The organism is Oceanobacillus alkalisoli, assembly GCF_022213125.1.
GTDB lineage: Bacteria > Bacillota > Bacilli > Bacillales > Amphibacillaceae > Oceanobacillus > Oceanobacillus alkalisoli.
Genome location: NZ_JAKNRA010000001.1, coordinates 230,687 through 288,357, shown reverse-complemented (window position 1 = coordinate 288,357; position 57,671 = coordinate 230,687). Strand labels below are relative to the sequence as shown.

Below are 57,671 nucleotides of genomic sequence, written 5' to 3'. Positions count from 1 at the left end.
AGGCTCTGAAGTGCAATTAGCGGTGCAGGCACAGTCTTCTTTGAAAGAGAAGGGGATTGATGTCCGTGTCGTCAGCATGCCATCCTGGGATCGTTTTGAGGCGCAAGACAAGGCTTATAAGGACAGCGTGCTGCTTCCTGATGTTAAAGAGCGTCTAGCTATTGAAATGGCTTCTCCGCTTGGCTGGGATCGTTATGCAGGTGATGAGGGGGATATTCTAGCCATCGATACATTTGGTGCCTCAGGAGATGGAGAACGAATTATAGAAGCGTATGGTTTTACTGTAGAAAATGTTGTAAAGCGTGTAGAAAAATTAGTGGAACAGTAAAATAAGAAACAAAAAAGATGCATCCAGGATGGACGCATCTTTTTTGTTGTGCTGGGATGTGGGGACAAAGCGCTTGTTTCGAAAAAGATGCCTTGAGCCGGGCATCTTTTTCTAATTGGAATTAAACCAAGTTGACAAATAGGAATAATCACATTAAGATATCAATAATCATAAAATATTGAAATCGTTTAGGCGGAGGTAGAAACAGATGACTTTTAAATTTGATCATTTAGTACATTTTGTCGGAAGTCCTGAAGAGGCGAGGGAAAGTTTAAAACAGCATGGTTTGCATGTGGTAAATGGAGGAAGGCATGAGCACGGGGGGACATATAACACGCTTAGCTATTTTGATTTAAGTTATTTAGAGCTTATTGGTTTGGTAGATAAGAGCTTAGCAGAAGAGTCTGCTGAAAAATATAGTTTAAGAGATACGTTTAAAAAAGATAATTATGCAATTGGACTATCAAGAATTGCACTTCGTTCTCTTGATCTTGAAATGGAGGCAGAGCGCTTTAAATCGCTTGGTCTAGAAGTATTCGGTCCCTTTCCTCTCAGTAGACAAAGGCCAGACGGCAGTGTCGTAAGCTGGAAACTATTATTTGCAGGACGAGAGAATGAAGAATTGGAACTGCCTTTTTTTATTCAGTGGGATGATTCGGATGATGAACGAAAAGCTGATTTAGTGGAACAGAAAACGATAGCCCCGCACCCGAAAGGTGATCTTCAATTATCTTCTATCGGTTTTGCTGTTCAAAACTTAGATACGACAGTTGAAAAATGGTCGAATTATTTGGATTTGGAAAAGGGAGAAAGCTTTGTTGACGAATCCTTGAACGCGAAAGGACAAAAGTTAAAACTGACCGGAGGAGACATTGCGTTCTATAGTCCAATTGCAGATGGACTTGTTGCAGAAACGTTAGCGGAAAGAGGAGAGAAGCCGTTTCTCGTGGATATTACAGGCGCAAGGGAAAAAGAACAATTTGAAGTGAAGAATGCATTATATCGCTTTATCTAATAAAGAATGAGGAGATTGAAAACGATGAGAAATACGTTTATTTTGAAGCTGGGTATTATATTAATTTCTACAGTGCTATTTTTGGTAGGATGTGGGACAGAAGCATCTGATACATCTAGTAATAAAAGTGAAAATGTTATAAAAGTTGGGTTTCAAAAAGGGAACACGTTGCATCTTTTAAAAGAAACTGGATTTCTTGAGGAAGCGTTGGCTGAAAAGGATTATGAGGTTCAATGGGAGATGTTCACCCATGGCGGTACGTTAATGGAGGGGATTTATGCTGGTGCAATTGATTATGGGCATGCAGCTGACGGACCGGGGATTATTGCTCAAGCCACAGGCAAACCAATTGTGTATGTTGGTGCAGATGCTCCTAACCCAGAAGGTGTTGGTTTGCTCGTATTAAAAGAATCGGGGATTGAATCTGTTGCAGATTTGAAAGGGAAAAAAATAGCGGCATTAGAAAGCGGAAATCATCGATACTTGACTGTTCTAGCACTTGAAAAAGCTGGATTAACAAATGATGATGTAGAGTGGGTTTTCCCAGAAGATGCAGGACAAGGAAGGACTATTTTTGAAACAGGTCAGGTTGATGCACTGGCATCCTACGACCCTTATCTGGCTTCTGCAGAGGGGGAACTGGATACGATTTCCTTAACGGCAGGGGAAGATTATGAATATCCGAACCGTACATTCTATTTCGCGAGCACAACTTTTGCGGAAGGGAACCCAGAACTCCTTGACCTTATTCTAGAAACAATTGATAAAGCAGATCAGTGGGCGAATGAAAATAATGAAGAAGTTGTTGAACTTCTATCAGATAGTTTAGGAATTAGTGAGGAAATTATTGGGAAGCAAATTGCCCGTCGCACGTTTGGTGCAACGCCAATTACCCAGGAGATTATTGACACCCAGCAAAAACAGGCAGATGTATACTATGATATCGGATTGATTCCTGAAGAAATTGATGTTTCAGAAGTAATGCCAGTAGGCGGAGAATAAATAGGGCGGAGGAAGATTCAAATGAAAGAAACGTGGTATGACGAATTACAACCTTGGATTATTCCGAGTATCCTATTAATAGGCTGGCAAGTAATTGCTAGTTCTGGGGTTGTTTCGGAAACGTTATTCCCTTCGCCGTTAAGTGTGATAGTAAGTGCATGGGAATTAACGATTAGTGGAGAACTATTTAATCATATTATGGCGAGCCTTGGTCGCGCGGGTCTAGGAATGATTATCGGCGGTGCGATTGGTTTTATTTTCGGAATTTTAAATGGACTTTCTAATAAAGCTTACCGTTATACAGACACGACAATTCAAATGATCAGGAATGTTCCGCATTTAGCACTTCTTCCTTTAGTGATTGTCTGGTTCGGTATTGGTGAAAGTTCAAAGGTTTTCCTTGTCGTGCTAGGTGTATTATTCCCGATTTATGTGAACACATTCCACGGCATTCGAAATGTCAGCCCTGGATTGGTTGAAATGGGGAAAATGTATAAGCTTAAAGGCTGGAAGCTATTCAAAAATATCCTTCTACCTGGGGCGCTTCCATCCATTTTTGTTGGAATTAGATATGCACTTGGTGTCATGTGGTTGACGCTGATTATAGCAGAAACCATCCCAACTCAAGTGGGGATTGGTTACCTAGCAACGAATGCTAGAGAATTCATGCAAACAGATATTATCATCCTGAGTATAATTATTTATGCATTGCTCGGAAAGTTGGCTGATTTAACAGCAAGATTTGGCGAAAAGCGTTTGCTTAAATGGAATGAAAGCTATAGATGAGCAGATAGATGTATTTTAAAATAAATGAGGTGGATAAATTGGCTAGCGAAGTTATAACGGAAAATGATGATGTAAAGCAGTTGAGTCCTCACGCTGTTCAAATCGATCTGCTGCATGCTAGTAAATCGTTCGGTAAAAATAAGGTTTTAAAGGAGATCCAACTATCCATTGAAAAAGGACAATTCATTGCTGTTATAGGAAAAAGCGGGAGTGGGAAAAGTACATTATTACGTATTATAGCAGGACTAGATAAGTTGTCGGAGGGAGAGTTATTATACAATCATTCTCCACTTGATGAATCAACCGTAAATATTACTATGATGTACCAGGATTCAAGACTTTTACCTTGGAAAAAGGTGATAGATAATGTTAGTCTCGGACTAGAAGGTAAGGAGGCTGAAAAGGCAGAACGCGTGCTAGAAGCAGTAGGTTTAATAGATTTTAAGGATGAATGGCCATCTACCTTATCTGGAGGTCAACAGCAGCGGGTAGCTTTAGCACGAGCATTGATTCATGAACCGTCATTATTATTGTTGGATGAACCGTTGAGTGCACTTGATGCTTTTACACGATTAGAAATGCAGAATTTAATTGAAACCATTTGGAGTAACTTGGGTTTTACGACGTTGCTTGTAACACACGATGTGAGGGAAGCAGTCCGTTTGGCGGATCGGATTATTCTGATAGAGGATGGGAATATTGGTCTTGATATCACTATTGCAAATCCTCGGCCACGACAATTATCTGATCCGAAGCTTGCGTTGTTGGAGGAAGAAATCCTGCAGCGAATAATGAATGGTGAAATGAAGAGTGTTTCAGAAAAAAGTGTTAGTCTTTAATTGAATATAAAGAAGCATAAGAAAAAGATGCCCCAATGTATGGAGGCATCTTTCTGTTTTTGGCTGTAAAAAAGGTTTAAAACTAAGCAATAAAATCTTCTTGATCCACATTTCTGTCTTCTGCTTTCAGATAATATTTACCATCTGTCATAACAGCGATAACAACTGTCAGAATGGAAGCTAGAATCGCGGCAAAGAAAGCAGCAGTACTTTGTAAGAAAGTACCGAAAGCGCCGAGCGCGGCAATTGTACCTAAACCGCTCGCCACTACAAGCGAGACAACGCCAACCGGGTTCCATCTATAAAGATACCGCTGTTTAGCCTCGTAATAGCCTGGACCAATTTTAAGCATGCGTTTCACAATAATGGCATCCGTCACTAAAATTGCTGCCCATGTTAATAGGAAGACACCTTGGAATGTCATGACGGTTTCAAGGTGATCGACAATTCCTCCGAGCATTAAGATGATGGAGGCTACTCCTGTTACAACAACCCAGAAACGTCGGCCGGGCTTAAAGTTGAATATGTTTTCAAAGAAGTTCGATAAGGATAGTGAACCACTATAGATATTCGTTACATTAATTCTAATTTGGGTCAACATCGTAAATAAGGCCCCACCGATACCTAGCAGCATTACGATATAGACACCGGGATTCGGTTCACCTAGACGTACACCAAACCAGATACCTAAACCGCCCATTACACCGAAACAGAAAATCTGAGGAATGAATCCAATTGCAAAGATACCGACTTTCGTATCTTTCGGTTTTAAGAAACGGGCATAGTCTGAGGCTAATAATGGTGTCAGTCCCATAATACCATGTTGCATTCCGATACATAGAAGCAACGCTGTTCCGCCGATTTGAACACCTTCAGGCATATACGTCCAGAAGCTTCCTTCATAGGCTGAAGGAGTTAATGCAGTCATTACAATTGCAGCAATTAGAAACAGGAAGAATAGTGGCAGGGACCACTTTTGCAATTTGTCCAATTGCTTGATTCCGAACCAGTTAAGTGGAATCACAATAGAACCAAAGAAGATAATTAATACCCACTCGGGGATTACTGGAAAAAATTCGTGGACGGCAGTGACTAAAATCATGCCTTCTAACGCACAGTACATAATAAAGTTTGTGGCGTAAATAAATGAGGTTAATGACGCACCGATGTATCCAAATCCGCCGCCTCTTGATAATAGATTCACATTCATGCCTGACTTTGCAGATAAGTAAGCGATAAATGTACCTAATATCCCGGCTACGACTGTCGCATATACGGCAGAAATAATTGCGTTGATTGCACCAAATTGCAGTGCCATTACACTTCCCATCTGGAAGTAAAAAATTGCTGTTGCAATACCAAAAGTGATATTGGTAATGCTTAACCAACCCATATTTCTTTTCTCGCGAGGGACTTTTCCTAATGAATAATCATCACTTTTATTCTCCTCTACTTTGTGATCTGTAGCAGTAACAGATCTCATACCTATCATCTCCAATTCTGTGCATATTTTCACATAGAAGTTACAATTATTGTGTTCTGCATCACAAAAAATAATAACGTATATAACCTTAACATGTAACGAATTGAGATACAAGGCTATATTTCAATTTAAATGATGATGTCAAGCGTGAACTGCTTATCTTTTTCGATAAATTTGTGACAGTGTCCTTGACGCATATTGGGTATCGTTGTTTCCAGTTTTGGGAAAAATAATGACTTTTTTACTCTAAATTACTAGTAATCTTGAATTATTTATCATTATTGCCCATAATAAAGAGATAACTAAGCTTTATAGCTTTACTAGAGGTGACAATGAATGAGGAAGATTGGAAGAAATGAACCGTGTCCTTGCGGGAGCGGGAAAAAATATAAGAGATGCCATGGTGCTTCTCGTGCCGTGGCAATTGATCCAGCCAGGTTTAACAATCAACTAGACCAGCTTCATAAAGGACTATATCGTTTTGCGGTGCAGAACTACCGTGTAGAACTGGAAGAGATAATTTCACAGCATCCGAAGTTCGCTACGCTTGAAGATGAGGGGCGAATGAATTTATATAGACTAGGTTTGACTGCCTGGGCGATGATTCATGAACCGATTGAACAAGATGAGACCGTGTTTGATATCTACTATCAAACTCAACGAAATAAAGCGAAAGACACACGAGTGGACCAGGCATTTATGGCATGGAAGGAAGTTACCCCATCCATTTACGAGGTTGTTTCCATTACAGATGAGAAGTTTCATATACGTGATGTCCGATCAAATGATGAAACAACGGTGAGAGCATATGAAATGAGTAGTGTGAACGAAGGGGATTTTGTAATCGGGATGCTGCTTCCGTTTGTGCAAAAGCACGAATTCCTGCTAGCAATGTTTGAGTTGGTCGGAGCGGATGAAGGCTTTATCGATGAGATGAAAGCTTTGAATGATGAAGCATTTACAAGAGAATATCCCGCTGTTTTAGCAATGGCATTAACGATGGAGAAAACTGCCGATTCAGATACTGAGTCAGATACCAGTTTGGACTCTAACGAAGAAACTTGGGATAACCCGTTATACGGGGAAGTTGCCACGATATTTGAAGGCAAATTGCAGGAAAGAGAAGTGGCTGAAGAGCATATAACGAAAGGACTCAAAATCTGGAAGACATTTACGGATAAAGAAAATCCGACATTCAGAAAGCCGGAGAGTTTTGCAGCTGCCCTCGATTATGTTCTCCAGCAAAAAGTACTTGGACAAGCGAACCAGTCACAAAAAGAACTTGCCGAAATTTATGGTACAAGTCCTACAACAATTTCCAAAAACCGCAAAAGAATAATCGATGTAATCGAGTAATAATGAATGCCTGTCATATCTTAAGCCTTATGAAAAAGGAGTATGACGGGCAATTTTTAAATGGAGGGGGATGTGGAATATGATTCGTGCCCATCATTTATCGCAGCAGGAACGTGATGCAATTACAAAGAGTCTGGATAAAAGACAAAAAGACTTTATCGATGCGCATTTGAAACGGGGCAGAAAAACAATATTTGCAAATGTACTTGCAAAAGGAAAAGCGGGAAGTGTTGCAGAAGCAGAGGTCGAAAAAGTTGCGAGTGAATGGGAACTGGTGGATTATATGGATGCCGGCCCGGATTGGAATAAGAATCCACAGCTGTTCTGTGAGTGTGGCCGGGCCTTAAGGTATCAATATATCGTTCTCAACACGGAAACGAGTGAATTGAAGAAGTTTGGCATTACTCACTTTGAGGAACATGTAGGAATCTCGCCGCAGCTTGTGAAAGAAATTATAAAAGGTATTGAAACGATCGATTACGAACGCGATGAAATTTTAATAAAAATCGCTGATCATTGGTCACTTGTTGACGAACAAATTGAAGTAATTCCGAAAGAAGTGGAAGTTCCGAAAGATATTCAGCTTCACTTCGATTATGATGTGCCTTTACTCGATAGGCAAATCGGCCGGTTACGAACGATAATCGGGCAATTTATCCGAGAGCAGGAGAAGCTGCGTCTGGAAAAAGAACGTCAGGAGATTGCGATGCAGCAAAAACGGAAAAAACGTGAAGTGGCAAAACGTAGAACAGACATGCTGGAAAGTGATTATATTGAGGGAAGTTTGGAACTGGCTCCCTCTTTACAAGCTGGGATTCTAATCTATTTGGAAGATTTGACCAGAAAAGAATTCTTAGCGAGCGAAATCTGTCATTATCTCGTAGGTTATCATGGTGCTCCAGCTGACAGGTTTACAAGCGGAAATTTTAAAATATTTCCTCCTGTTTGTATATTTCTGGAACGGCTCGTGGCGCGCAAGATCCTTGTGTTCGCAGGGAGAAAAGGCGGAATAGACCGGGAGTACCAGATGGAGTGATGGCAGAAGCTGTATAAACAAATGATGAAAAAAGGGAATCCAATATTGCTGTTATAAGAGGGAATTCCTTGATAGGGATTATGTTACAATTGAGCTGGGAACCGTTATTTGAGGCTTGGTGTATACAAGTGGTGAGGAAGTGAATTATTTCAATTACGGAAACGAATGAAATAGTGAAACGAGCATTAGTGTCGAAAAGCCTGTGATCTGGGAAGCGGAAGAAGGATAAGGGGATTCTTGATCCCTCAGTAATCCCGTATTAAGGCAACGCGCTTCCTTAAATAAATTTTCATGTTTCTAAAGAGGCTAAAGAGGGAATAGTTAATATGGACATGGAGCATGAATAAAAAGGAGAGATAGTATGGCAATTGAACGTGCACATTCACACAGACATCAAGAAGAAACAGCAGTGATTACCGTAAACCATCTTGTAGCAAATCTTGGAGTATTGTATGTAAAACTTCATCAATACCATTGGCATGTGAAAGGACCACATTTCTTCACGTTGCATGCGAAATTTGAAGAGTTGTACAATGAGGCGACTGGCTATTTTGACTCATTTGCAGAGCGGCTGCTTCAACTCGGTGAACGACCATATTCCACGCTCCAGGAATTTAGCGAACATGCATTTATTGAGGAGAAGGTTTATACGAAAGAAATTCATGCGGATAAGATGGTGGAAGATCTTGTAAATGATTACCGTGCGATTCGTGATTATACGGTAAAAGGGATTGAACTTGCAGGAAATGAGGGAGATACGGTTACAGAGGATATGCTAATTGAATATAAGAGCAACCTTGACTTCCAGCTATGGAATCTGCAAGCTTATCTTGGTAAAGATGCAACAGAAGGCGAGTAAAATATTTCGTTAGAAGCAGGAACTAAGTAATTGAATTCAAATGACAATAAAAAAGCAATCATTTCCCTTATATATGGGGAGTTGATTTAAAATTAGAAGTGGGACAGTAATTCAAACGTCCTGCTTCTTTTTTATTCAGAAAATTTCTGTCATGTCAAGCATTAAGTCTGAACAATTAGTATACTGGAAATAGTTATTATTATAAGTATAATAGAAATATAGTTGTCGCTTTTGGCAGTAAGAAAGTATAAATCCTTTCTTACTGCATAAGTGCAACTAAGGCATTCGCCGTAAAGGCTTGGCGAATGCCAAGTTTTCTAAACAAAAATTGTTCACAATTAATTCGGAGAGGAGTGTTGGGATGGAACAGAAAGAGAGAAAACAGGAATGGCGCTTTGCCATCGCGAATAGGGAGGCGCTCATAGGGTGTGGGCTTGCCTTGTTCAACTTTGTCTGGTGGTTCGGTTTTGCTTACGGACTTGGCTCGAAGCCGCCGGAGGAGTATACATATGTCATGGGGTTTCCTGCATGGATTTTTTATAGTTTGATTTTAGGAACACTAGTGATGTTTGTCCTTGTTGCTCTAGTAGTTAAATTTTTCTTGAAAGATATTTCGTTAGTGGATGAAGAAGAAACAGAGAAAGATGAGGTGACGAAAGGATGAATTGGACGGTTGTTACCCCTTTATTAATTTTTCTTATTACGATTTTTATTATTGGTATGTGGTCAAGCAGAAAGATGTCAGAAGCTGACGGATTTTTAAATGATTACTTTCTTGGAAGCAGGGAATTCGGTGGGTTGCTTCTTGCCATGACAATGGTTGCTACATATGGAAGTGCCTCCAGTTTCCTTGGTGGTCCAGGTGCTGCCTATACGATTGGGTTTGGCTGGGTCCTGCTTGCCATGTCTCAGCTTGCGACCGGATATTTCGTATTGCTTATCCTTGGGAAAAAATTTGCGATTGTTGCAAGGCGCTATAATGCGGTTACGTTGATTGACTTTTTAAAAGAAAGATATCAGAGTAAAGCGGTTGTTCTGCTTGCAGCTTTTAGTATTATCGTATTCTTATTCTCCGCGATGGCAGCCCAATGGGTTGGGGGAGCCTATCTTATTCAATCCTTGACCGGGATTAGTTATATTGGTTCCTTATTCATTTTCACCGTTTCAGTTTTGGTGTATGTTACAATCGGTGGTTTCCGGGCAGTTGTTGTCACCGATGCGGTGCAGGGAATCATTATGGTCGTTGGTACATTATTCCTTCTAGCCGCTGTGATTATTGCTGGAGGCGGGTTATCGAATATATTTGCTGACTTAACAGCGATCAACCCAAACTTGATTACTCCGTTCGGTCATGACGGTTCGTTGACGGCCGCTTATGTGTCGTCTTATTGGATTCTTGTTGGAGTCGGAGTTGTTGCTCTTCCGCAAATTGCAGTTCGTGCGATGTCTTATCGTGATTCGAAGGCGATGCACCGTGCTATTATCATTGGAACAGTTGTTGTAGGGACACTTATGCTTGGGATGCATCTGATTGGAGTATTTGCCAGGCCAGTCCTACCTGGCGTTGAAGTGGCCGATCAAGTGATTCCGCTCATTGCGTTAGAAGTGCTGCCACCATGGCTCGCTGGTATCATTTTATCTGCACCACTTGCAGCAATCATGTCAACGGTAGACTCGCTTCTATTACTCGTTAGTTCATCCGTTGTAAAAGACGTGTATATCAACTATATGAAACCAAAAGCAACGGACCGACAAATCAAAAATGTAAGTATGGGTGTTACAGCCGTCATTGGGATTGTTGCATTTGTCCTTGCAATCAGTCCGCCGGAATTACTCATTTATCTAAATCTCTTTGCATTTGGCGGTTTGGAATCGGCCTTCATGTGGCCGCTCATTATGGGGCTTTATTGGAAATATGCGAACAAGACTGGAGCAATCGCATCGATGATTACAGGAATTGGTTCGTATATTGCGATTCATTATTATAACCAGGCATATGGGGATTTATTTGGTGTCCATACGGTTACCGTACCGGTTTTCCTATCCTTGATTGTGTTTGTTGTCTTCAGTTTGATCTTTAAAGAAAAAGCGTACGAGTTTCCAACGCAAAATATGAACAAAGGAGCATAGGTAGGCCATGCTCAGGTTTAAATCAGGCATGCCTCTTATGAATAGATTGGATCCCCGAAAGAGATGGGATTTGCAACTTAGAGATAATGAAGAGGGGAGTGAAGGCTTGTGAAAGAATTGATGAGCTGGGAAGAATGGGCAGCGCTTGATGCGACTGGATTGGCCGAGTTGATACGGAAAAAAGAAGCTGCCCCCGAGGAAGTTGCACATCAAGCGAAAAAAGGGATTGAGGCATTGAATTCTGAAATCAGTGCTGTTATTGAAGTGTTTGAAGACGTCATGGAAGACCCGCTGCAAGACGGAATGAATCCGGATGGTGTGTTTGCGGGTGTGCCATTTTTAATGAAAGACTTGGGACCGACAATAAAAGGCAGGCTTCAGGAGATGGGCTCTTTACTCATGCAGGGCAATCGTCCAGAGATAGATAGTTTTCTTACGATGAAGTTTCGCGGAGCAGGTTTGAATATTATGGGAAGGACAACGACTCCGGAATTTGGTTTATGCAGTTCTGCGGAAAATCCGGATCTCTATGTGACAAGGAACCCGTGGAATCTTAGGTATACGACTTGTGGTTCCTCCGCTGGTTCGGCTGCATCTGTCGCTGCTGGAATTGTTCCGATTGCTCATGCAACAGATGGTGGCGGCTCGATTCGGATTCCAGCAGGAGTGAATGGAAATATTGGACTTAAGCCATCCCGCGGAATTTTTTCTTTAGCTCCGAATAATTCGGATTTAATGAGTGTTGTGTCGAGTCAGGGAGGACAGACTCGTACGATTCGTGATATGGCAGCTTTTGTCGAACATACACGAGGTGGAGCTCCAGGTGAATTCATGCCGTTTTGGTATCCGGACGAGCCTTATACCAAATTAATCAAAAAAGATCCAGGTAAATTACGGATAGCGGTTTCCCACGAATGGGGCGACTATCAAGCGACACCGGAGATTGTTGCTGAACTCGAAAAGACAGCAAAATTCTTAGAAAACTTAGGACATGACGTTGAATGGACAGTGCCAGACATTGATTTTCATCTTGCATACGAGGCACAAACGAAAGCGTACATTATGAATTTTTCCCAAACAATTACTGAAATTTTAGAAGGGCAAAACTTAGAAACGCCTCCTGCTCATTTAGTGGAACCGGTGTGCATCCGGGTGTGGGAAGAGGGCAGGCATGCAACATATAGCGAACGGGCAAAAATGCAAGCGCATTTTAATGAGCTATCGCGAACAACAGCTGCATACTTTGAGGAGTGGGACATCATTCTTACGCCAACGATGGCGCTTCCGACACCACTCGTTGGAACGACAGAATATTTAACGATGAGTGATAATCCATCCGTTTATGACTGGTTCCACAATCTCTGGAGTATTTTTTCCTATACGTCGATTGCAAATATTTGTGGAATTCCGGGAATTTCTCTGCCGATGGCTAAACTCCCGAATGGTTTGCCATTTGGAATGCATGCACTTGCCAAGCAAGGGCAGGATGGACTATTGCTCCAGCTCGGTGCCCAGATTGAACGAGCGCTCGATGGGAAGTGGAACCAAGGCAGGAAGCCGGATATTCACGTAACAAAAATACATGAACAGCAGTTAAAATAGATTTGGTAAAAGAGGATGATGGAGATGAAAGAATACAAGATTGCGGTGCTACCTGGAGACGGAATCGGTCCTGAGGTGACAGGAGAAGCAGTAAAAGTATTAGAACAGCTAGCGGAAATGGATTCTAGTTTCCGTTTTGAAACGAAGAGATTCAATTGGAATAGCGAGTATTATTTAGAGCACGGGAAAATGATGCCTGAGGATGGACTCGAACAGCTGAAAGAATTCGATGCCATTTTATTCGGTGCTATCGGAGATCCTCGCGTACCGGATCCCGTATCGATTTGGGAATTGATTCTTCCAATTCGGAAAAACTTCCAGCAGTTTATTAACTTCCGGCCGATTAAATTGCTGCGTGGTTTGGAAAGTACATTGAAAAAAGAAGTGCCGATCGATTTCGTTATTGTCCGGGAGAACAGTGAAGGGGAATATACGGACTCTGGCGGTGCAATGTTTCATGGGGAAACTCGGGAAATGGCTCTGCAAAATATGGTGATGACGCGGCAGGGCGTCGAGCAGATTGCTAGATTTGCGTATGATTATGCTCGTGCAAATGGCAGGAAAAAGGTGACGAATGCAACGAAATCGAATGTTATGCTCCATACAATGACGTTTTGGGACCGGATTGTTGAGGAGGTGGCGGCAGAAAATAAAGATATCGCTTATGAAAGATATTATATCGACGCGCTTGCTGCTTATTTTGTCCAGCGTCCGGAAACTTTTGATGTCGTATTAGCTTCGAACCTTTTTGGGGATATTTTATCTGATCTTGGCTCAGCAATTGTCGGTGGCCTCGGACTTGCGCCATCTGGAAATATTAATCCGTCGGGTGAATTTCCTTCGATGTTTGAAGCGGTCCATGGTTCAGCGCCGGATATTGCAGGGAAAGGCATCGCAAATCCAATCGCACAAATCTGGTCAGCCGCATTAATGCTTGAGCATTTGGGAAGAAAGGATCTCCATGATGCAGTTCTGCGAGCAATCGAAGAAGTTTTAGTAGAGAAAAAAGTATTGACTCCAGATATTGGCGGAAATGCCTCAACGCAAGCTGTCGGTAATGCAATCATAGATAAACTGGAAGCAGGAGGGCTTGAATGACATTTAAAACTAAAACAATCATCGTAACAGGTGCCGGTGGTGGTATGGGAAAAGCGACGGTAGAATCCTTGCTCGAAGAAGGGGCGAATGTCATCGGATGTGATTTGAATGTTGCAGCCTTATCTGAACTGGAAGACAACCCTCGCTTTCAAGCGGTTGCAGGAGACTTGTTAGACGAAGCTGCTGTACAGCATATTTTTGAAGAGGCAAAGCGTAAGTTCGGTTCTGTTGATGGACTTGCGAATGTTCATGGGATTGCGCAGAGTGCGACACCGATAGAGGAGTGCAGCTTATCTGAATACCGAAAAATTATCGATGTGAATATGACAAGTATCTTTTTAACTTGCCGGGAAGCTGCCAAATATATGAAGGGGCAAGGAAGTGGAAAAATCGTTAATATCGGTTCTGTTTCCGTGACGCGGCCACGGCCTGGTCTGCAGGCTTATGTCGCTTCAAAGGGAGCTGTAGAGTCCTTTACGAAAGCATTAGCACTTGAGCTTGCGCCGCACCATGTGACTGCGAATGTACTCCATCCAGGACCAGCTGATACATCGATGCTTGGTGAATTCACTGCTGAAGGCGGCAGTGTCGATGATACGAAAAAGGAAGTATTTGAAAGTAGTGTACCGCTTGGAAGATTGCTGCAGCCAGCAGATATTGCTAAATCGGTGAAGTATTTACTGTCTGATTCAGCTGAAATGATTACCGGGGCTGTTTTACATGTTGACGGAGGAAGAAATATTTAACTTACAACAAAAAGGGGAGAGTTCGCTTGAAAACATATGAGATGTATATCAATGGAGAATGGGTGAAAAGTGCAGATAGTGCAATAATTGATGTGCTGAATCCTGCAAGCAGTGAGAAAATCGGGGAGATACCGCGAGGCACAAAGGAAGACGTGGACCGGGCTGTTCAAGCTGCCACAGCTGCTTTTCGCTCGGAGGAATGGCGAACATATTCCGCCTTTGACCGGGGAGATATTTTATTTGCTATTGCCGAGAAGCTACAGGCGAATAGGGATGAATTAGCTGAGCTTGAAACGACAGATGTTGGAAAGCCGCTTTCCCAAGGGTATGCCGATGTGGATGCAGCAATTCGCTATTTCCGTTTTTATGGCGGAGCGGCTGACAAAGTAATGGGAGATACAATTCCGATTCAAGACGGGTTGCTTGATTATGTCGTACGCGAACCGGTCGGGGTAACTGCTCATATCATTCCGTGGAATTACCCGCTGCAGATTATTTCCCGAAGTGTTGCTGCGGCAATCGCGACTGGGAATACAGTTGTTGTGAAAAGTGCGGAGGATACACCACTCACGGCGCTCCGTCTCAGCGAATTTTTTGCTGAGTTGGATTTGCCTAGAGGTGTGTTCAACCATGTGACAGGTTACGGTTATGAAGCGGGGGCAGCTTTAGCAGGTCACCCACTTATAAACCAGGTAACATTCACTGGCTCGGTTGCAACTGGAATTTCCGTTGGTCAGGCCGCAATGGCGAATGTCGTCCCCGCCACATTAGAGCTTGGTGGGAAGTCACCGAATATCGTGTTTGCCGATTGTGATGTTGAAGCGACGGTTGCCGGTGTTGTCCGCTCGATAGTTCAAAATGCGGGCCAGACCTGTTCTGCAGGAGCACGATTGCTCGTTGAGGAATCGTTTAAAGAAGAATTTTTGGAAAAAGTATTGGAACAGTTCGGGAAATTGTCAATTGGTGCTGGTATCGAGGATAAAGATATTGGTCCGATTTTAAATGAAAGACAATTTGACCGCGTAATGGGTATGATCAATATTGCACGGGAAGAGGGAGAGATTCTCTTTGGCGGCAATCCAGTGACGGTTGAGGGCTACGAGGGCGGATTTTATATCGAGCCAACGATTGTCGATGGAGTGAGCACAAATAGCAGAATTGCCCAAGAGGAAGTATTTGGTCCAGTGCTTACCGTATTTACGTTTAAAGACACAGAAGAGGCGTTGGAATTAGCCAACAGTACGGAATATGGGTTAGTTGCCGGTGTTTGGACGAAGGATATTAACCGGGCCCATTATTTAGCAAGCAGAATCGATTCCGGTCAGGTATTCATCAACAACTACGGTGCTGGCGGTGGTGTTCAGATGCCATTTGGCGGCTATAAAAAGAGCGGCTTCGGCAGAGAAAAAGGCTGGGCTGCGCTGGATAACTATACGACCCTAAAAAACGTGGCCGTGAAGTATAGATAGTTTCAAGTCATGAGAAGAGAGGTTGGAGAGTTTGTTTCTCCCGCTTCTCTTATTTTTCTTCTAATTAACCCTTTCTTCTTTCCATACGCTTCGAAATCTTCATTTCACCTAAGCTATTTAAAGTTTTCCAGAGCTTTTCTACCCATCATTCTTAAACTTCACTAACTTGCTTATGTTCTGCAACGAAAACATAATAAGTATATACCGTTCATTGCCACTCTCAAATATATTAATGTATACTAGGGGTATTTCAATGGATAAAAGAACACTGGTAGATAGTGATCTTCAAAAAGGTCATATGCTAATTCTTGTGCTAGATCAATCTAACTTTCCAGTCCATTTAGCATTATGGCTCTTTGATGAAGAGAGGGATAGTTGGCGCCTTTTATTCGCGTCAGAGGAAGTTGGAGGAGCATGAGCCGCTGAAAGCTTATGAAGCGATTTATGACGTGTTAAATAAGATTAAAAAAGACAACACGCGATTTGATATCACGCTCGATAATTTATCAGTAGTTGGCCCGTCGGATAACTTAATAAAAGATATCGGTACAGCAGTTCAAACAGGTCGGAAAAGTATAGAAGGAATACGATTTACCTGACATGCGATCAATAATCAATATAAAAAGATGCATATATTTATAGAGCGCAATGAAATTCTAATGCAGGGAGTACACAAAAAGAAGTGGAAAGATTTAATTTTTCCACTTCATTTTGCAACTCTCTTTCAGAAAGGAGTGTTCGAAACATGTATACCAAACTGATTGACTCCCATATCCATTTTGACCTCTATACCCCTGAAGAACAAAAGCAAATAATCAAGTCAATGGACAAGTTTCAGATTGATTGTCTTATCACCGTTTCGGAAAATCTTGAATCAGCAAAATCTAATCTCGCTTTGTCTAATACATATAATTTTATTCATCCAGCATTCGGTTTTCATCCAGAACAAACGCTTCCTTCAGAAAAGGAAATCGCACAGCTAACGGAATTTATATTAGCAAATGAACATGAAATGATCGCAATTGGTGAGGTTGGACTGCCATATTACTTAAGACAGGAGACAAATCTTGAACAAGAAAAATATATCGACCTGCTCGAGCATTTTATCATGCTTGCAAAGCGAACGCGGAAACCAATCATACTCCATGCTGTTTATGAAGATGCGCCTATTGTATGTTCCTTACTTGAGAAACACTCTATTGTTAAAGCACATTTTCATTGGTTTAAAGGAGAGGATAAAATGATAGAAAGAATGCTTTCGAATGGCTACTTTATTTCCGTAACGCCAGACATCGTTTATAAGCCTAAAATTCAGCATATCGTTATGCAATATCCGCTTGAACAATTGATGGTGGAAACAGACGGACCTTGGCCTTTCTCCGGACCATTCGAAAATAAACAAACCCACCCAAAAATGATGCATGAATCAGTTAAGATGATTGCAAGCTTAAAACAAATCGATAAAACAGCGGTTTACCAACAACTTTATAAAAACACAAGAGATTTTTATGTTCTATAACTTTGACAAAATATTGCCAAAATCGTGTTGTGACAGACAGGATTGGATAAACTATGCTATAATAGTCGAGTCGTGTTTTCCTCATTTTGTTAACTTATGCTAGATTGCCTTCGTTTAAACTTTTTTAAAATACACATGGTTTACATGTGCCTCTTTTTAACCCATATTATCTTACATCACGAGAAGGGAGTTACATATATGGAGTTTACTTTATGGGATGTCCTGACGGATTTAGGACTATTATCGTTGTTACTGTTAGTAGGAATGGTTTTACGTGCAAGGTTAATATTCCTGCAACGTTCGTTTATGCCGGCAAGTATTATTGCCGGAATTTTGGGCTTGATATTGGGGTCGAATGGTTTTCAGATCATCCCGTTTTCTGATTTTATTGGAACATACCCGAGTGTACTGATTGCTATCGTATTCGCTTCCATCCCATTATCATCAGAGAAATTTAACTGGCGGAAAGTCATGGATAAAGTTGGCGGTTTTTGGTCGTACTCGCAGATTATTATGTTATTGATGTGGGGAATTGGTTTAATGTTCGCCTTAATTTTCCTCGTCCCTACCTTTAATGTGCATGATGGATTTGGTTTACTGTTAGCTGCTGGTTTTGTTGGCGGACATGGTACTGCTGCTGCTCTTGGTGATGCTTTCGCCCAGCAAGGCTGGGAAGAGGCTACTTCACTTGCAATGACATCTGCAACGATTGGTGCAATTGTTGCTATCGGAGTAGGCCTGCTCTTAATCCGTTCTGCGGCAAATAAGGGGGAAGCGAATTATATAAGACGCTTCGAGGAACTGCCTACAGAATATCGGACTGGTCTATTGCCAAAAGAGAAAAGAACTTCCATGGGGAATGATACGGTTTCCAGTATTTCCATCGATCCCCTTGTCTTTCACCTGGCGCTCGTGTTGCTTGTAGCAACCGGGGGTTATTTTTTAAGTCAATTCGGTGAGCGACTCTTTCCGCAACTTACGATTCCAGCGTTTTCTCTAGCGTTCTTAGTCGGTCTATTTTTAAATATTATGATTCAAAAAGCTGGAGTGGATCATTATATTGACAAAAACGTTGTAGGAAAAGTAAGCGGCAGTGCGACAGATATCTTGGTAGCTTTTGGAATCGCATCGATAAACTTAACAGTTGTAGCAGAGAACATTGTACCATTTTCAATCCTGATTATATTCGGTATCCTTTTTTCTTACTTTTTCTATAAAGTGGTTTCTAAAAATTATTTCCAGGAAAATTGGTTTGAAAAAGGTATCTTTACGTGGGGCTGGATTACTGGTGCAGTAGCGATGGCAATTGCTTTACTGCGGATTGTCGATCCGAAGATGGAGAGTAAGACGCTCGATGAATATGGTTTAGCATATATACCAATCGCACCGGTTGAAATTATGCTCATTACCTTTTCGCCGATGTTTATTCTGCATGGACGCCCGTGGTTGTTCGTCACGATAACGGTTGGAATATCTATTCTTATTGTATTTTTCTCTATTCGAAGAGGCTGGGTTACAACGGGACAAAAAGAAAATAGTAATTGAATGAATTTCATTAAATTGATTAAACAAAACCACCATGGATTAGGCGCCTAATCAATGGTGGTTTTGTTTAATAGCTGATCGATTTCCTCTGACAAAACTTGAGTTATGCTATTATTGAAGTCAGTTTTTGAAAAATGCGAGTTAACTGTTAATCAAATACATTAAAGGAGGAGAAAGAATGGATCTGAAATTAAAAGGGAAGTCCGTCATTGTTGCAGCAAGCAGTAAAGGATTGGGTAAAGCGATTGCATTAAAATTTGCAGAAGAAGGGGCGCATGTCCTGCTTTCAAGTCGGAATGAAGAAGAACTGAAACAGACCGTAGCCGAGATCAAGCAGAAATCAGGTAATGAAAATGTTCGTTATGAAACATGTGATATCACCGATGCATCTCAAATTAAACGATTAGTCGAAACAGCTATTGAGTGGAATGGAAAAGTGGATGTACTGATTAATAATGCTGGCGGCCCGCCTGCAGGTACATTTGATAAATTCTCAGATCATGACTGGCAGGCGGCTTTTGAATTGAATTTGTTAAGCTTCATTCGTCTTACGCGTGAGGTATTACCTTCCATGAAGGAATCGGGAGCGGGAAGGATTGTCAATATTGCTTCCTCGTCCATTAAACAGACATTGGATAATTTGATTTTATCGAATACGTTCCGTGCAGGGATTGTTGGGTTATCGAAGAGTCTATCTCAAGAAGTTGCGGAAGATAATATTCTTATCAATACGGTTGGACCTGGACGAATTGCAACTGATCGCGTGCAAGAATTGGATGAGATTCAAGCAGATAAGCAAAATACGAGTTATGAACAAATCCGGAACAAAGCGGAAAGCTCCATTCCTATTGGGAGATACGGAGAGCCAGAAGAATTTGCAAATATGGTTGTTTTCCTGGCGTCTGGGACGAACACTTATGTGACAGGCCAGAGTCTAGTTGTGGATGGAGGACTTGTTAAGGCGTTGTGAGGGCTGACACTCATCATGCAATTGTTGAGGCATGATGAAATAATATTGCCTGCTGTACTAGATAATTATAATTAGTTTAGGTTCTGATCAAGAAGACTCGTGACTTCAGTCATGGGTTGGTGCCGACTAGTCCACAGAGTTTGTGAAGGAGTACGCAAGTTATCCGCTTTTGTTGATATTTCCCGGGAAATATCGACAAAAGCGGGTTTTTTCTCACGCATTAACGGTCTGTAATACCCCCACCCTTAAACAGGAGGGAAACCCAAAATGTGAAGGTGCGCGATAAACAAGTCCGTAAATGCCTGATTCTGTTCAACTAACATTCAGTGGGGAAGTAAAGAATCCCCCACTGAATGAAGTTTCATTTTATCATAGAGTTGGAGCTTCTCCTTTAATAAATTCCCATAACCCATCAAATACTTTTGCGTCATACAAGGAAATCACGAGTACAAGACTAATTGGTCCGATAATAAGTCCGATTAAGCCAAACAATTGTAACCCCGCAAATAGAGATACGAGTATCGCAAGCGGATTTAATTTCATACTGGATGATAATACTTTCGGTTCTGCAATTTGCCGGACGGTTACAGTGGAACCATATAGAATTAGTAGGCCGATTCCCATAAATATATCTCCGGTGAAGAAGCTATAAATACTCCAAGGAATCAAAATGAATCCCGGACCGAAGTATGGTAATAAATCGATAAATCCAAGAATCACAGCAATCGTAAGTGATTGCTCTACTTGTAATATTAATAAACCAATGAAACTGACGAGAGCGGTGAGAATCATAAGAATGATTTGCGATTTTAAAAAACCAAATATTTTTCGTCTTAGGTCATGCAGTACATTCCAAGTCTTTTTCCGAAAAATAAGTGGCAGCTTTTCTTTGTAAAGCCTCGCATATTTATGGGAATCTTTGCTGATGAAATAGATCGCCAAAATAGAAAAGATAATAACCGTAAAAGTAATCGGAAGTGCACCGATAAAGGTGGAGAGTCCATTTGCAACCGCTTGGCCTATTCTGCCAAGCAGGGCAGCGACATTACTTCCAATAATCTGAATACCTTCTTGAAGGGCTTGCTTCTGAGAAGAATCGAGTGTGTCCACAAAGCCAATCCCCTGGTCCCATAATGGCAAAATGACTTCATTGAAATATAGTTGGGTATTTATGGAAATCAATTCAATTTGATCCGGGATATAATCCGACAAATATAAGAATCCATCAATTGTTTTTTTGACAAGGACAGTCACGATGCTCCCAATAATTCCAATAAGAAAAAGAATACCGGCTAATACGGCAAGTGGTCTTGGAAAACGTAAATATCTTTCGATGCTATTGACAATCGGGTTAATGAGAAAGGCGAGTAAAGCAGCGATGAGAAAAGGGTAGGTGAGCCTAAGAAAATGATAAAGTAAAAACAACCCAATTACGGTAACGAAAGCTAGAAATAGGATGCGGAAAATGATTTGAATCGCTGGATGTTTCATAAGCAAGTACTCCTTTCAATCGCTTATCACTATAACGTTCCATTTTTTGATAAATGAATGAATTTCATAATTACCAAAGTCGGCTATTCCATCACCATATGTAGTTGGGAACGAACCAACTCAACTACATATGGTGATGGTGAAGCATTAAATATGTATTATGAAATTCATTAAAATTAGTGAAAACTCTTTTATTTTAAATTTTATCCTATCATACTATCTTGAATATAACTAGAATGATTAACATCAGGAGAAAAGGGCATTAGCAAGTGAATAATGAACGCCCCGTTTAGTTGCATATAAGTGAATATATAAAATTTATGTTGATAACTAAAGTTACGAACACTAGCCACGTCCGCTCTGCGCCCAGCAACTATCAAACTTCACACTCCTCCAATCGATAAAGAAGACTCGGCCGTTCGGTCTTTGTGAGGCTTAGTCGCCCTTATACCCAAGTAGTGAAAGTCAACATCAACTTACTATCGTCGCCTGAGTTTCCTTTATTTCAAAGAGAAGAGTAGAAGTTCGATTAAGTTCGCTCACGTATGGGACAACATCGAACTACCTCCATCCTGGGAGGAACGGTTTGTACGTTGCTAACCGAGCGCTTACGCCTTAGTTCTTAGCTATATAATTTTCCGTATAAAAAGGATGTGAATCCTCGTTAAAAGCGACGCCGACTGCAAGTGTTTGGTAGCTGTTCTGTAATTTATTTTCACGGTGGCCGAGTGAATTCATTAATCCTTCATGGGCGAAGATACTACTTTGTTGACCGGCAGCGAGATTTTCTCCAGCTCTTCTGTAGGCAATCGCATCCTCTGTCAACCGGTCAAACGGGGACATGCCTTCCAAGTTTGTATGGCTGAAATAATTATTTGCGGCCATATCCTGGCTATGAGCGCGAACCGTTTCGAGAGCCGAATCCTCCCAAGCGAGAAGGGAAAGTCCATGCTTTACCCGGGAAGCATTGGTAAGATCGAATAACTGATATTCGAATCCCTCTCTTAATTCATCGCTCGGCATTCCAAAGTAATTTTTCTTCTGTTTTTCCAATTGTTTATCTATCATCAGGATGGCAGTCACTTTATTTTCCTGATGCACATCATAAAATATTGTCGTATAACTTTCATCAATATCGAAAGTATGGAACTCACCATTGTTCTGAATCTCGTAATTTACCAACCCTTTTCTGATCGTTTCAAGGGGTTTAGGTAAAACGGAAAGTACTTCATCTCTCGTGCTTTCGAATGTAATTCCATTGCTTGATGTAAGTAAGTCCTGATTGGTATACAAACCACTGACCAGGTCATGATCATCATAAGCTACCATCATGAAATGCTGGTAATTGTTATGATAGGTAACCCAATCCACACCGTATTCATTTCGTGTTGCTCTTTCAGGTTCACCAATCTGGGCTTCCACATCAGCGCGTGTATCCCCAAGTTCAATATTATGAATGGAAAATAAATGATCGGAAGGAGCTGATAAATCAGGTTGTTTCAAAGGGGAGGATGTATCTTGATCTCGCAAGGATTCTGAAACTTTACCAGAAAGGAATCGGATCTCCTGATCAATCCAGCTGACCGTATTACTGACAACAGGATGTTCGCTGATTCGATAAATATCAGATTGAATATCTTGGAAAACACCGCTTACTCCTGACTCTTTAAAACTATCTCCATAAAAATGCCAAAACAATCCTACAACTACGAGTAAAACAATCAATCTTCGTAAAAAAGCCAAACTCTCACTCCAATCTATTAGGACTAAGCCGAGAGCACCCTATACCAGTATCATAGCATCTATTCTATCCAAATTGTCGAATCACATACTTACAAAGCATCTTCTATATTTTATCACGCATTAACGGTCTGTAATACCCCTGCTGAATGAACTTACACTTTATCATAAAAAGATATAAAGCTAGTGTGTTGCAAACTTACAAAATAATCAAGATGGAACGATCACATTGCTTTGTGTTTGTTGAAGCGAATGGAAAAGCTTCAAAAAAAATAAAATAATTTCAAAAAACCCTTGACTTCTTCTCGGAATTATCTTAATCTTATCTTTAATAATTTAATTAATCGGCGTTGATGAAGAGTAGTAATTTATGCAGACACTGAAGAGAGCTGGTGGTTGGTGTGAACCAGTGTGCATCTGATAAATGAATGGACTTCTGAGTCCCAAACCGAACCAGATACTGAAGTAGGCTTTGGCGAATACGTCTCATCGTTATCTGAGACAAATGTTAGGCATATATTGCCCGACATATTGAGTGAGCTTTTACAGCTAATAAAGGTGGTACCACGGTCCCTCGTCCTTTTTCGGATGAGGGGCTTTTTTGTTTTCGTATAAAGGATAGTCAAAAACTAAAAAATAAAAAATCGCAAAGTAAGAGTAGTAAACAGTCGCTTCAAGCGTTCCAGAGAGCTGGTGATGGTGAGATTCCAGCGCGCCCGGACTGTTGAATGGACTTACGAGAGGTTTTCTGAAAAAGCAATTGTTGCTTGAGTAGGAAAGCACGGGTTTCCGCCGTTACACGGATAGGGTATCGAAGGGGTGAAATATAAGCCTTCCGTATCCAAAAGAGATGAAAAGAATGTTCTTTTCCAAGTGAGGTGGCACCGCGGTCCCATACGTCCTCTATAAACATACAAGTTGTGTTTATAGAGGACTTTTTTATTTATACGGAAACTTTAAAATGAAGAAGTTGTGGTCCATAATAGTTGCTAGCAATGGCCATGTTTGGTTCCAGCGCCCAGCAACTAGCAGATCTTTTGGTGGGGCGAGCAGTGCGCAGTCCCAAACTTCACACTCCTCCAATCGATAAAGAAGACTTAGCCGTTTGGTCTTTGTAAGGCTTAGTCGCCCTTATACCCAAGTAGTGAAAGTAAACATCGGCTCTCTACGTTCGCCGTGTTTCCTTTATCTCAAAGAGAGAATGGAAGTTCGATTAAGTTCACCCCATCCTGGGGCAACATCGAACTACCTCCCATCCTGGGAGGAACAGTTTGTACGTTGCTAGACAGGCGCTTGCGCCTTTGAATTTAAAAAAAGGAGTGAAAGACAAATGAGCTTGACGTATCGATATGAAAAAATACCGGCGGCTGGAATATCCGCCTTGGAAATTTACAAAAACGTAAAAACGCCAAAAAAGTTTTTGCTTGAGAGTACGAGTTACCACGAGCAAAAAGGAAAATTCACGTATCTGGGAATCAATCCGTACGAAGAAGTAATTGGCAAACAAGGAAAAACGACGGTGGTTGATATTAAAACAAATGCGATAAGACAATTCCATGAACAGGCTCTGGACTATTTGCAAAAACAGCTGCCCGATATGGAAATACATTTGCCGATTCCATTCTTCGGCGGAGCGGTCGGTTATGTTGGATATGACTTCATTTGTAACTTGGAAGGAATTCCGCTTCCTAGTGAAGATGAGTTAGAGATGCCAGATGTTCATTTCATGCTTTTTAGAAATATTATCGCATTCGATCATACGAAGGATTGCTTATATTTGATTGCAATCAACCCGGAGCAAAACCAAGACGTGAACCTGGAAGAGGAACTTAAGTCTTTAAAAAAAATGCTCCACCATAATCAAGAAGAAAGAAATACAGCTTTTCCAAATGTAGATTTTGAACCGCAGGAAACGGAAGCTAGCTTTAAAGAGAAATTGTTACAGGCGAAAGAATACATCAACCGAGGAGAAGTTTTACAAGTCGTACTGTCGCAGCGAATGCAGGCGGATATTAGCCGGAATCCGGATTTCCATTTTGCCTTTTATGAAAATTTACGAAGGTCGAATCCGTCACCGTATATGTTTCATATCGATTTTTCCGACTATATTTTGCTTGGTGCTTCACCGGAAAGCTTGTTGCAAGTAACCGGTAACGAGGTGATTACGAACCCGATTGCTGGCACAAGACCGAGAGGCGCGACGCAAGCTGAAGATGCCAAGCTTGAGACAGACCTACTTGAAGACGAAAAAGAACTTTCCGAACATCGGATGCTTGTTGATCTCAGTAAAGAAGATCTTGCAAAGGTGTGTAATCAACGGACAATCGAACTTACAACCGACATGGTCATTGAAAAATACCAGCATGTGATGCATATCGTCTCCGAACTAAAAGGTGAGTTGCAGGAAAGTGTTTCAAGTATTGATGCTTTAATTTCTTTGCTGCCAGCTGGAACGGTTTCTGGCATGCCAAAACAACGTGCGATGGAGATTATTAATGAACTTGAAGAAAAAATGCGTGGACCATATGGCGGTGGAGTTGGTTATATCAGTTTCAACCGAGATTTGAATATCGCACTTACAATCCGCACATTGATTATCAAGGAAAAAATCGCATATCTCCAAGCTGGAGCAGGAATCGTCCGTGATTCGGTAGCGAAGACGGAATACGAAGAAACGTTGCATAAAGCGCGGTCACTAGTAGAAGCCGCCTACACATTCAATTAACCAAACATTCGGAAAGAAAGGGGAACGAACAAATGAAGACATACCTACAAAAATTGATCAATAAGGAAAATTTAAGCCGGGAAGAAATGAAAGCAGCAGCAAGTTATTGTTTTACAAGCGGCGTGACCGAATCTGAAATTGCCGCATTTCTTATTGCACTCCAAGCAAAAGGTGAAACGGCTGATGAGATTACTGGACTTGCGGAGGTGATTCGGGAAAAATCATCATTCCAGACGGATAATACGTTAAATGTTATCGACAATTGTGGGACCGGCGGAGATAGGTCAAACAGTTTCAATATCAGTACAACCGCAGCCTTTGTCATGGCAGGGGCAGGGATTAAAATTGCGAAGCACGGCAACCGGAGTATTTCCAGTAAAACGGGTAGCGCAGACGTGCTTGAGCATTTAGGTGTTTCCCTCTCTTTTTCAAAAGAACATGTACAGGAAATGCTCACTGAGAATAATATTGCATTTCTATTCGCTCCTCACGTCCATGAGGTGCTGAAGCCTTTTTCCATTGTCCGCCAGCATCTTGGTGTACCGACGATTTTCAATGTCATTGGCCCGCTGACAAATCCAATTCAGCTTGAAACACAGCTTGTTGGTGTTTACCGGAAAGATTTGCTTGAAAAGGTTGCGGAATCACTGAATAAGTTAGGCCGGAAGAGAGCGGTCGTCGTGACTGGGGCAGGTTCACTCGATGAAGCTTCATTAGCTGGTGCAAACAACTTGATTGTTGTAGAAGATGGCAAGTTAACACCAATGAGCTTGCACCCAGAAGAAGTCGGATTGCCAGTTTACCCGAACGAAGCAATTCGCGGAGGCGACTCCAAGCGTAATGCCGAAATTCTTTTGTCTGTTCTAAAGGGTGAGCCCAGTGCTTACTTTGATACAGTGCTGCTTAATGCAGGAATTGGTATTTATACAAGTAGAAAAACAGATTCGATCCAGACGGGGATTGAATTAGCACGAGAAAGCATCTTATCCGGCAGAGCCTTAGAACGACTTGAACGATTAGTTAGTTTTAGTGAAAAAATTCCTAGTGAGGTGTATTGAAATGACTATTTTAGATAACATTTTAAAGCAAAAAAGAATTGAACTGACAGAACTGATTCACAAGAAATTAATGGAGCCGGTAGGTAAAACAAATCCCTCCTTTAAAGAGCGTGCTGCTGCTTCAGAAAGTATGAATATCATCGCGGAAATTAAGCGTGCTTCCCCGTCGAAAGGAGCAATTGACCTTGAAGTTGACCCGATCGAGCAAGCGAAAATGTATGAGAAAAATGGTGCGGCAGCCATCTCCGTGCTGACCGACGAAAAGTTTTTTAATGGATCATTAGAAGACTTGCGGGCGGTCCGTGAAGCAGTCGACGTCCCTGTCTTATGTAAGGATTTTATGATCGACACGCTACAGATCGATCATGCGAAAGCTGCCGGAGCAACTATCATTCTATTAATTGTTGCAGCTCTCTCAGATACGGATTTAAAAAAATTATACGATTATGCAACATCCCTTGAGCTGGAAGTGCTCGTTGAAGTGCATGACGAGGAAGAAATGAAACGGGCATTAAAACTTGAACCTGAAATAATCGGAATAAACAACCGAAACTTGAAAACATTTGAAGTCGACTTAGCAACAACGGAAAAACTGGCATCTCTTGTTATGGATCGTGACACATTGCTTATCAGCGAAAGCGGAATGCGGGAAAAAGAAGATGTGAAGCGGGTGAGAGACGTTGGGGCGGAAGCAATTTTAGTCGGTGAAACATTAATGCTTGCGGAAGATCTACAAAGGACATTTACGGATCTGCAGGTGCCGCTGGAAGAAAGGAAAAAGCTGCATGCTCGTTAAAATTTGCGGTGTTACAACGGAGGAAGCAGCACAAGCAGCAGCTGAAGCGGGAGTGGATTTAATCGGATTTGTTTTTACGGAAAGCAAGCGGGAGATTTCGCCAGATGCGGCAGCAGCGATTGCCAGCCGCCTTCCTGCATCTGTCCAAACAGTCGGTGTCTTTGTTAATGAAGCACCGGCTGTGATGGAACGGATTGCAAGCAAAGTAGGCCTTGATTTTATTCAACTGCATGGGGAAGAACCGCCTCGTGTGGCAAGTTCTCTTTCTAGAAAGGTCATTAAAGCATTCCCCGCTGAAAAAGAAAGGTTAGAAAACGTACACACTTATCCATGTGATTATTTTCTAATTGATACACCGAGCGTCAACCGTGGCGGGAGCGGCAAGACATTTGACTGGAGCTTGCTGCAAGAAACAGGTATTGACCGGGAAAAGTTGCTGCTTGCAGGTGGTCTCCATCCAGACAACGTGCAGGAAGCAGTGGCGGCAGTGAATCCCTTCGCTGTTGACGTCTCAAGCGGAGTCGAGACGGAAGGAAAAAAGGATCCGGAAAAAATGAAAGCATTTATCAAGCAGGCAAAACATAGGGAGGCTAATAAAAAATGAGTGTATATACCGTACCAGATCAAAGTGGAAAATTTGGCAATTTTGGTGGAAGATACGTCCCGGAATTATTAATGCCGGCAGTTCTTGAACTTGAAAAAGCGTATGAAGAGGCAAAGCAAGATAAGCGTTTTCTAGAAGAGCTGAACTACTATCTAAAGCAATATGTTGGAAGAGAAACCCCATTATATTTCGCGGAACGACTAACAGAAAAAGCGGGTGGAGCGAAAATATATTTGAAGCGGGAAGATCTGAACCATACCGGCGCACATAAGATTAATAACACGATTGGGCAGGCGCTGCTTACCGTAAGAATGGGGAAACGGAAAGTGGTCGCGGAAACCGGTGCTGGTCAGCACGGGGTAGCAACTGCAACAGTTTGTGCGCTGCTTGGTCTTGATTGCATTGTCTTTATGGGGGAAGAAGATATCCGCCGTCAAGCACTGAATGTCCAGCGGATGGAGCTGCTTGGTGCTGAGGTTAGAAGTGTGGAAGGCGGGAGTGGGACACTGAAAGATGCGGTGAATGAAGCACTCCGTTACTGGGTGAATCATGTGGAAGATACCCATTATATTATCGGTTCCGTCGTCGGTCCGCATCCATTCCCGATGCTTGTGAGAGATTTTCAAGCGGTGATCGGTGAGGAGACGAAAAGGCAAATCGTAGAACAAGATGGAGAGCTCCCGGAAAAGATTATTGCCTGTGTCGGTGGCGGCAGTAATGCGATGGGAATGTTTTATCCCTTTGTTGAGGAGAAGGATGTTACTTTAATCGGTGTCGAAGCTGGAGGAAGCGGCCTGGAAACGAATAAACATGCAGCAACTTTAACAAAAGGGAAAGTTGGGGTATTACACGGGACATTGACTCATCTTTTACAAGATGAAAATGGACAAATAGAAGAAGCTTTTTCGATTTCTGCAGGACTGGATTATCCAGGCGTTGGACCGGAACATAGCTATTTACAGAGTATCGACCGAGTAAATTATACGTCCGTTACGGATAAAGAGGCACTGGAGGCTTTCGAACTTTTATCACGGAGAGAAGGGATCATACCTGCTTTAGAAAGTTCGCATGCAGTAGCCCATGCAATGAAGGTTGCAGGACAAATGTCTAAAGATGAAACGATTGTTGTCTGCCTTTCAGGCCGAGGAGATAAGGACCTTAGACAAGAAGGAAATATGAATGTGAAGGAGGAGAAATAAATGGGCAAGGTAAAATTAGAAAAGGCATTGCAAGAAAAACTTTCGGCAGAGGAAAAGATTTTCTCACCATTCATTACGGCTGGTGATGGCGGGCTGGATATTTTGCCGGAAAGAATCAAATTTTTCGAGGAAAATGGTGCTGCTGTTATTGAACTTGGCATTCCTTTTTCCGACCCTGTGGCGGATGGTCCGACAATTCAAGCGGCTGGTAGCAGAGCTTTAGATAACGGGACAACACTTGCAAAAGTTTTAGATGTCTTAGAGAAGACAAAATTAGAGCGGGCGATACCTGTTGTAATCATGACGTATATTAATCCGATTATCACCTTTGGTATCGAGGACTTTGCTCGTAAATGTGCGGAAGCAGGCGTTGATGGGGTGATTATTCCCGATTTGCCGATGGAGGAGGAGAGTCTTATTGCAGAAGCTTTAAGTAAAGGGCACATCGCCTTTATAAGGCTTGCTGCGATGACGAGTCCGACAGAGCGTTTGCAGGAACTTGCTGAGCGGACGGAAGGATTCCTTTACGCAGTTGCTGTTACGGGGACAACGGGCGCGCGAACAGAGCATGATGCGTATGTATCAACATTTTTACAAAAATTAAAGACGTATACAAATACTCCGGTACTCGCAGGGTTTGGTGTATCAACTGGTGAACAAGCAAGGGCGCTTGGCGAACATAGTGACGGGGTGATCGTCGGCAGTAAGATTGTTCAGCTTCTCCATGAAGGAAAGTTAGCGGAAATCAGTCAGTTAATGGAGGAGAGTCGGTCGCTCAAGGTATGATAGTCTGGCTTGTTTTTACTGACAATTCCCCCTATAATCTTTCATAAGATAGAAATGAGGGGGAATACATATGCCAAAAGCAGTAATTTTAGACGGTTATACATTAAATCCGGGAGATCTCGACTGGGCACCGCTTGAAAGACTAGCAGATTTTAAAATATACGATCGGACCACCTTCTCTGTAGACGAAGCACCTCTCATCATCGAAAGAGCGAAAGATGCGGAAATTATTTTAACGAATAAAACACCGCTGACAAAGGAGATTCTTGCTGAACTCCCGAAGTTAAAATATATCGGGGTGCTTGCGACAGGATTTAATGTTGTTGATGTGGAAGCAGCAAAGGAAAGAAATATCACGGTGACGAATATTCCGGACTATGGAACCGATACAGTTGCTCAAGCAGCCTTTGCACTCCTACTTGAACTCTGTCACTATACGGGAGAACATAGTAATGCAGTGAAAAGGGGCGATTGGACAAATCAAGAGGATTTTTGCTTTTGGAAGCATCCGATCATTGAGCTTTCCGGGAAGACAATGGGGATTATTGGGTACGGAAGAATTGGTCAAGTAACGTCCCGGATAGCAGAAGCGTTCGGAATGAAGATCCTTGCTTACAATCGGACGAAGGAAAAAGTTCCGCATACAGAGACTATTCGCTACGCAACACTTGATGAACTGTATAAAGAGGCGGATGCCATCATGCTGCATAGTCCATTAACAGAAGAGAATAAAGGCTTCATTAATAAAGAAACAATCGGCAAAATGAAAGACAATGTCCTCCTTATTAATACGGCAAGAGGCGGCTTGATTAATGAGCGGGACTTAGCGGATGCTTTAAATGACGGAAAAGTCGGCGGGGCAGGACTTGATGTTGTTTCAAAAGAACCGATTAGTGCTGATAATCCATTACTGCAAGCGAAAAATTGTATTATCACCCCGCATATCGCCTGGGCAAGCTTGGAGGCACGAGGACGATTATTAAATATCGCTGCAGATAATTTAGAGAAGTTTTTGGAAGGCGAAGCAATTAATGTTGTAAATGATTAGATAAAGGTGGAGCCAATCAGGGAAGTGTTCTGGTTGGCTTCTATTACGATTAATACTAGTCATTATATATAATTAAACCTAGTTGACAACTATGAATTAAATGTATAAACTATCGATTAACACATATGATGATTAAGAGAAGGGGGAATAAAGATGACAACGATAAAAAGTGACCAGTTGACTAGCATTTTTAAGGAAATAGAAAATAACTTTGATCAGATGAAAGACTGGAGAAGGCATATGCATATGAATCCAGAGCTTTCATTTGAAGAAGTGCATACGGCAAAATATATTGAAGAACAGCTGAACAATTTCGGTCTGGAAGTAAAGACACAAATCGGGGGAAAAAATGGTCTCATCGGGATTTTACAAGGAGATAGAACCGGGAAGACAATTGCACTCCGAGCAGATTTTGATGCGCTTCCAATCAATGACGAAAAAGATGTTCCGTATAAATCGACAAAGCCAGGTATCATGCATGCTTGCGGTCATGATGGCCATACGTCGGCATTACTTGGAACAGCCGCAGTATTGAGTGAACATCGGGATAAATTAAACGGTAATGTCATTTTTGTTTTCCAACCGGCAGAGGAACGGCCACCGGGCGGGGCTAAGTTTATGATTGAAGAAGGAATTCTGGATGACGTGGATTATATATTTGGTGCACACCTGGCTTCAGAGATCCCACTAGGAAAGGTTGGCGTTGGCCCAGGGTTTCAAATGGCAGCTGTTGATAAATTTGAAATTAAAATTAAAGGTCTCGGCGGGCATGGCGCAAGACCCCATGAAAGTATCGATTCCCTTGTAATTGGTACAAGTGTCGTTGAAGCGTTGCAGAAAATTGTGAGCCGGAATATCGATCCACTGCAGTCAGCTGTCGTAACAATTGGCGTTTTCCAAGCAGGAAATGCTTTCAACGTTATCCCCGACAGTGCAAGAATTGAAGGAACAGTACGAACCTTTGATGCGGATGTACGTGACAAAGTTCAAGAGAAAATCAATTCTATTGTCGCAGGAATAACAAATGCTTTCGGTGCAACCTATGAAATTGATTACCTTCGCGGCTACCCGGCGCTCTATAACCATGAAAAAGAGACAGCTATCGTTCGGGAAATTCTAAGCGAATCATTCGGTGAGGAAAATGTAACCGAACTTGAACCGACAATGGGAGCAGAAGATTTTTCTTATTTTCTGGAGAAAAAGCCCGGAACTTATTTCCGAGTCGGTTCACGTAATGAAAATGAGGCGACACATTATCCACACCATCATCCGAAATTTGATTTTGATGAGCGGGCTTTAGTCAATATCAGTAAATCCTTCGTACAAATTGTCTCTCATTTCCTAATCGAGGAGAGTAGTTAATGAGTAGTCCTAGAATTTCATTAATGGAAGCATACTTGATTGAAACATTACGTCGAAATGATGTCACGAATGAAGATATTATGGCGCAGATAGAGTCCGGTGATATTACAGCTTGGTCCAAATCCTTTCCGAAGTTTGATTTTACTCAACTCGTTAAGCTTGCGAATAAGGACTTGGAACAGTTTAAAAAGGTATTGAGTGAAGGATACGAAGTGAAATTCGTAACGTTTAATGGATTGAAAAATTTATTACGCCTCCGTTTTGGTATCGAGGAAGAAAAGGATTATGAATTAAATGAAAAAGGTATTCACCAACTCGTTCTAGAGCCTAAACAATTAACGAGTGTGAAGCAAATGCTCTCTAAAAATTGGAAGGTAGAAGAGATCGAGCAGCAAGGTGACAAAGTTATTGTGAATATCGATTTGGTTTAATGGAATGGGTTAATCGAGGGAAATTCTGATTAACCCTCTTTTGGGTGAAAGATGTTTATATAATGGAAAAGTGGAAGAGTTAATGAATTTCATAATACGTATTTAATACTTCACCCTCACCATATGTAGCTGGTTCGTTCCCAACTACATATGGTCATGGAAAAGCCGACTTTGGTAATGATGAAATTCATTCGAGTATTAAAATAACAGAAGATCCGGGTGTGTTATGATATAATACTAATAGAGGAAAAAATTCTAAAACTTGCAGGGGGAGGGGGGAGAAAATGGGGAAATTGACCAAATCCCTTGGTATTGCTGGAGCAGCTCTCGGAGTTGCCTATTTATCGAAAAGCGAAAACAGGGAAAAGGTAAAGAAATTAATCGGTTTGGATAAAGATAATGAATCCTATGTTAAAAAACTAGGAAGGCCCGGAGCTGTTGGAGCCTCAGATGACGCCAAAATGGTTGATGAAGGAGCCCTGACAAGCGTACAGTACTACAATGAACTTCAGGAAGAAGAGGAAGAGAAAAGTGAATAAGAAGGAATAGCAAACACCAACAAACAGAGAGCTGCTTGTTGGTGTTTTTTATGTGGCGTACTGACTTTTTAATCATTTTGCCTTAGGCGTTTCTTGCTGCTTCTAATGCTTTGTCATAATTTGGGTGATTCGTTGCTTCACTTACATATTCAACATAAGTAACTTTATCTTTTGCATCTACGACAAAGATTGCTCGAGCTAGTAAGCGGTTTTCTTCAATTAACACGCCATAGTTTTTACCGAAGTCAGCCTCTCGGTGATCGGACAGCGTATCAAGGTTTTTCACGCCGTTTGCAGCACACCAGCGTCCTTGTGCGAAAGGAAGATCCATACTGATTGTCAAAACTTGCACGCCTGAAAGAGAATCAGCTTCTTTGTTAAAGCGCATTGTCTCTTCTGAGCAGACACCGGTATCAATTGAAGGGACCGCTGCAATTAATTTTACTTTTCCTTTGTAATCATTCAATGTCACTTCTTTTAGATCATTAGATAAAACCGTAAAGTCTGGTGCATTATCACCAACTTTTACTTCATTACCAATTAAAGTAACTGGTTCCTGGCCAAATGTAATAGTTGCCATAATAAATTCCTCCTGTATGAATTATTCATATTTATTAACACCCGCAAGAGTTGCGAATGAGTAATGATGGTGGTAATTCAATATGCGTCATATAATGTGGGTTATTCATTTTATTCAGCAATACATCAAATGCTGTTCTCCCAATTGTATCTGGTGGCAATAGAATATTCGTTACCGGTGGATCGATAATTTCTGATGAAGAAAAGTCGCCAAAACCGATAATTGCCATATCTTCTGGAATACTTAAATTCAATTCTTTTAATTTACTTATTGCTCCGATGGTCATCAAGTCGTTCTGAACAAAAAGCGCAGAAATTTCATTGTCGGTAGTAAGTAATTGTTCTACAGCAGCGCGAGCTTCTTCAGCTTTTGCAAATCCTTGTACAATAAAATCCTCACGAATCGGAATGTTGTGATGGGTCAGAGCGTCTTTATAGCCGCTGATCCGATCATTTGTCGTCGATACATTCGGATAAGAATAAATAAATCCAATTTTTTTATGTCCATGTTTTAATAAATGATTGGTTGCATCATACCCCAATTGGAAGTTATCCCCTGTTACTCTCGGGATATTTTCGATGGAAGACTCATAGCGATTCACCATTACGATAGGGAAATCCTCATTCGTGTATTTTTGCAAATAACCAATATCGTTGGAAGTAGGCGAGAGGATGATTCCGTCTACCAATTTGGAGTGCAGGAGATTAATGGTTTTCTCTTCATAATCTCTATCTTCATTCGTGTTTACTAACAGGAGATTATATCCTGTTTCTTTTGCACGCTGTTCAATCGCAAAAATCATTTCAGTTACAAAAGTATCGGGAAAACTTGATACAACAAGTCCAGCCGTTTTCGTGGATTGCTGTCGCAAATTTTTCGCCGCAGAGTTAGGCACGTAATTGTAACGTTTGATGACTTCCAATACTCTGTTTCTTGTTGGTTCGGAAATATGTTTTGTTTGATTAATCACGTGAGAAACGGTTGCTGCTGAAACATTTGCCTCTCTCGCGATATCTTTCATCGTCGTAACCTTTTTTTCTTCCACCTCTTTTTTCATGTGACCTCCTTTCCAGTTAATCAATTTACTAACTAAAGGTTTTATTATCATCTTACATGACTTCTCTCATCCGTTCAACTTATATATTAAAATACTTATTTATATAATACTGTTGACATGATTCCGCTTTCATAATATAATGCAGTTAACTGGTTAATCGATTAACCTAAAAGTGATAAAACGATTACTCCTGCTCATGAGCCATCAGGGAAAGCGATGAAAGATGGCTGGACGTAGGGATAAAAAATAAGGGGTGGATAATGATGAGTTTGTCATTGGAAGAATTAAAGAATAAAGCAATAGAATTAAGGCAGACAGTCGTAACGATGGTATATGAAGCACAATCCGGTCATCCGGGTGGTTCCCTATCTGCAGCAGATTTTGTAACCGCTTTGTATTTTAGGGAGATGAATGTAAATCCGAAAAATCCGGATTGGGAAGACAGAGATCGATTCGTTCTATCAAAGGGTCATGTGGCACCAATTCAATATGCCGCTCTTGCACATAAAGGATTTGTACCGATGGAGACAATTCATACATTGCGTGAATATGGTTCACCTTTCCAAGGACATCCAGATTCCAAAATGTGTCCAGGGATTGATATTTCTACCGGTTCTTTAGGGCAAGGTCTCTCTTGTGCAGTTGGAATGGCGCTTGGCGGGAAATTGGACGAAAAATCCTACCGTGTGTTCGCAGTAGTTGGGGACGGTGAGTGTCAAGAAGGACAAATTTGGGAAGCTGCCCAGTCTGCTGTGAAATATGAGTTGGATAATTTAGTTGTTTTTGTCGATGACAATGGATTGCAAATAGATGGTACGACAGAAGAAATAATGCCAAACCTTGATTTGGAGAAGAAATTTGAAGCATTTGGATTTGAAACGAGACGAATTGACGGACATTCGATGGAAGAGATTGTCGCTACATTGGATGAAGCAACAGAAAAGAAAAATGGAAAACCGCAAGCAATCATTTGCAATACAGTAAAAGGTAAAGGTGTTTCGTATATGGAAAATGTCGTTGGCTGGCATGGAAAGGCACCGAATAAAGAACAGTATGAGCAAGCAATGGAAGAATTAACAAGGGGGTTAGAGGCATGAGTGTTTTAGATGTTACAAAAACTGAAAAAATTGCAACAAGGCAAGCTTTTGGGGATGAGGTTGTAGAACTTGGACGTGAGAATAAAGACATCTTAGTTGTGGATGTGGATATTGGCAGCTCTTGCAAGACAACGCAATTCATGAACGAATTTCCAAAACAGCATGTCAACGTTGGGATTGCCGAGCAAAATGCGGCAGGTCTTGCAGCAGGATTAGCAACAACTGGGAAAATTCCTTTTGTGAGCACGTATGCCGTATTTGGATCTTTAAGAATGGCAGAGCAGATTCGGCAGGAAGTTTGCTATCCAAACTTAAATGTTAAAATTGCTTGTTCACACGGTGGGCTCACACCAGCGAATGATGGAGGAAGTCATCAGGCGATTGAGGACATGGGAGTATTACGTACATTCCCGAATATGAAAGTCATTATGGGGGCTGATTATCATTCAACAAGGAAGTTGATTAGGCAAGCTGCCGAAACATATGGCCCCGTTTATCTTCGCTTTACTCGTGATCCTGTCCCGGTCATTTATGATGAGAATGAAGAATTTGAAATCGGGAAAGCAAAGCAGTTGAAAGAGGGGAACGAAGTGGCGCTTATCGCAAACGGTGATACGGTTCATTTAGCGATTAAGGCTTCAGAAATCCTAGAAGAGAAAGGTATCTCTGTGAAATTATTGGATATGCATACAATCAAACCAATCGACAAAGAAGCGGTGCTTGAATGTATTGATATCGGAAATATCGTTACCGTAGAAGATCATAACATTATCAATGGTCTTGGGAGTGCGGTCAGTGAAATTGTTGCAGAAGAAGGAAAAGGCAAAATTAGACGAATCGGTGTTCAGGATCAGTTTGGTGAATCTGCACCATATGAAACATTACTAGAAATCAATGGAATTTCGGTGGAAAATATCGTACGCACTGCAGAAGAATTACTATAATATCCAACAAAGTGGGGGATAGGACATGGATAAATCAGTAGATAATCTTAATCAAAAGATGTACGGTGTGATGGTATGCAAGGATTGTGATGAGGTTATAGAAACGTTTGAATCAATAAAAGTTGAAACACTCTACAGTATTTGTCCGAAGTGTAAAAAATAATAATATAAATAGGTTGCCGATGAGAATAATTCTCTCGTTGGCAACTCTTTCTTTGTTAAATATTTATAATTGAGGTTGACATGGAAATCGTTTACAATTATCATTGTGTTAATCGATTAACCTGGTAAAAGCGGAACTTGAGAATCTCATAACATTTCAGAGTATTTAATGGATACACTCAAACTTTTAACAGTGATAACAAGTTTGAGAAACTATCGAAGTAAGGGGGTAATTAAGAATTGAATAAACTTCGAAACATAATCATATTAGGAATTATTTCATTAGCAGTCGGTTTAGGTTTCGTATTTATCACAACAGATAATGTACTTTCTGAAGATATAACGACGATTCGATTTGGTCACGGATCTGCTGAAACGAATGAAAGACATTTGGCCGTCGTCCATTTCAAAGAACTTGTGGAAGAGCGATCCAATGGACAAATTGAAGTGCAGATTTATCCGAACGAACAATTAGGATCTGAAGCGGAAATGATTGAAAGTGTCACGTTTAACGATTTGCAGATGGTTGCAGCGAGTGCTTTCAGCCAATATGATCAGCGGATTAGTGTGTTTGAACTACCATACTTATTTGAAACTTATGAAGCAGCCTGGGAAGTGTTGGATGGAGAAATTGGGAAAAAAGTGGCCGAGCCCTTTTTAGAAGATAACTTGCGGATTTTAGCCTACTTTGAAAACGGTTTCCGTCATATTACAGCAAACAAGGCAATTGAGAAACCGGATGATTTAAATGGAATTAAAATCCGTACGCCTGAATTTCCGATATCAATTAGTACATTCTCCGCACTAGGTGCCAATCCGACACCAATGTCATTCGGGGAGCTTTATATGGGTCTGCAACAGGGGACGGTGGATGCGCAAGAGAATCCGGTTGCGAACACCTATGCAAGCAAATTCAATGAAGTCCAGGATTATTTAATACTTTCCGGACATCAATATATGCCGCTTCCGGTTGCGATCAGTGAAGAGTTTTGGCAAGGACTGACAGAAGAAGAGCAACAAATTATTCAAGAAAGTGCGGAGGAAACAGCACAGTTCCACAGAGATCTTTTAAAAGAAAATGAAACAAAAATGATAGAAGAGTTGAAAGCAGATGGCATGACCGTAATAGAGCCGGAAATGGAATTATTCAGTGAGAAAGTGGACGGTGTCTATGAATCTTTTAAAAATAGCTTTGGAGAAGAATTAGTAAATGAAGTATTAGAAGCAGCAGAGTAAATTGGACAGAAACAGGGGGAGAAAAAAATGAAAGTCTTACGGTGGTTGAATGAGCATTTTGAAGAATATATCCTCGTATTCTTAAGTGCTTTCACAGTGTTCGTCATATTCCTTCAGGTTGTGATGCGCTATGTGCTCGGTAGTTCGCTTACATGGTCTGAGGAGATAGCACGCTATGCATTCATCTGGTTGATTTATATAGGGGTAAGTTATGGTGTGAAAAAGAATAGACATTTGGGCGTGGACGCCATCACGATGTTGTTTGAGAAGAGGGGTAAGCTGATTATTGGACTTATTGCGAATGCTTCCTTTCTCATTTTTTCGATAGTTATGACCTATTATGGTTTCGATATTGTGTTACGTGTAACAAGAGAATCTGCTGCTTTGCAAATCCCGCTCTCATTCGTATATGCTGCGCCGGTAGTGGGCATGTCTCTTGCATCTATTCGTCTCGTACAAAATATGATAGCTGAAGTGAAAGAACTTAAAGGATTGGCAGTAGGGGAAAAAAAGAAAAACGAAGCTCCAGCCGTCAATCGTTTCGCTGAAGGACGGGAGGAAATTGTATGACGCCATTTGTCTTATTCGGCAGTTTCTTTCTGTTTATGGCTTTAACGGTACCGATAGGAATTGCACTCGGAATTGCAGGGTTATTAACTGCGATTTATTCCCCGAATATATCGGTTACATTTCTAGCACAAGGATTAGTTACTTCAACAGATAACTTCGCCTTGATGGCAATCCCCTTCTTTATTCTCGCTGGAGAGATTATGGGAAAAGGCGGTATTTCCAATCGTCTGTTTGATTTAGCAAATGTTATTGTTGGTCGATATACTGGTGGTTTTGCGATGGCAGCAGTTATCACTTCCATGTTTTTCGCAGCTATATCAGGATCGGGACCGGCAACTGTGGCAGCAGTTGGTGGAATTATGATTCCTGCCATGGTTGCGGAAGGTTACGACAAGAAATTTGCCACTGCGCTCATAGCGGCTGCAGGTTCCTTAGGAATTATACTTCCGCCAAGTATTCCAATGGTCTTATTTGGAATCTCAGCAAATGAATCAATTGGTGCTTTATTTATCGGGGGTATCCTTCCCGGGCTTTTAATCGGTCTATTTTTAATGGTTTGGGCCTACCTCTATTCGAAAAAACAGGGGTATATGGGATCGAAGGAATCTTTCACTTGGAAACGATTATGGGAAGCAATCAATAAATCAAAATGGTCACTGCTCGTTCCGATAATTATCTTAGGTGGGATTTACGGAGGAATATTCACGCCGACGGAAGCTGCAGTTGTAGCGGTTGTATATGCTTTATTTGTAAGTGTTTTTCTCCATAAAGCGATTAAATTCCGTGACTTGCACGACATATTCAAAAATGCAGCTATAAGTTCTGTTGCCATATTAATCATCATTGGTACAGCGAATGCATTCGGTACGATTTTATCTATGGAAAGAATTCCTCAAGCATTTGCTAATGCATTTCTATCTGTCTCGCAAAATGGTACCGTTATTCTTATGTTAATTATCCTGATGCTATTGATTATTGGTTTGTTTATTGATACATCGGCTGCGGTTATAATATTTACACCAATCCTTTATCCAGTCATTCTGGAGATTGGAATGAATCCAATCCACTTTGGAATCGTGATGATTGTAACGCTTGCGATTGGTTTCATCACACCACCTCTTGGGGTGAATTTATTTGTCGGTTCAGGAATATCTGGATTAAGCATGCCAGTGTTGATACGGGCTGCGGTTCCATTCTTCTTTGTCTTGTTAATCGCATTGATTGTAATTGCGGTCATTCCGCAAATTACATTGCTATTTCTATAGTATTACAACATAAGTAAGAATTATTGTTAAAAATAAAATGACATAAAGTTGGGGGAAAATAGGATGTTTAAATTGGAAGAGAGAGTAGCGATCGTTACAGGAAGTGGATCGCCAAAAGGAATTGGAAGAGAAATTGCTTTAACATTAGCTAATCAAGGTGCAGCAATTGTTGTAGCTGACTTGAATAAAGAAGGTATAGCAGATACAGTAAAAGCTATTGAAGCAACTGGCGCTAAAGCATTAGGAGTGGAGTTGAACGTTACAGACAAAGACTCTGTTGATGGAATGGTGGAAAAAGTACTCGAGGAATTTGGTAGAATCGATATTCTTGTCAATAATGCTGGGATATCTCAAAAGGTAACAGTTGCAGATATGACGCTAGACGATATGCAACGTATTTTCAGTGTAAACATGTTCGGATTATTCCTCTGTACACAAGCTGTACTTAAACCGATGAAAGAACAAGGTTTTGGAAGAATTATTAGCCTTTCCTCGGTATCAGCCAAACGTGGTGGCGGTGTATTCGGTGGAGCACATTATTCAGCATCTAAAGCAGCAGTTCTCGGCTTTTCGAAAAACTTAGCCCGTGAAGTTGCAACCGATGGAATTACAGTGAACTGTGTGGCTCCAGGTCTTGTTAATACAGATATTTGGAGGTCTTTACCAGAAGCAGATGCCAAGAACGTAATTGATGGAATTCCATTGGGACGTCCCGGTGAAACAGAAGAAATTGCAACGACAATTGCTTTTTTAGCCTCACCAGAAGCATCTTATATAACAGGAGAAGATATAGATATTAATGGTGGCTCCCATATGGATTGACTTTTGTAAGAAAACGAGACTGGAAAATAGCATCAAGCTATGACAGTCTCGTTTTTTCTTTTTAGTTTTCACTCCGAAATATAAACAATCCTCGTCTCCCTCGTTTTCCCGCCGTCATTACTCTCCGCCTCAAACGTGACGACATGGAACTTTTCCTGCAGCTTATCCTTTACTTTAAATGACATTTTGCCGCTTTTTTCATCAAAATCTGCCTCATAAGCAACTCCATCAATAATCATATGCAAATTATCTTGATTAATGTTAGGAAAATCAGCTTCGGCAATCTTCGCTTCTAAAAGAGGGGTTCGGCTTTCGAAGGCTTCCCCCATTTCAAAATCAAGCTGAACCTCTGGTCCTGTACCGTCTCTATGTTCATTCATCTCGGACACTTCCTCGATTTCTTCCAGGACACGCAGCATGTTTCCGCCAAGGACTTTTTCAATATCCTCAAGTGAATAGCCGCGATAAACAAGCTCTTCTGTAATGTTTGGTAAATCTGCTGCAGTCTGTAAATCGACTGGAAGTACCGCCCCGTCGAAATCGGAGCCAAGGCCGACATGGTCGATCCCCATCACTTCTACTGCATAATCGATATGGTCGACAATATCGGTTACGTACCCGTTGGCATTGTCCGTTAAGAAGGCTGGATAAAAAACGATGCTCAGTATACCGCCATTCTCTTTTAAAGCAAGCATTTCTTCGTCTGTCAGGTTACGCTGATGCTCTTTAATTGCATTTACGCCCGAATGGGAAGCGATAATCGGAGCTTTCGTGACTTTGATTGTATCTGCAAATGTCGTTCGTGCCATATGGGAAACGTCGACTGCCATCCCAAGCCGGTTCATTTCTTTAATGACCGCAGCACCGAGTTCTGTTAGTCCGCCGTTGGAAGTAGTTTTTGCCGGATCACCATATACTTGATCAGCACCTTCGCCAAGAGCATTCGAATAATTCCAGTTAAAGCCAATCACTTTGACGCCAAGATCGTGATATTGCCTGACGAGTTCAATCGCATTATGCTCCTCCAATGAGTAAGCCCCTTCAATTGTCGGAACCGCAGCTAGTTTTCCATCCTTGATAGTTTGCTTAATTGCCTCTGTATCTCTTGCAATTTCAAAGGCTTCCGAATGATGATCCGCTGTCCAAAATAAAGCATTGATTAAAGCAAGCGTTCTGCTGATGGCACGTGGATTATTATCCTGATATCCAGCAGTGAAAGCTGCAAAAAACGCAACATCAAGTCCGCCTTCTTTTGCTTTAGGAATATCGAGTGCTAAGGCAGTGTCTTCACCAATATCTAACACCGGCAGCCAGGTGTTCTCATCTACTATTTTCATCATCGTGTCGTTATGAGAGTCGACAATAGGCGGATCGAAGGAAACAGGGTCCGTTGCTTTCAAATGAGGCAAAGCGGCGTAAGAAATATTAGTTGGGTGCAGAAAACAGATGACAAGAAAAATTAAGAAAAGAAAGCTTTTTTTCATAGAAAATCTCCTCGGATAAACTAGATTCTTTGTCTATAAGTCTAGCACAGAATCTAAAAAAACGTTATGGTTCTAGGTCTGTCTCCGCTTGGATTCGCATATATATGAAGGAACATGTTGCTTGCGTCACGCAATTAAAAGGAGGGGGCCGATGAAAAGAAAGCTTTGGATGCTTGGACTTCTGGTTATGGGCTTGTTTCTGATTGTTGCTTGCAGTAATGATGATGGGGACGGGGAACAAGAAAAGGACACGGATGAAAAAACGGAGACGAGCGGGGATAATCGAACACTGACGATTGCACTAGGTTCCGACATGGTTACATTTGATGTGCATGATCATATCAATACATCAACGGAAGCGATTCATGTGAATATGTTCAACTATCTCGTGAAGCGCGATAATGAGACTGGCGAAATTTTGCCGGACCTTGCAGAGTCGTTTGAGAACATTGATGACCTTACTTGGGAATTTAAATTGAAAGAAGGCGTCACCTTCCATAATGGAGATGAATTGACGTCAGCTGATGTGAAGTATTCGCTGGAACGGGTAGCAACTGGTGAAGAATTGAAGGATTATACGAATTATAACCAGATTAAAGAAGTAGAAATTCTGGATGATTACCGTTTCCGCATCATCACCCATGAACCGGAGCCAGTGCTGCTCAACCGCATTTCACGGATTGCTTCAGGAATATTGCCTTCCAAGTATATTGAAGAAAACGGTTTTGATCACTTTTTGCAAAATCCAATTGGAACGGGCCCCTTTCAATTTGTTGAGTGGGTAAGAGATGACCGGATTGTATTTGAAGTGTACGACGATTTTTTTGAAGGGAAAAATGAGGATTGGGATCAACTCGTTTTCCGGATTATTCCTGAAAACTCGACACGGGTTTCAGAATTGTTGACAGGTGGAGTTGATATTGCCGTTAATATTCCGCCGGCGGATTGGGACCGGGTCAGCGATCATGAGGATACGTATTTAGCCCAAGAGACTTCAAACCGGACGTTGATGATCTTCTTACGGTCGACAGAAGGCTATCCGACTTCAGATCAGCGAGTTCGGGAGGCGCTAGATCTTGCAATTGATAATCAGGCAATAATTGATAGCTTGCTAGGAGGAGCAGGGGTGCCGACGATTACACGGGTTGCACCTGGGAACTTTGGATTTGCAGAACATTTATATGATACGTATAACTATGATTTCGACCGGGCGAAAGAACTGCTCGCTGAAGCAGGGTTTCCGGATGGTTTTGAAATGACGTTTCATTCTCCAAGGGGTCGATATTTGCAAGACGCGGAAGTTGCGGAAATGGTTGCGGGTATGTGGGCGCAGATTGGTGTGACAGCAAATATTGAATTTATGGAATGGAGTAATTTTGTTGAACTCCGAAATGCCCATGAGAATGAAGATGCTTATTTACTTGGTCTCGGAAACTCCATGTTTGACGCAGCGAATGCACTGGATTGGTACAATGCAGAGCGGTTTGAAGGGGAAACGGATTACCGGAACGATGAGGTCGAGGAGCTGCTTGCTGCAGCCATGACAAACATGGATCTTGAGGAAAGAAATGAGCAGTATATTCAAGCACAGGAACTGCTTGCAGAGGATGTCGCTCACATTGTATTGCATATGGAATCAATCAATATTGGCGTAAGCGAAGGAATCGATTATACACCGACAATGGATGAAATGATTTATGTAGATACGATTACAAGAAAGTGATTGGCATGGAATCTCCCGGAGGCATGCATGATTTGCTTTCGGGAAGTCCTTCCGATTTGGAAAGAGGGATGAGCAATGCATTATTTTTTAAAAAGAGTGTTGGAAATCATTCCCGTATTGCTGATCATTACGTTCATCGTTTTTACGCTTGTCTTCATCGCCGGTGATCCCGTCGCATTGCTGCTGCCGGAAGATGCGACTGCCGAGGATATCGCAGCACTGCAAGCAGCATTGGGGCTCGATGATCCCTTTTATGTACAGTACGGAAGATATGTTGTAAATATGCTGCAAGGGGATTTTGGAACATCTTTCCGTTACGGAGAAGATGCTATGTTGCTTGTCTTAGAAAGACTCCCGGCTACGATTGAACTTGCCATCGCTTCTATCCTCGTTGCGATAATGATCGCTATACCTTTAGGCATCTGGTCGGCTACAAAAAAGAATTCAAGCATTGATCTCTTAGCAACCGGTGCAGCTGTGCTTGGAAAAGCGATGCCGAACTTCTGGTTGGGAATTATGCTCATTCTCGTATTTTCTGTAACGTTCTCCGTGTTCCCTGTGTCGGGAAGAGGATCATTTTCCCATTTGATTTTACCAGCGATTACCCTTGGAACAGGGATTGCCGCGGAAATGACAAGACTGATTCGTTCAAGCATGCTTGAGACACTTGGGCAGGATTATATCCGGACGGCAAAAAGTAAAGGCTTGAGAACAGGAATCGTCGTTTATAAGCATGCTTTCCGGAATACGCTCGTTCCCGTCGTTACAATCATTGCACTTCAAACATCGACACTTGTCGGGGGTACATTAATTACAGAAACGGTATTTGCTTGGCCAGGTATCGGACAATTGCTCATTCAAGCGGTGAACAACCGCGATATGGCGATCGTCCAGGCTTGTGTCATGGTCATTGCTTTTTTCGTCATTATGATGAATCTGATTGCCGACTTATTGTACCAGTTATTAGACCCACGGATTAGGTATAAATAGGAGGTGGGTAAGTTGTCCCGTTCGCTCTCGATGCATGGTACTGCAAAGAAAAATTCGAAGATGAAGCGCTGGATGAAATTGCTGTTTCGGAGTAAGACAGGTACGGTCGGACTTTTCATCGTTGTTTCAATTGTGCTTATTGCTATTTTGGCGCCATGGCTTGCACCGCATGAACCGCAGACAATCGATCCGGTAAACACCCATAAGCCTCCTATGTGGATGGAAGGAGGGGATCGGTCGAATATACTCGGTACGGATAATTTGGGAAGAGATATCTTAAGCCGCATTATATACGGTTCTCAAGTTTCCTTATTAGTCGGTATTTCTTCCGTCGTTCTCGCTGGGGTCATAGGTGTGCTTGTTGGACTTTTCACCGGATATTTCGGCGGCTTTCTTGATACGTTTTTCATGCGGCTTGCTGATTCTTTTTTAGCCATTCCGAATATTTTATTAGCATTGGTCATGTTAGGTGTATTTGGTCCTGGTTTGCTAACTTTAATCCTAGTTCTAGGGGTGACCAACTGGGTGCAATATGCGCGGATTATCCGTAGTGAGGTTTTATCGATAAAGGAAAGGGATTTTATCCGGGCGGCAAAATCGATCGGTGTGAAACATCGTCATATTATTTTTTCCCATTTATATCCGAATGTTATTTCTTCCTTTATTGTTGTTGCGACGTTAAGTGTAGCAAGTACGATCATATTGGAATCCTCTTTAAGTTTTCTAGGTTTGGGCATCCAGCCGCCGCAAGTATCCTGGGGAACGATTCTTAGTGATGGGAGAGATTATTTGGCGACGAGCTGGTGGTTAGCAACATTTCCTGGGCTTGCCATTACGATCTCTGTGTTAGGAATTATTTTCCTTGGTGACTGGCTGCGGGATATCCTTGATCCGCGAACGGTGAAGTGAAGGAGGCGATGGAATGGAGCACGCATTATTAACCGTCAACCGTTTAAAAACGTATTTTTATACAGAGGATGGTGTCGTGCCAGCGGTGGATGATGTCTCTTTCGCGATTAAGAAAGGGGAAGTCGTTGCCATTGTCGGAGAATCCGGCTCAGGGAAAAGTGTAACTTCCTTATCGGTCATGCGGTTAATTGAAAATCCGGGAAAAATTGCAGGCGGTGAAATTCTGTTCGAAGGCAGGAATTTAGTTGACATATCGTTGAAGAAAATGCGCGAGCTCCGCGGGAATCAACTTGCAATGATTTTTCAGGAACCACTGACGTCTTTAAATCCAGTGTTTACAATCGGCAATCAGCTTGCGGAATCGATTCGACTTCATCAGAAGAAAAATAAAAAAGAAGCAATCAAAATTGGCATCGAAATGCTAGAGAAAGTTGGAATCGCGCGCGCAAACCAAGTTTATGACCAATATCCACATGCATTAAGCGGGGGGATGCGGCAGCGCGTCATGATTGCGATGGCATTGTCTTGTAATCCGAAGCTGCTGATTGCCGATGAACCGACGACAGCCTTAGATGTAACGATTCAAGCACAGATTCTTCGGCTCATGAAAGATTTGATTGAGGAATTCGGAACTTCCATTTTATTAATTACCCATGATCTTGGTGTAGTCGCTGAAATGGCTGATCAAGTTATTGTGATGTATGGCGGTCAAGTCGTGGAGCAGGCAGACGTCTTTACGTTATTCAAAGAGCCGAAGCACCCTTATACGAAAGGGTTGATCGATAGTACGCCAAAGATCCATGAATGGAAGGAAGAGCTTAATTCGATTCCTGGCACGGTCCCTGGTCCATTTGAGTTCCCAGAAGGATGTAAATTTGCCGATCGTTGTCCATTTGTAATGGATAAATGCAAGGCGGAGAGTCCCCCTGTAATAGAAATTGGAAAAGGACATGTGGTCCGGTGTTGGTTGCATGGTGAGAAGGGACTGAAGTTGAATGAGTCAAAATCCTTTACTTGAAGTTCGTGGGTTAAAGAAATCATTCGACGTGACAAAAGGTTTTTTAAAAAAAGAAAAACATTATCTTTATGCGGTGAATGATGTTAGTTTCACCCTTAAAAAGGGGGAAGTATTAGGAATTGTTGGTGAATCAGGCTGCGGGAAATCGACACTTGGAAACTTAATTGTTCACCTGCATGAACCAACAGCTGGAGAGATTTTGTTTGAAGGGATTTCTTTGCTTGACCTTCCCGCAGAACAATTGCGGAGGCGGCGGGCAGACATCCAAATAATTTTCCAAGATCCTTTTTCTTCCTTAAATCCCCGAAAACGTGTGTTTGATATTATTGCTGAACCACTGCGGACACATCTTGCATTAAGTAAAGCAGAACTCAAACAAGACGTACTCCATTTAATGGAGCTCGTCGGTTTGAATCGTTCATACCTCTATCGCTATCCGCATGAATTCAGTGGTGGCCAGAGACAGAGGGTAGGGATTGCAAGAGCGATTGCACTCCGGCCGAAGCTGATTATATGTGATGAGCCGGTATCTGCGCTCGACGTGTCCATTCAATCACAAATCTTAAATCTATTGAAGAAGCTGCAAAAGGAATTGCAGCTCACATATCTTTTCATTGCACATGGTCTGCCGGCTGTAAAGCATGTGAGCGACCGGATTGCGGTTATGTATTTAGGTAAAATCGTTGAATTAACAACAAAGGAAAAGTTGTTTATGAACCCGATGCATCCGTATACGGAGGGACTGCTGTCAGCAATACCGATTCCAGATCCTACAGAACGAAAAGAGCAGCGTAAACTACTGGAAGGCGATATCCCAGACCCGGTTAACCCACCTACAGGTTGTAAATTTCATCCTCGTTGTCCATATAAAACAGAAATTTGTTCGCGAATTGAGCCGGAATTTACAGAGAAAGAAGTTGGTCATTTTGTTGCTTGTCATCATCCGCTTGGAAAGGAAAACAAGGAATAAAAAATTATAGAGAAGGAATGTGAAGGAAATTAGTACATGTGATGTACTCCATTATGTAACGACAAATAAGGGGAAGTTAAAAAAGGAATTAATCGAATTGGTAAAAGCGGAGTCGCCAAGTCATGATAAGGCGGCATTGCTCTCCTGTGAGCAGAAGATTAAACAGATTATTACCGGTCATTTCGGAGATCAATTTACGCTGGAAACGTTCGGCATGGATGAGACTGGAAATCATTTAAAATATGAAATACGAAAGCAACCTGGTCCACGGATTTTATTTTTATCTCATTATGATACGGTTTGGAGAAAAGGGGAACTCCCAGTAGCTGAAAAGAAAGAAAAAATTTACGGCCCGGGAATTTTTGATATGAAGGCTGGATTACTTTGTTCAATCTGGGCAGTGAAAGCCTTGCTTGAGACAAGGGGAAAGCTCTTGTTTTCTCCAGTATTTTTATTTACGGCTGATGAAGAGATTGGGAGTATTACTTCTAAAGCTATTATTGAAACAGTGGCTGAGACCTGTGATGCCGTATTTGTAATGGAGCCACCGACATCAAGAAGTCATGCACTTAAATTAGAACGGAAAGGAGTCGGAGCGTATACCATTACGGCGACAGGGAAAAGTGCGCATGCTGGAAACCACCACGCGGAAGGTGTCAGCGCTATTTTGGAAATGTCCAAGATTATTCAAAAGCTGGAAGGGCTAACAGATTATAAAAAAGGGACAACAATTAATGTAGGGAAAATAAATGGCGGTTCGGTCAGCAATGTGATTCCAGAAAAAGCGGAGATTGAAGTTGATTTTCGGGTGAAGAATAGCGAAGAAGCGAAACGGATAGAGACCGTTATTGAATCACTTTCCGTCAGCCACCCTGAGATTGATCTTCTGATCGAAGGCGGATTGAATCGTCCGCCGCTGGAAAAGACAGCTGGAAATGCTGCACTCTTTGCGATCGCGAAACGGGCCGGGAAGAAGCTGGGGATGAAGGTGAAGGGAGCAAGTGCCGGCGGTGGCAGTGATGGAAACTTTACGTCTGCTCTCGGCATTCCGACATTGGATGGTTTAGGAATCCCTGGCGGTGGTCCACATGCAAGGAGTGAGCATATCAGATTTGATCTTTTTCCGCAGAAGTGTGCGCTCGTTGCATTGGTTTGTGAACTGTTTAGTGAAAAAATCGAGTTGTTGAAGTAAGGGGTTAATCAATTAATGATTGACCTCTTTATTCGTTGTACGGGAGATGAATCGGAAACGATGGATTATAGTTGCTGCGCCTGCTGGATGCGCTAGTGCAATCGCTTTTCGGTGGGACGAGTAGCAGCAGTCCAAGGTATCGCGCAACGAATCGCGCTTTTAACCTGCAAGGACGCTTCCGCCTTTATTCGTGTTGACAAAACGTCACCACTTTGATAGATTCGACAGAGTTAATGTTTATAGAGAGGCAGGCGGTCCAGTGGCTGAGTATCGATTTGAAACGTTACATAGCGTATTGCGTGATTTGATGGAGGAGAAACAATTTTCCATTCGGAGATTAAGCAGAGAATCAGGTGTGGATCATGCAACGATATCTAGGATATTGAATGGTAAACGGAAAGCGAACGTTCGTCATCTACAGCAATTGTCAGAAGGACTCGGTACGGATGTTTTACCACTCATGCAAGCTGCGGGTTATATTGAGGAAACGGATGAAAAAAGAACAAATGAACTGCAATCTGTATTTGAAAAAATACAATATATGTTATCTCTAACGGATGGATATGAAAAAGGTTTTACAGAGAAAGAGCTGCAACAAGAAATCATCATTTACGAGGAACAAAGTTTAACAGATGAAGGAAAACAAACAATTCTAGAGCGTTTCCAGGAAAAAATAGCGAAAATAGAAGGACAAGGCCCGTATATTCAACAGCTGCACTCCATGTTTACTCGATTTATGAACAGAAAAGGTTCTGCGAAGGAACTTGGTTTAATCGGAGCAGCTTTGCTTTATTTTGTTATTACGAAGGACTTAATGCCGGATTTTCTTTTTCCTGTAGGTTTCATGGATGATGCTCTCGTCGTACAAGTCGTGATGAAGCGGCTCGATAATAAAGAATTCGGATAGAAAGGCTAAGAAGGGTCCCTATGTTTGGAGAAAAGAAGCAATTAGATACTACAATATTAATAACATTAGCAGGGTTATTCGTATTCAGCATTATTGCCGTTTATAGCGGCTCAGGCCAATATGTCACGGACAACCCCTATCACTTTGCGGTGCGGCAAGTTATTTGGTATGGGATCGGCATCAGCATGATGATCGGGATTGCTCGTTTTGATTATGAGTTATTAAAGCGAATAGCACCATATCTTTACTTCATCTGTGCCGGTTTATTGCTTCTCGTATACCTTTTTGGCACGGAAAAAAATGGCTCACAGCGCTGGTTAAGCTTTGGATTTATTGAAATTCAACCGTCTGAATTTATGAAAATAGCACTAATTATTTACCTCGCCTCTGTCTTAAGTAAAATTGGTTCGGAAAAATTAGCTTTTAAAAAAAGTATCATGTTTACGTTTCGAGTTGGCCTTGTTTCGATTATTCCTTTCTTGCTTATTATGGTGCAGCCTGACTTAGGTTCCGCATTAGTTATTATAGGCATTACCGTATCGATTCTCGTTGTTTCGAGTATATCACCTAAGATGATCGGATTAATTTTCAGTATAGGGGCCGTGTTCACTAGTCTTTTAGTTTACATATTTTATTTTCATCAAGCATTATTTACACGCTTCTTCAAGCCACATCAGCTATCACGAATCTATGGCTGGCTCTATCCGGAACAATACACGTCCGATTACGGGTATCAATTACAGCAGGCGATGCTTGGAATTGGTTCCGGGCAAATAGGAGGCAAGGGAGTGAATCAGGGAGTACAGGTGCAGAGTGGGAAGGTTCCAGAAGCCCATACCGATTTTATCTTCGCAGTAATCGGTGAGGAATTCGGCTTTATTGGAAGCAGTATTCTCATTTTTATTTACTTTTTACTGATTTATCGTCTCGTACAAATAGCGAATGAATCAAATGATTTATTCGGCAGTTTTATTTGTATAGGGGCAGTTGGTCTTATCTCCTTACAGGTTTTCCAGAATATTGGGATGACGATAGGAGTTACACCGATTACAGGCATAGCGCTTCCTTTCGTCAGCTACGGGGGCAGCGCATTATTAACGAATTTCATCGTCATCGGTCTTGTACTTAGTGTCCATTTACGGACGAGGAAGTATTTATTTGCTGATGAGTGAGAGGATAAATGACAATGGGCAAAATATTTTTAAATCGATTAAAATATATGGACTATAGTATCGTCATTGTGTCCTTTCTCTTGACGGGGTTTGGACTATTGATGATCTATAGTAGTAGTTATGTACTTGGCTATTTGGAATATGAATCCGCGAATCACTTTTTTTATCGACAGCTGCAGTGGTTCGGGCTTAGCGTCTTCTTATTTATTGTAGTGGCGCTGTTTCCTTACCGGAACTACCGGAAACTTGCTCCAATCTTCGTTATTGTTTCGATTGTGCTCCTAATTCTTGTGTTGGTGCCGGGAGTCGGGGTTGTAAGGAATTTCTCACAGCGGTGGGTGCAGCTTGGTCCTCTAACCTTTCAACCTACCGAAATAATTAAATTATGTATGGTTATTTATTTTGCTTCCTTTTATTCGAAGAGTGAGGAAAAGCTTGCTTCGTTTAAAACGGGGGTGTTGCCTCCGCTAATTATTTTATCTGTTATGTTTTTACTCATATTAATGCAGCCTGATTTAGGCTCTGCTGCTTTGATTCTATTTGCATGTGGGTTCATTATTATCTGTTCGGGAGTGAAGAGCCGGCATTTGCTCATGTTGGGCAGTTTCGGAATGGCGATTATGATCTATTTTATATCTTCGACCTCCTACCGAATGGAGCGGGTGACTTCGTTTATGGACCCATTTGCAGATCCGGCAGGGAGCGGCTATCAGCTTGTGAATGGATATATTGCGATTGGAACAGGCGGATTATGGGGGAACGGTCTCGGTAATAGTGTGCAAAAGCTTGGATTTCTGCCAGAGGCTCATACGGATTTTATTATGGCGGTCATTATCGAGGAATTGGGGATTTTCGGTCTCATTATTTTAATGGGCGCTTATTTGTTCCTCATGTTCCGCGGGGTACAGATTGCAAAAGGGTCGACGGATATGTTTGCGAAATTACTTGCAATCGGCATTACCTTTCAAATGATGACCCAAGTCATGATCAATCTCGGCGCCGTATCGGGACTGATGCCGATTACCGGTGTCCCACTGCCATTAATCAGTTACGGCGGTTCATCCTTACTTATCACCATGATCTCTTTAGGTATTCTAACCAACCTCTCCATCAAAAACCGAATGTGAAGCGGGACATGGGGTCAGAGCTTTTGTCCCACTTTATCCTGGTGTAATCGTCCGTAAAACATCCACCTCAAAACTTCCAGTCATGTCGAGAAAGGTTAAGCGGGAGATACCGGACGTCTAACACCTAGGATTTTTGGTTTTGCGGAATCAATGGCTTGATCAAAAATCGGTTTAACACCGGCAACTTCAAGGGAGGCATCTACTCCATTTGGATATTTTTCTTTAATGAATGTAACTGGGTTAATGTCTTTTGTATTCAGTACCTCTGTTGCGCCAACTTGTGTTGCTTTTTCCAACCGTTCATCAGACAAGTCAAACGCTAAAATTTCTTTTGCTCCGGCTGCTTTGGCTGCACCGATGACGAATAGACCGATTGGACCTGCGCCGAACACGGCAATGGTATCTCCATGTTTAACTCCAGCTTCCTTCACTGCTTGAGCAGAAACAGAAAGAGGTTTTACCAATGCTGCTTTATCCAAGGACAAACGATCTGGAATTGCCACCACATTATTTTCATTCGCTACAAAATATTCGGCGAAAGAACCATCTGTGTGCAGCCCAGCAAAGTAAAATTCATAATAGCGATCAACTAAATCGGAATGATTGCCGGATGTGACGACTGGATTCACAACGACACGATCACCTTTTTTATATGCTGTCACATTTTTACCGACTTCTTCTACAGTCCCTGAGAATTCATGTCCGTGCACGAGTGGGACTTACTCTCCTGTTAGTGGGTTTGGCTCGTCTACTTGAACAAGCAATGGACCACTTTCATATTCGTGCAAGTCAGTTCCACAATTTCCGGACCAACTGACTTTCACTTTTACATCATTGTTGCCAACTGGTTTAACGTCACGTTCTTCCACACGAACATCTTTATTTTCATACCAGACGGCTGCTTTCATTTTTTCTGTCATTACAATTCCTCCAGAATATTTAATCCTTTTCAAAATGATGTTGCACTTCTCTTTAACTTTATCATTGTTTTGACTAAAGTCGGATAACACAAAAGGTTTTAATGATGCTTAAACAACAGGTATAATAGAATTGTTGAGAAAATATTAGGAGAGCCGATATGAAACAGGACAGACGAGTTGCGCGAACACGTGGAGTGGAGCATTACAACATGCTTATCTTTGCCTGATGAATGTACATCAGGAGCATGAAATTATGGTTTCTATGATTGCCGATGAAGCGGATATCAATCGGGCGACATTTTATGCTCATTTTTCCAATAAAGAAGATTTTCTTGAAGAAATGCTATATGAACTATTGATGGGCTTTGAGCAGGCAATCCTTGATGTCTTTCAAGGAAAGCGAAAGATAAATGCTGCGAAGCTCACTCCAACAACCGAGGTGATGTTTCAATATATTGAAGCACATCAACAAGCTTTTTATGCACTTTCCAAAGGACATCATGATTTTGACAAGTGATTGGAAAAGTTATTTCATGGGTTGTTTACGGAGAAGATTTCATTAAAACAGAATCACCATTATGGGAATTGAATTATGAAATATTCATTCAATACCAGACGAAAGCGACATTAAGTTTGCTGCAATATTGGATCAAATCAAAATATGCGAATAGTAAAGCATACATGATGGAGCAGCTCACTTGCTTTCCAATACAAAAATTAAAAGTTTAAATCGGATATAATGGGCCCGGGTCTGGGACAAATGCTCTGACCCCGTGTCCCGTTTTTGAAAGGAGTAATTGTTGATGGATTATGTATTGCCAGATGTTGTGCAGGAACGGTTGGAGACGGTGCGGAGGAGAGAACCTGGAGAGTTCGAATATTTGATTCGCCCGGGTGGGTATGTGCCGCCGCATATGGATTTATTAGTGGATGCGATTGTTGCATTAAGCATGGGGAAGAATGTTTTATTGAAAGGTCCGACTGGATCTGGGAAAACGAAATTTGCAGAAACACTATCTCATCTTTTTCAGCAACCGATGTTCAGTGTGAATAGTTCAGTTGATCTTGATGCGGAAAGTTTACTCGGGTTTAAAACATTGGCATATGAAGGAGATAAACAGGTGATTGATTTTGTTCCGGGGCCGGTGACAAATGCAATGAAAGATGGGAGCTTCCTGTACATTGATGAGGTTAATATGGCAAAACCGGAAACACTCCCACTTATTAACGGTGTCCTCGACTATCGCCGTACGATTACGAACCCTTTTACAAATGAAATCATAACGGCAAAAGACGGTTTTGGCGTCATTGCTGCAATTAACGAAGGCTATATCGGGACGGTCCCATTGAATGAGGCATTGAAAAACCGTTTCATTGTGATTGAAGTGCCATATATTGAAGGCGACCAGCTGAAGCAGCTTATTACAACGACAACGAATTTAACAGATGAAAAATTAATCGACTTATTTGTTCGATTATCCGGAGATTTAATCACTGCGGTGTATCAAGGAAAACTACCGGAAGAAGCGGCATCGATCCGCGCATTGCTGGATGCCTGTGATTTAAGTACGCTTATTACGCCAAAGCGAGCGATCCTTCGGGCCATTACCGATAAGCTTGAGGAAGAAAGAGAACGGGAATTTATCGATAATTTAGCTGAAACCTTATTTTAAAAAGGAGAATACAAGATGTATCGTTTCCATGATTCACGGGTGAGAACGAATTATTATATGCAGCTTCAAGACTTAACAACTGTTTTATCAGGAGTTGCAGAATTGAAGTTTGAATATGGTTTTGGCGCTGGGGTGGACCTAATAGAACGAAAAGTAACTGCGAGCAGATTTTGGGAAAAGCTCGAATTGGAAACGCAAGAAGCAGGTTTGAAAAGTGATGTATACCTCCGGGCAATCGGGACGATGCGGTATTCTCATATACCTGATATGCAGGAATATATGCGAGATATTGAAGAAACACATCTGCCGAAATTTGCGGCTCAGCTATTTGCTTTATTTGAAGATATCCGTCTTGAAGAAATTGTTAAAAGTGAGCGTCCGGGAACGACTGGAATATTCCAAACACGGAGAACGTATTTTCAGCACTTCTTTATAAGACAGCTATCTGCAAATGTCACCCGCAGCAGGGAATTGGATGAATTGTTTTGTCTGATTTACTTACTTATTCAATCTGATCATCCTGATCCAGATTTTGCACGGGCCTCGGAACGGGCATTAGAACATCTGGAAATGCTAAAGCCTATGCTCTATTCTATTTATGAAGCAAGAACGAGCAAAGATATTAAAGAAATATGTGAACGAATCGTGTTTCATCTAGATGGTTTATATGAGAAGGACGCTATCAATGAATATTTTATTTTTCCAGTGAGTGAAGTACAGCGATATGAGAAAAATACGTTATTTGATGAACTGACACGTACAGATGAACTTACGAACGATGATGTAGAAGAAGTGAATAAAGAAGAGAGCGAGTATTTTGATGAGACCTTTTCCGCTTGGCACCGGGAGAATAAAAATGAGGATCGCAAGCAGAACTTCTTGCAGTTCGAGCTCGAGCAAGGAACGAAATCGAGTATGCTCGGTGGTGGTGTAAGAGAAACCGAAGATGCTGATCAGGCGATAGCAAGTATTCAAGGTGCAGCTGGGAAAAGTAAGCAGAATGATTATTCGAAAATGGAAGCGCTGGATGAACAAAGTGCGAAAGATGAAAAACAAGGAAGCGAGTCTGTCTATGGCGAAGAAAATACCGATGCTGTAAAGATTGTGAAGGAAGCGGAGGAGCCGAGCCCGGAAGATGAGAAGCTGTACCGCGAATATGTTGCGACAATCGAAATGTATCGGCGCCGGCTTGCCAATACGATTCGTAAAACAATCGAGCATAAGCAGACAAATCCAAGGAAGGACTTGCTCGTTGGCCGCTTATCGAATAAGTTGTTATCTGTCGTTCTTGAGGATAATCCGCGAATCTTTTATAAGAAAGACGAGGAATCTACTGAGTTTGATGCAGTGTTTACCTTGCTTGTTGATTGCTCTGCCTCGATGGTGAATAAAATGGAAGAGACGAAGAAAGGGATTATTCTGTTTCATGAAGTGTTGAAACAATTGAAAATCCCTCATTCCATAATAGGATTTTGGGAGGATGCGAATGAAGTGAGACCGGGACATCTGCCGAATTATTTCCATTTAATTCACTCTCATACAGATTCGTTATATGCCAATAACGGAGCAAAAATCCTTCAACTGGAACCGGAAGAAGATAATCGGGATGGTTTTAGTATCCGAGTAGCGGCGGAGGCACTTGAAGCTCGCCGCGAGAAGAATAAATTCCTGCTCGTTTTTTCTGACGGGGAACCTGCAGCAAGCGGCTATAATCAGAACGGAATCGTCGACACGCATTTAGCTGTTTCAGAAGCGAGGAAAAAAGGAATGGATGTGATCGGGATGTTCCTTGCAGAAGGCGAAGTTGGAGAAAAAGAAGAGTTCACGATGCAAAACATCTACGGCAAAGAACGAATCATGGTACCAACCGTCGCCGAACTACCCGAACACTTCACCCCCCTCCTTAAAAAGCTCCTCCTCAAGACCATTTGAGCAGGACACGGGGTCAGAGCTTTTGTCCCAGTGGAACAGAGGGTCAGAGCAATTGTCCCATTTTTCGGGGGACAATTGCTCTGACCCCAATGTCCCGCTGTGTTATAATGTATAAAATAGAATGAATATTATAGAAAGAAGCGATACATATTGGTGAAGCAGTCTGCTGTTAAGTTACAGCCACAGAACAGAACGATGTATTCGATTTTATTTATTATTGGTCTGACTCATTTGTTGAATGATTCCTTGCAGGCTGTTATTCCGGCAATGTTTCCGATTTTGGAACGTTCCCTCGGGCTTACATTCACGCAGCTTGGATTCATTACATTTACGTTAAATATGGTGGCATCTGTTATGCA

At 41.7% G+C, this 57,671-nt stretch carries 58 protein-coding genes and 2 other annotated features (2 of these 60 running past the window's edge); of the genes, 50 read left to right on the top strand and 8 right to left on the bottom strand.

Annotated features, from left to right (window positions below; genetic code table 11):
* The 5 genes from tkt to L3V42_RS01340 all read left to right on the top strand — a co-directional run.
* A protein-coding gene (gene tkt, locus L3V42_RS01360) for a transketolase (RefSeq protein WP_238471076.1) crosses the window boundary here: on the top strand, positions 1–328 show its final stretch. It extends 1,685 nt beyond the left edge of the window; the window shows 328 of its 2,013 coding nt (coding positions 1,686–2,013); the start codon falls outside the window, past its left edge; it ends in the stop codon at positions 326–328.
* Positions 329–536: 208 nt separating this feature from the next.
* A complete protein-coding gene (locus tag L3V42_RS01355; protein WP_238471075.1) occupies positions 537–1,343 on the top strand; it encodes a VOC family protein in 807 nt (268 codons plus the stop codon).
* A 24-nt stretch (positions 1,344–1,367) separates the two neighbouring features.
* Positions 1,368–2,345 carry an aliphatic sulfonate ABC transporter substrate-binding protein gene (locus L3V42_RS01350; RefSeq protein WP_238471074.1) on the top strand — a complete coding sequence of 326 codons (978 nt, stop codon included), beginning with the start codon at positions 1,368–1,370 and terminating at the stop codon, positions 2,343–2,345.
* Positions 2,346–2,366: 21 nt separating this feature from the next.
* A complete protein-coding gene (locus tag L3V42_RS01345) occupies positions 2,367–3,131 on the top strand; it encodes an ABC transporter permease subunit (RefSeq protein ID WP_238471073.1) in 765 nt (254 codons plus the stop codon).
* A gap of 38 nt (positions 3,132–3,169) precedes the next feature.
* The gene (locus L3V42_RS01340; protein WP_438822772.1) at positions 3,170–3,970 is read left to right on the top strand and encodes an ATP-binding cassette domain-containing protein; all 801 of its coding nucleotides are present in this window, start codon (positions 3,170–3,172) and stop codon (positions 3,968–3,970) included.
* Between the two features lie 82 nt (positions 3,971–4,052).
* Here L3V42_RS01340 and L3V42_RS01335 read toward each other — a convergent pair whose 3' ends face one another.
* A complete protein-coding gene (locus tag L3V42_RS01335; RefSeq protein ID WP_235763661.1) occupies positions 4,053–5,453 on the bottom strand; it encodes a purine-cytosine permease family protein in 1,401 nt (466 codons plus the stop codon).
* A 336-nt stretch (positions 5,454–5,789) separates the two neighbouring features.
* On the opposite strand from L3V42_RS01335, the gene L3V42_RS01330 reads away from it, so the two are divergent.
* The 14 genes from L3V42_RS01330 (at position 5,790) to L3V42_RS01265 (ending at position 19,783) form a co-directional block, all read left to right on the top strand.
* Entirely contained in the window at positions 5,790–6,809 is a 1,020-nt protein-coding gene (locus tag L3V42_RS01330) for a YecA family protein (RefSeq protein ID WP_238471072.1), read from the top strand.
* A 79-nt stretch (positions 6,810–6,888) separates the two neighbouring features.
* Positions 6,889–7,845: a DUF3895 domain-containing protein gene (locus L3V42_RS01325; RefSeq protein WP_238471071.1), complete on the top strand. Its 957-nt coding sequence runs from the start codon at positions 6,889–6,891 to the stop codon at positions 7,843–7,845.
* Positions 7,846–8,206: 361 nt separating this feature from the next.
* Positions 8,207–8,704, top strand: coding sequence for a Dps family protein (locus L3V42_RS01320; protein ID WP_235763664.1), 498 nt, complete (start codon positions 8,207–8,209; stop codon positions 8,702–8,704).
* A gap of 361 nt (positions 8,705–9,065) precedes the next feature.
* Positions 9,066–9,368: a YhdT family protein gene (locus L3V42_RS01315; protein WP_235763665.1), complete on the top strand. Its 303-nt coding sequence runs from the start codon at positions 9,066–9,068 to the stop codon at positions 9,366–9,368.
* A complete protein-coding gene (panF, locus tag L3V42_RS01310) occupies positions 9,365–10,834 on the top strand; it encodes a sodium/pantothenate symporter (RefSeq protein ID WP_238471070.1) in 1,470 nt (489 codons plus the stop codon). Before L3V42_RS01315 ends, panF begins: the two co-directional genes overlap by 4 nt.
* A gap of 108 nt (positions 10,835–10,942) precedes the next feature.
* Entirely contained in the window at positions 10,943–12,436 is a 1,494-nt protein-coding gene (locus L3V42_RS01305) for an amidase (RefSeq protein WP_238471069.1), read from the top strand.
* Positions 12,437–12,460: 24 nt separating this feature from the next.
* Positions 12,461–13,534, top strand: a complete 1,074-nt coding sequence (locus tag L3V42_RS01300; RefSeq protein ID WP_235763668.1) for a tartrate dehydrogenase — start codon at positions 12,461–12,463, stop codon at positions 13,532–13,534.
* Positions 13,531–14,280, top strand: a complete 750-nt coding sequence (locus tag L3V42_RS01295) for an SDR family NAD(P)-dependent oxidoreductase (protein WP_235763669.1) — start codon at positions 13,531–13,533, stop codon at positions 14,278–14,280. The genes L3V42_RS01300 and L3V42_RS01295 overlap by 4 nt, the downstream gene beginning before the upstream one ends.
* A gap of 26 nt (positions 14,281–14,306) precedes the next feature.
* Positions 14,307–15,749: an aldehyde dehydrogenase family protein gene (locus tag L3V42_RS01290; protein ID WP_235763670.1), complete on the top strand. Its 1,443-nt coding sequence runs from the start codon at positions 14,307–14,309 to the stop codon at positions 15,747–15,749.
* Between the two features lie 253 nt (positions 15,750–16,002).
* Positions 16,003–16,167, top strand: coding sequence for a hypothetical protein (locus L3V42_RS01285; protein WP_238471068.1), 165 nt, complete (start codon positions 16,003–16,005; stop codon positions 16,165–16,167).
* Positions 16,154–16,348, top strand: coding sequence for a hypothetical protein (locus tag L3V42_RS01280; protein ID WP_238471067.1), 195 nt, complete (start codon positions 16,154–16,156; stop codon positions 16,346–16,348). Before L3V42_RS01285 ends, L3V42_RS01280 begins: the two co-directional genes overlap by 14 nt.
* Positions 16,349–16,494: 146 nt before the next feature.
* On the top strand, positions 16,495–17,268 hold the full coding sequence (locus tag L3V42_RS01275) for a TatD family hydrolase (RefSeq protein WP_238471066.1): 774 nt from the start codon (positions 16,495–16,497) through the stop codon (positions 17,266–17,268).
* 198 nt (positions 17,269–17,466) lie between these two features.
* Positions 17,467–18,813: a sodium/glutamate symporter gene (locus L3V42_RS01270; protein ID WP_238471065.1), complete on the top strand. Its 1,347-nt coding sequence runs from the start codon at positions 17,467–17,469 to the stop codon at positions 18,811–18,813.
* Positions 18,814–18,991: 178 nt separating this feature from the next.
* A complete protein-coding gene (locus L3V42_RS01265) occupies positions 18,992–19,783 on the top strand; it encodes an SDR family oxidoreductase (protein WP_238471064.1) in 792 nt (263 codons plus the stop codon).
* A gap of 369 nt (positions 19,784–20,152) precedes the next feature.
* On the opposite strand, the gene ytvI is transcribed toward L3V42_RS01265, so the two are convergent.
* Positions 20,153–21,274, bottom strand: a complete 1,122-nt coding sequence (ytvI, locus tag L3V42_RS01260) for a sporulation integral membrane protein YtvI (RefSeq protein WP_238471063.1) — start codon at positions 21,272–21,274, stop codon at positions 20,153–20,155.
* 615 nt (positions 21,275–21,889) lie between these two features.
* Complete coding sequence (locus tag L3V42_RS01255) at positions 21,890–23,017, bottom strand: CAP domain-containing protein (protein WP_238471062.1); 1,128 nt, start codon at positions 23,015–23,017, stop codon at positions 21,890–21,892.
* Positions 23,018–23,355: 338 nt separating this feature from the next.
* Positions 23,356–23,599, top strand: a binding site (T-box leader).
* 53 nt (positions 23,600–23,652) lie between these two features.
* Positions 23,653–23,921: a binding site (T-box leader), on the top strand.
* Positions 23,922–24,344: 423 nt separating this feature from the next.
* Here L3V42_RS01255 and L3V42_RS01250 point away from each other — a divergent pair.
* The 10 genes from L3V42_RS01250 to L3V42_RS01205 all read left to right on the top strand — a co-directional run bounded on the left by L3V42_RS01250 (position 24,345) and on the right by L3V42_RS01205 (position 33,562).
* On the top strand, positions 24,345–25,739 hold the full coding sequence (locus L3V42_RS01250; protein WP_238471061.1) for an anthranilate synthase component I family protein: 1,395 nt from the start codon (positions 24,345–24,347) through the stop codon (positions 25,737–25,739).
* A gap of 32 nt (positions 25,740–25,771) precedes the next feature.
* Positions 25,772–26,797 (top strand): anthranilate phosphoribosyltransferase, encoded by a 1,026-nt coding sequence (gene trpD / locus L3V42_RS01245; RefSeq protein WP_238471060.1) that lies wholly within the window; start codon positions 25,772–25,774, stop codon positions 26,795–26,797.
* Position 26,798: 1 nt separating this feature from the next.
* Entirely contained in the window at positions 26,799–27,593 is a 795-nt protein-coding gene (gene trpC / locus L3V42_RS01240; RefSeq protein WP_235763679.1) for an indole-3-glycerol phosphate synthase TrpC, read from the top strand.
* Entirely contained in the window at positions 27,583–28,197 is a 615-nt protein-coding gene (locus tag L3V42_RS01235) for a phosphoribosylanthranilate isomerase (protein ID WP_238471059.1), read from the top strand. The genes trpC and L3V42_RS01235 overlap by 11 nt, the downstream gene beginning before the upstream one ends.
* Complete coding sequence (gene trpB, locus L3V42_RS01230; protein ID WP_238471058.1) at positions 28,194–29,396, top strand: tryptophan synthase subunit beta; 1,203 nt, start codon at positions 28,194–28,196, stop codon at positions 29,394–29,396. The genes L3V42_RS01235 and trpB overlap by 4 nt, the downstream gene beginning before the upstream one ends.
* Positions 29,397–30,182 (top strand): tryptophan synthase subunit alpha, encoded by a 786-nt coding sequence (trpA, locus tag L3V42_RS01225; RefSeq protein ID WP_235763682.1) that lies wholly within the window; start codon positions 29,397–29,399, stop codon positions 30,180–30,182.
* A 70-nt stretch (positions 30,183–30,252) separates the two neighbouring features.
* A complete protein-coding gene (locus L3V42_RS01220; protein ID WP_238471057.1) occupies positions 30,253–31,230 on the top strand; it encodes a D-2-hydroxyacid dehydrogenase in 978 nt (325 codons plus the stop codon).
* A 153-nt stretch (positions 31,231–31,383) separates the two neighbouring features.
* Entirely contained in the window at positions 31,384–32,592 is a 1,209-nt protein-coding gene (locus L3V42_RS01215) for a M20 metallopeptidase family protein (RefSeq protein ID WP_238471056.1), read from the top strand.
* Complete coding sequence (locus tag L3V42_RS01210) at positions 32,592–33,023, top strand: hypothetical protein (protein WP_238471055.1); 432 nt, start codon at positions 32,592–32,594, stop codon at positions 33,021–33,023. The genes L3V42_RS01215 and L3V42_RS01210 overlap by 1 nt, the downstream gene beginning before the upstream one ends.
* A 284-nt stretch (positions 33,024–33,307) precedes the next feature.
* Positions 33,308–33,562 (top strand): YbyB family protein, encoded by a 255-nt coding sequence (locus tag L3V42_RS01205; protein WP_235763685.1) that lies wholly within the window; start codon positions 33,308–33,310, stop codon positions 33,560–33,562.
* A gap of 82 nt (positions 33,563–33,644) precedes the next feature.
* Here L3V42_RS01205 and tpx read toward each other — a convergent pair whose 3' ends face one another.
* A complete protein-coding gene (gene tpx, locus L3V42_RS01200) occupies positions 33,645–34,142 on the bottom strand; it encodes a thiol peroxidase (protein WP_238471054.1) in 498 nt (165 codons plus the stop codon).
* Between the two features lie 34 nt (positions 34,143–34,176).
* The gene (locus tag L3V42_RS01195; RefSeq protein WP_238471053.1) at positions 34,177–35,199 is read right to left on the bottom strand and encodes a LacI family DNA-binding transcriptional regulator; all 1,023 of its coding nucleotides are present in this window, start codon (positions 35,197–35,199) and stop codon (positions 34,177–34,179) included.
* A 260-nt stretch (positions 35,200–35,459) separates the two neighbouring features.
* Here L3V42_RS01195 and L3V42_RS01190 point away from each other — a divergent pair, with 260 nt between their 5' ends.
* The 7 genes from L3V42_RS01190 (at position 35,460) to L3V42_RS01160 (ending at position 41,295) form a co-directional block, all read left to right on the top strand.
* Positions 35,460–36,296, top strand: coding sequence for a transketolase (locus L3V42_RS01190; RefSeq protein ID WP_238471052.1), 837 nt, complete (start codon positions 35,460–35,462; stop codon positions 36,294–36,296).
* On the top strand, positions 36,293–37,240 hold the full coding sequence (locus tag L3V42_RS01185) for a transketolase family protein (RefSeq protein ID WP_238471051.1): 948 nt from the start codon (positions 36,293–36,295) through the stop codon (positions 37,238–37,240). The genes L3V42_RS01190 and L3V42_RS01185 overlap by 4 nt, the downstream gene beginning before the upstream one ends.
* Before the next feature lie 25 nt (positions 37,241–37,265).
* On the top strand, positions 37,266–37,403 hold the full coding sequence (locus L3V42_RS01180; RefSeq protein WP_369412804.1) for a GapA-binding peptide SR1P: 138 nt from the start codon (positions 37,266–37,268) through the stop codon (positions 37,401–37,403).
* Positions 37,404–37,642: 239 nt separating this feature from the next.
* Complete coding sequence (locus L3V42_RS01175) at positions 37,643–38,638, top strand: TRAP transporter substrate-binding protein (RefSeq protein WP_238471050.1); 996 nt, start codon at positions 37,643–37,645, stop codon at positions 38,636–38,638.
* Positions 38,639–38,665: 27 nt separating this feature from the next.
* Positions 38,666–39,208, top strand: coding sequence for a TRAP transporter small permease (locus L3V42_RS01170; protein WP_238471049.1), 543 nt, complete (start codon positions 38,666–38,668; stop codon positions 39,206–39,208).
* Complete coding sequence (locus tag L3V42_RS01165; RefSeq protein WP_238471048.1) at positions 39,205–40,473, top strand: TRAP transporter large permease; 1,269 nt, start codon at positions 39,205–39,207, stop codon at positions 40,471–40,473. Before L3V42_RS01170 ends, L3V42_RS01165 begins: the two co-directional genes overlap by 4 nt.
* A 63-nt stretch (positions 40,474–40,536) precedes the next feature.
* Positions 40,537–41,295 (top strand): SDR family NAD(P)-dependent oxidoreductase, encoded by a 759-nt coding sequence (locus L3V42_RS01160; RefSeq protein WP_238471047.1) that lies wholly within the window; start codon positions 40,537–40,539, stop codon positions 41,293–41,295.
* Positions 41,296–41,363: 68 nt separating this feature from the next.
* On the opposite strand, the gene L3V42_RS01155 is transcribed toward L3V42_RS01160, so the two are convergent.
* Positions 41,364–42,779: a dipeptidase gene (locus tag L3V42_RS01155; protein WP_238471046.1), complete on the bottom strand. Its 1,416-nt coding sequence runs from the start codon at positions 42,777–42,779 to the stop codon at positions 41,364–41,366.
* A gap of 151 nt (positions 42,780–42,930) precedes the next feature.
* Here L3V42_RS01155 and L3V42_RS01150 point away from each other — a divergent pair, with 151 nt between their 5' ends.
* From L3V42_RS01150 to ftsW, 9 genes are all read left to right on the top strand, one after another.
* Entirely contained in the window at positions 42,931–44,502 is a 1,572-nt protein-coding gene (locus L3V42_RS01150) for an ABC transporter substrate-binding protein (protein ID WP_238471045.1), read from the top strand.
* A 75-nt stretch (positions 44,503–44,577) separates the two neighbouring features.
* Positions 44,578–45,492, top strand: a complete 915-nt coding sequence (locus tag L3V42_RS01145; protein WP_238471044.1) for an ABC transporter permease — start codon at positions 44,578–44,580, stop codon at positions 45,490–45,492.
* A 30-nt stretch (positions 45,493–45,522) separates the two neighbouring features.
* The gene (locus tag L3V42_RS01140) at positions 45,523–46,401 is read left to right on the top strand and encodes an ABC transporter permease (protein WP_238471438.1); all 879 of its coding nucleotides are present in this window, start codon (positions 45,523–45,525) and stop codon (positions 46,399–46,401) included.
* Between the two features lie 13 nt (positions 46,402–46,414).
* Positions 46,415–47,419 carry an ABC transporter ATP-binding protein gene (locus L3V42_RS01135; protein ID WP_238471043.1) on the top strand — a complete coding sequence of 335 codons (1,005 nt, stop codon included), beginning with the start codon at positions 46,415–46,417 and terminating at the stop codon, positions 47,417–47,419.
* Positions 47,397–48,389: an ABC transporter ATP-binding protein gene (locus tag L3V42_RS01130; RefSeq protein ID WP_238471042.1), complete on the top strand. Its 993-nt coding sequence runs from the start codon at positions 47,397–47,399 to the stop codon at positions 48,387–48,389. Before L3V42_RS01135 ends, L3V42_RS01130 begins: the two co-directional genes overlap by 23 nt.
* 19 nt (positions 48,390–48,408) lie before the next feature.
* Positions 48,409–49,581 (top strand): M20 family metallopeptidase, encoded by a 1,173-nt coding sequence (locus L3V42_RS01125; RefSeq protein ID WP_235763691.1) that lies wholly within the window; start codon positions 48,409–48,411, stop codon positions 49,579–49,581.
* Between the two features lie 259 nt (positions 49,582–49,840).
* Positions 49,841–50,488 carry a helix-turn-helix domain-containing protein gene (locus L3V42_RS01120; protein ID WP_238471041.1) on the top strand — a complete coding sequence of 216 codons (648 nt, stop codon included), beginning with the start codon at positions 49,841–49,843 and terminating at the stop codon, positions 50,486–50,488.
* A gap of 20 nt (positions 50,489–50,508) precedes the next feature.
* Positions 50,509–51,660, top strand: a complete 1,152-nt coding sequence (gene rodA, locus L3V42_RS01115; protein WP_238471040.1) for a rod shape-determining protein RodA — start codon at positions 50,509–50,511, stop codon at positions 51,658–51,660.
* Positions 51,661–51,668: 8 nt separating this feature from the next.
* Positions 51,669–52,787 (top strand): putative lipid II flippase FtsW, encoded by a 1,119-nt coding sequence (gene ftsW, locus L3V42_RS01110; protein WP_238471039.1) that lies wholly within the window; start codon positions 51,669–51,671, stop codon positions 52,785–52,787.
* Positions 52,788–52,882: 95 nt separating this feature from the next.
* Here the strand turns inward: ftsW and L3V42_RS18435 are convergent, their stop codons facing one another.
* Together L3V42_RS18435 and L3V42_RS01100 are read right to left on the bottom strand one after the other, a co-directional pair.
* Positions 52,883–53,497, bottom strand: coding sequence for a zinc-binding dehydrogenase (locus L3V42_RS18435; RefSeq protein ID WP_238471038.1), 615 nt, complete (start codon positions 53,495–53,497; stop codon positions 52,883–52,885).
* Positions 53,498–53,506: 9 nt separating this feature from the next.
* On the bottom strand, positions 53,507–53,707 hold the full coding sequence (locus L3V42_RS01100) for a hypothetical protein (RefSeq protein WP_238471037.1): 201 nt from the start codon (positions 53,705–53,707) through the stop codon (positions 53,507–53,509).
* Positions 53,708–53,960: 253 nt separating this feature from the next.
* On the opposite strand from L3V42_RS01100, the gene L3V42_RS01095 reads away from it, so the two are divergent.
* The 5 genes from L3V42_RS01095 to L3V42_RS01075 form a co-directional block, all read left to right on the top strand.
* Positions 53,961–54,224, top strand: a complete 264-nt coding sequence (locus tag L3V42_RS01095; RefSeq protein ID WP_238471036.1) for a TetR/AcrR family transcriptional regulator — start codon at positions 53,961–53,963, stop codon at positions 54,222–54,224.
* On the top strand, positions 54,221–54,436 hold the full coding sequence (locus L3V42_RS01090) for a hypothetical protein (protein WP_238471035.1): 216 nt from the start codon (positions 54,221–54,223) through the stop codon (positions 54,434–54,436). Before L3V42_RS01095 ends, L3V42_RS01090 begins: the two co-directional genes overlap by 4 nt.
* A 74-nt stretch (positions 54,437–54,510) precedes the next feature.
* A complete protein-coding gene (locus tag L3V42_RS01085) occupies positions 54,511–55,380 on the top strand; it encodes an ATP-binding protein (protein WP_238471034.1) in 870 nt (289 codons plus the stop codon).
* A 15-nt stretch (positions 55,381–55,395) separates the two neighbouring features.
* Positions 55,396–57,312 carry a vWA domain-containing protein gene (locus L3V42_RS01080; protein ID WP_235764119.1) on the top strand — a complete coding sequence of 639 codons (1,917 nt, stop codon included), beginning with the start codon at positions 55,396–55,398 and terminating at the stop codon, positions 57,310–57,312.
* 195 nt (positions 57,313–57,507) lie between these two features.
* A protein-coding gene (locus L3V42_RS01075; RefSeq protein WP_235764121.1) for an MFS transporter crosses the window boundary here: on the top strand, positions 57,508–57,671 show its beginning. It continues 1,054 nt past the right edge of the window; the window shows 164 of its 1,218 coding nt (coding positions 1–164); the start codon lies at positions 57,508–57,510; its stop codon lies off the right edge, out of view.

What these genes read in the sequence shown, in the direction of transcription:
- L3V42_RS01355 (WP_238471075.1), top strand. Translation starts at nt 537, where the DNA reads ATGACTTTTAAATTTGATCATTTAGTACATTTTGTCGGAAGTCCTGAA.
- L3V42_RS01350 (WP_238471074.1), top strand. Translation starts at nt 1,368, where the DNA reads ATGAGAAATACGTTTATTTTGAAGCTGGGTATTATATTAATTTCTACA.
- L3V42_RS01345 (WP_238471073.1), top strand. Translation starts at nt 2,367, where the DNA reads ATGAAAGAAACGTGGTATGACGAATTACAACCTTGGATTATTCCGAGT.
- L3V42_RS01335 (WP_235763661.1), bottom strand. Translation starts at nt 5,453, where the DNA reads ATGAGATCTGTTACTGCTACAGATCACAAAGTAGAGGAGAATAAAAGT.
- L3V42_RS01330 (WP_238471072.1), top strand. Translation starts at nt 5,790, where the DNA reads ATGAGGAAGATTGGAAGAAATGAACCGTGTCCTTGCGGGAGCGGGAAA.
- L3V42_RS01325 (WP_238471071.1), top strand. Translation starts at nt 6,889, where the DNA reads ATGATTCGTGCCCATCATTTATCGCAGCAGGAACGTGATGCAATTACA.
- L3V42_RS01320 (WP_235763664.1), top strand. Translation starts at nt 8,207, where the DNA reads ATGGCAATTGAACGTGCACATTCACACAGACATCAAGAAGAAACAGCA.
- L3V42_RS01315 (WP_235763665.1), top strand. Translation starts at nt 9,066, where the DNA reads ATGGAACAGAAAGAGAGAAAACAGGAATGGCGCTTTGCCATCGCGAAT.
- panF (WP_238471070.1), top strand. Translation starts at nt 9,365, where the DNA reads ATGAATTGGACGGTTGTTACCCCTTTATTAATTTTTCTTATTACGATT.
- L3V42_RS01300 (WP_235763668.1), top strand. Translation starts at nt 12,461, where the DNA reads ATGAAAGAATACAAGATTGCGGTGCTACCTGGAGACGGAATCGGTCCT.
- L3V42_RS01295 (WP_235763669.1), top strand. Translation starts at nt 13,531, where the DNA reads ATGACATTTAAAACTAAAACAATCATCGTAACAGGTGCCGGTGGTGGT.
- L3V42_RS01285 (WP_238471068.1), top strand. Translation starts at nt 16,003, where the DNA reads ATGGATAAAAGAACACTGGTAGATAGTGATCTTCAAAAAGGTCATATG.
- L3V42_RS01275 (WP_238471066.1), top strand. Translation starts at nt 16,495, where the DNA reads ATGTATACCAAACTGATTGACTCCCATATCCATTTTGACCTCTATACC.
- L3V42_RS01270 (WP_238471065.1), top strand. Translation starts at nt 17,467, where the DNA reads ATGGAGTTTACTTTATGGGATGTCCTGACGGATTTAGGACTATTATCG.
- L3V42_RS01265 (WP_238471064.1), top strand. Translation starts at nt 18,992, where the DNA reads ATGGATCTGAAATTAAAAGGGAAGTCCGTCATTGTTGCAGCAAGCAGT.
- ytvI (WP_238471063.1), bottom strand. Translation starts at nt 21,274, where the DNA reads ATGAAACATCCAGCGATTCAAATCATTTTCCGCATCCTATTTCTAGCT.
- L3V42_RS01250 (WP_238471061.1), top strand. Translation starts at nt 24,345, where the DNA reads ATGAGCTTGACGTATCGATATGAAAAAATACCGGCGGCTGGAATATCC.
- trpD (WP_238471060.1), top strand. Translation starts at nt 25,772, where the DNA reads ATGAAGACATACCTACAAAAATTGATCAATAAGGAAAATTTAAGCCGG.
- trpC (WP_235763679.1), top strand. Translation starts at nt 26,799, where the DNA reads ATGACTATTTTAGATAACATTTTAAAGCAAAAAAGAATTGAACTGACA.
- L3V42_RS01235 (WP_238471059.1), top strand. Translation starts at nt 27,583, where the DNA reads ATGCTCGTTAAAATTTGCGGTGTTACAACGGAGGAAGCAGCACAAGCA.
- trpB (WP_238471058.1), top strand. Translation starts at nt 28,194, where the DNA reads ATGAGTGTATATACCGTACCAGATCAAAGTGGAAAATTTGGCAATTTT.
- trpA (WP_235763682.1), top strand. Translation starts at nt 29,397, where the DNA reads ATGGGCAAGGTAAAATTAGAAAAGGCATTGCAAGAAAAACTTTCGGCA.
- L3V42_RS01220 (WP_238471057.1), top strand. Translation starts at nt 30,253, where the DNA reads ATGCCAAAAGCAGTAATTTTAGACGGTTATACATTAAATCCGGGAGAT.
- L3V42_RS01215 (WP_238471056.1), top strand. Translation starts at nt 31,384, where the DNA reads ATGACAACGATAAAAAGTGACCAGTTGACTAGCATTTTTAAGGAAATA.
- L3V42_RS01210 (WP_238471055.1), top strand. Translation starts at nt 32,592, where the DNA reads ATGAGTAGTCCTAGAATTTCATTAATGGAAGCATACTTGATTGAAACA.
- L3V42_RS01205 (WP_235763685.1), top strand. Translation starts at nt 33,308, where the DNA reads ATGGGGAAATTGACCAAATCCCTTGGTATTGCTGGAGCAGCTCTCGGA.
- tpx (WP_238471054.1), bottom strand. Translation starts at nt 34,142, where the DNA reads ATGGCAACTATTACATTTGGCCAGGAACCAGTTACTTTAATTGGTAAT.
- L3V42_RS01195 (WP_238471053.1), bottom strand. Translation starts at nt 35,199, where the DNA reads ATGAAAAAAGAGGTGGAAGAAAAAAAGGTTACGACGATGAAAGATATC.
- L3V42_RS01190 (WP_238471052.1), top strand. Translation starts at nt 35,460, where the DNA reads ATGATGAGTTTGTCATTGGAAGAATTAAAGAATAAAGCAATAGAATTA.
- L3V42_RS01185 (WP_238471051.1), top strand. Translation starts at nt 36,293, where the DNA reads ATGAGTGTTTTAGATGTTACAAAAACTGAAAAAATTGCAACAAGGCAA.
- L3V42_RS01180 (WP_369412804.1), top strand. Translation starts at nt 37,266, where the DNA reads ATGGATAAATCAGTAGATAATCTTAATCAAAAGATGTACGGTGTGATG.
- L3V42_RS01170 (WP_238471049.1), top strand. Translation starts at nt 38,666, where the DNA reads ATGAAAGTCTTACGGTGGTTGAATGAGCATTTTGAAGAATATATCCTC.
- L3V42_RS01165 (WP_238471048.1), top strand. Translation starts at nt 39,205, where the DNA reads ATGACGCCATTTGTCTTATTCGGCAGTTTCTTTCTGTTTATGGCTTTA.
- L3V42_RS01160 (WP_238471047.1), top strand. Translation starts at nt 40,537, where the DNA reads ATGTTTAAATTGGAAGAGAGAGTAGCGATCGTTACAGGAAGTGGATCG.
- L3V42_RS01155 (WP_238471046.1), bottom strand. Translation starts at nt 42,779, where the DNA reads ATGAAAAAAAGCTTTCTTTTCTTAATTTTTCTTGTCATCTGTTTTCTG.
- L3V42_RS01150 (WP_238471045.1), top strand. Translation starts at nt 42,931, where the DNA reads ATGAAAAGAAAGCTTTGGATGCTTGGACTTCTGGTTATGGGCTTGTTT.
- L3V42_RS01145 (WP_238471044.1), top strand. Translation starts at nt 44,578, where the DNA reads ATGCATTATTTTTTAAAAAGAGTGTTGGAAATCATTCCCGTATTGCTG.
- L3V42_RS01140 (WP_238471438.1), top strand. Translation starts at nt 45,523, where the DNA reads ATGCATGGTACTGCAAAGAAAAATTCGAAGATGAAGCGCTGGATGAAA.
- L3V42_RS01135 (WP_238471043.1), top strand. Translation starts at nt 46,415, where the DNA reads ATGGAGCACGCATTATTAACCGTCAACCGTTTAAAAACGTATTTTTAT.
- L3V42_RS01130 (WP_238471042.1), top strand. Translation starts at nt 47,397, where the DNA reads ATGAGTCAAAATCCTTTACTTGAAGTTCGTGGGTTAAAGAAATCATTC.
- rodA (WP_238471040.1), top strand. Translation starts at nt 50,509, where the DNA reads ATGTTTGGAGAAAAGAAGCAATTAGATACTACAATATTAATAACATTA.
- ftsW (WP_238471039.1), top strand. Translation starts at nt 51,669, where the DNA reads ATGACAATGGGCAAAATATTTTTAAATCGATTAAAATATATGGACTAT.
- L3V42_RS01100 (WP_238471037.1), bottom strand. Translation starts at nt 53,707, where the DNA reads ATGACAGAAAAAATGAAAGCAGCCGTCTGGTATGAAAATAAAGATGTT.
- L3V42_RS01095 (WP_238471036.1), top strand. Translation starts at nt 53,961, where the DNA reads ATGGTTTCTATGATTGCCGATGAAGCGGATATCAATCGGGCGACATTT.
- L3V42_RS01085 (WP_238471034.1), top strand. Translation starts at nt 54,511, where the DNA reads ATGGATTATGTATTGCCAGATGTTGTGCAGGAACGGTTGGAGACGGTG.
- L3V42_RS01080 (WP_235764119.1), top strand. Translation starts at nt 55,396, where the DNA reads ATGTATCGTTTCCATGATTCACGGGTGAGAACGAATTATTATATGCAG.